Source organism: Microbacterium murale, from assembly GCF_030815955.1.
Taxonomy (GTDB): Bacteria; Actinomycetota; Actinomycetes; order Actinomycetales; family Microbacteriaceae; genus Microbacterium; species Microbacterium murale_A.
The window spans coordinates 1,414,696-1,471,287 of sequence record NZ_JAUSXK010000001.1 but is presented as its reverse complement, the minus strand read 5'-3'; the positions used below and the strand labels follow the sequence as shown (position 1 = coordinate 1,471,287).

The following is a 56,592-nucleotide window of genomic DNA, read 5'->3' as shown; positions in this document are numbered from 1 at the left end:
GGGCCGGCGGCCATCGAGGAACTGCATCGGCAAGCGGACGATCTCGGTGTGCGCGGATTCAAGTTCCACCCGACGGTGCAGGGATTCGACCCCTCGGGCGAGGAGTTCATCCCGCTGTTCGCCGCGATCGAGGAGCGTCGCCTTCCGATCGTGGTGCACACGGGACAGACCGGAGTCGGCGCCGGTTCCCCGGGCGGTCTCGGGTTGAGGCTCGGCCTGTCGAACCCGATCCTCCTGGACGATGTCGCGGCACGGCATCCCGAGCTGCAGATCATCATGGCGCACCCGAGCGTTCCGTGGCAGGACGAGGCGATCTCGATCGCAACCCACAAGTCCAATGTCTGGATAGATCTGTCGGGGTGGTCTCCGAAGTACTTCAGTCCCGCACTCGTGAGAGCATCGCGGACGTTCTTGAAGCGGAAGGTGCTGTTCGGATCGGACTTCCCCGCGATCACGCCGGACCGATGGCTGGCGGACTTCGAACGGCTCGATCTCCCTGAGGATGTGCGAGGACTGATCCTGAAAGAGAACGCCGTGCGCCTTCTCGAGTTGGATACGGTCACGTCATGAGCGAAGCGGCTGATCTGTATCCTGGCGACCTCCTCGGGTTCGCGAACGCACTGACCCCCGTAGAGGTGGACAAGATCCGGCGTCTTCGGGCCTTCCTCGACGCCGAGATCCGTCCCGTGCTCGCGGAACGATGGGAGCAGGCTGCGAACCTCGGCGACTTCCGGGCGGGACTCGCGCAGCTGAGACTGCTCGACGATCCCGCTCTCGTCACCGAGACCGGTGCTGTTCGGGAGCTGTACCGCGGCTTCGTCACGCTGGAGCTCAGCCGTCTCGACCTCTCCGTTTCGATCCTCTATGGCGGACAGGCGAACATGTTCCGGACGCTGATCCACGCCGGCGGCTCCCCGGAGCAGATCGAGGAGTGGGATCGAGGGATCCTTGATTTCACGTTCACAGGATGCTTCGCCCTGAGCGAGCCGGATCACGGATCGGACATCGCCGGCGGCATGGAGACTGTCGCCCGAAGGGCAGGGGACGGCTGGATTCTCGATGGCGCGAAGCGGTGGATCGGAAACGCGACGATCTCCGACAACATCGTCGTGATCGCGCGCGAGCAGGACGGCGATCGCATCCTCGCCTTCGTGGTGCCCACGGAATCCGAGGGCGTCGAACGCCGCGTGATCGAGCACAAGGTGGCCGCGAGGATGGTGCACAACGCGGAGGTCACGTTGCGCGGCGTGGCCGTTTCCGAGACACGGCGGCTGCCGCGGATCGAGAGCTTTCGCGATGTGAACCGCGCGATGCGCGAGTTGCGTGCAGACGTCGCGTGGAGTGCGGCGGGGATGCAGCTGGGTGCATACGACGCTGCCCTTGCCTACGCCACGCAGCGGACGCAGTTCGGCCGCCCCATTGCGGGCTTCCAATTGGTTCAGGAGAAGTTGGTTCGCATCGTCGCGAACATCGCACAGACACTGTCGTTGGCGTGTCGAACGGCAGAGGCGCCCGCCGATGATGCCGCGGCGAGCCTCGTGAAGATCGTCGTCGCAGATCGGCTGCGCGAGTCCGTCGCGCTCGCGCGCGAGACGCTCGGAGGTAACGGCATCCTGCTCGAGTATGACGTCGCGCGCTTCTTCGTCGATGCCGAGGCGATCTACACCTTCGAAGGCACGAGAGAGATGAACACCCTCATCGTCGGGCGAGCGATCACGGGACTCAGCTCATTCGTCGGCTGACCTCCTGAACCGGCTACGGTGCAGTCGAGACGCGCGCCTCTGCGGTTTCGAGCATAAGACCAGGCACGACACCGATTTTCGCGATCGTGACGGCACGCGCTTCCGAGGCGCGGGGCTCCATGTGCGAGACGCAGCCGTGCGTCGCCTCGATGCGCACGCAGACACCATGCGGCCGAAGCACTGCCATGACGGCGTTCGCAAGATCGCTGCCCAGTCGTTCCTGCAACTGCGGTCGGCGGGCAGCCACCTCGACAGCTGAGGCGAGGCGACTCAGGCCGGCGAGGTGCTCACGGGGTGCGTACCAGATGTCGACCGTCCCCTCGAAGGGGAGCAGGTGATGCTCGCAGAGCGAGGAGAATCTGATTCCTGTGAGGCCGACCACGTCGCCGATCGCCTCGGCGTCATCCAGGAGGACGGGCGCGCCGAGCGCCGATGCCGGATCCACTCCGACTCCCGAGAGCATGCTGATGAGCAGATCGGCGACGCGCTCCGGCGTGCGTTGCAGACCACGGCGGTTGGTGTCCTCGCCGACCGCCGTGAGGAGATCGCGAACTGCGCTGGCCGCACGCTCGCGATCGATCTCCTGCACGAACAAGGGTGCGTTCTTCTCAATCAGGGACATCGTCGTCCACCTTCTCCTTCTCGAGCCGAGTAACGAGATCCAAGCCGCGCTGCGCCCAGTTGATCTCGACCTGCGCCCTGTCGACGAGGCCCTGATACGCGAGTCTCTTGTATTCGATCGTGGCCTCCCGATCGCCGTCAGGCATCTTCTCGAGCCGTCGGACGAGCATCGGATTGCTCACATTCTGAATGTGGGTGAGTTCGCCTTCGAACTGCGCCAATTCGCCCTCCCATACCTGGATGTGCTTCCGGAAGAACTCCCGGGCAGACTCAGGGGAGGCGGATTCGAGGTAGGCCGCTCGAAGATGGGCGGGGTCCCGTACACGCTGATAGTCCAGCGGGGAGCCCATCCACTCCATGAATGCCCTGTCGCCTTCGGGAGTCACGTGGTAGACCCGGCGCGTACCGCGCGCGCCTCGGAGCTGATCCTCGCCCTCCACGAGACCAGCGGCCTCCATCTTGCGCAGCTCAGGGTAGATCTGCGAATCGGGGGCGTGCCAGACATGTCCCACCGACTGCGAGAACTGCTTCTGCAGGTCGTACCCTGACAGCGGGCCGACGCGCAATATCGCGAGAAGTGCGTAGCGAAGACTCATGAATCTCCCTCGGTCGTATCGGGCCGACGGGGGATGTCTCGCCGGAACGCGTGAGGGTGGGCTGAGGCAACCTCGGCACCACCCTCACGCATCACCGAATCGGTCAGGCCGACTGGTAGTTGGTGCGCCAGCCACCCTGGTAGGTCTGACGTGCCACGGTCGAGTATGGCACGGGGCTCACGACGACACGGACTTCGGTCTGCTCGTGCGGTTCGACGGAGGCCTTCGTGGTGCCGCCGTCCGGTTCGCCCCAGACGACCTTCAGCTCAGTGCCCTCCGGCACGTCGTGATCGACGAGGCCCAGGGAAAGGCCGCGACGCTCGTTGGCGCTGTATCCGGTGAACATCGACAGGCCGACGTTATTGCCGTCCGCGTCCACGATCGAGTCGTAGTTGGCGGAACCGTAGTTCGCCAGTGGAAGGTCGAAGAACTTGTAGTTGGGCCCGTCGACGTTCAGCAGTGACGTCCACACCTTGCCGAGGTCTTCGGCATCCCATGCCAGCGTGACCTTGCGACGCTGCGTGCTCGGGTCGATCTTCTCGAGCGCGGAGCGTCCGATGAAGTCGTGATCGAACTTGATGAAGTTGCCGTACCCGAGCTCCCACGGGGTCAGGTAGTAGTCCTCGATGTTGTCGGAGACGAACGACCCCGCCAACGTGCCGGTGGCCTCATAGCTGTCAGCGCCGAGCCACTCGCGGTATCCGCGCTCGGCCTCGCCGGTGTAGATCGCCGGGAGGGGGGAGGGGATCCAGCCGGACTCCAGCGTGTTCGAAGGGTAGGCCCGAGAGCCGACCGGCAGGAGTCCGAATTCTTCGCCCGCCTCGACGATGGCGTCGCGGATGATGTCGTGGTCAGCGTAAGGACCCCAGATCTCCAGGCCGGGCGCACCAGCCATGCCGTGGCGGAGCGTGCGAACGTCCTTGCCGGCGATCTTCATGGTCGACATGTTGAAGAAGCCGAGCTTCTCCAGCGGTCCGCCGTTCAGCTTCTCGATGACGGCCCATGCGTTGGGTCCTTGGATCTGGAAGCGGTAGTAGTTGCGTGAGACGGCGTGGCCGTAGGGGCGCGAGGGCGAACGGCGGTCGGCCGAGATCTCGAGGTTCGAGTACCCGCCGGTCTCACCGTGGTACAGCAGCCAGTTCGACGCCGGCGCGCGACCCACGTACACGTACTCGTCCTCGGCCTCGCGGAAGAGGATGCCGTCGCCGATCACGTGTCCGGCAGCGGTGGTGGGAACGTACTGCTTGGCCTTGTTCACCGCGAAGTTCGCGACGGAATTGATCGCAGTGTCCGAGATGAGCTTGATGGCGTCAGAGCCCTTGAGGAAGACGTTGTCCATGTGGTGCGACTGGTCGTACAGTACGGCGGTGTCGCGCCACGCCTTCTGCTCCTTGATCCAGTTCTGGAAGTCCGCGGGGACGACCGGATAGATGTACGAGCCGATCTGGGAATTGCGAAGCAGGTCGACCGGGTTGGTCTTGTCGAGAATCTGCTGAAGGTTGTCAGCCATGAGTAACCTCTGTTCGTTCGTGGCGCCCTGGCGGGCCCCGGTTGTTATGGGCGGTCGTTGAAGACGATGGTCTGGTTGCCGTCTCGGATGATGCGGTCCTCGGCATGCCACTGCACGGCACGCGAGAGCACTGCGCGTTCCACGTAGGCTCCGCGCGCCTGCAGTGCGGCAGCATTCATGCGGTGGTCGACGCGAGCGACGTCCTGCTCGATGATCGGGCCCTCGTCGAGATCCTTCGTGACGTAGTGGGAAGTCGCCCCGATCAGCTTCACCCCGCGTTCGCGCGCCTTGCGGTACGGTGCGGCGCCGATGAAGGCAGGCAGGAAGGAATGGTGGATGTTGATCACCGGCACGTCGATCTCGTCGAGGAAGTCCTCGGAGATGATCTGCATGTAGCGGGCGAGGACGACGAAATCCACGTTGCCTTTGAGGAGATCGAGGATCTGACGCTCTGCCCCCGACTTGTCCGGCCCCTGCGATGGGATGTGGACGAACGGGATGCCGAAGGAGCGGACGTCTTCGGCGGCGTCGGGGTGGTTGGAGATCACCATCGGAATCGTCACCGGAAGCTCGCCCCGACGATGACGCCAGAGAAGCTCGAGCAGGCAATGGTCGCTCTTGGATACGAGGATCGCCATCCGCTTCGGCACCGACTGATCCGTGAGTCGCCACTGCATCCCGAACGGGGTCAGCGTCTTCTCGACGTCGGCCTCGATCTCTGGCAGGGCGGCCCCGAGGTCGGGCCCGCTGAAGACGACCCGTTGGAAGAACGTGCTCTCGTGCTCGTCTTGTGAGTACTGGTCGAGCGTGATGATGTTGGCGTCGTTCCGCGTGATCATGGCGGTGATCGCCGACACGAGGCCGGGCTGGTCCGGACCGTGGACGATCAGGCAGGCCTGAGGGTGCGGTGCGTGAGGTGATGTCGGCATGCGGGTTGTCCGTTCGCCGTCAGGACTGGGCCTTGATGTACTCATGGGTCCACTCGGCCGCGGCGAGCAGGCCGCCGAAGGTGTAGAAGTGCAGCATCACGGGCGCGGTGCGCGGGGCGGCTGCGAGCAGGCTGGAGAGGTCGGAGACGAACTTGTCGGGTCCGGCGGTACCCATCAGGTTGGTGAGCGAGAAGCCGTACTTCTTGACGATCATCGCGTTGGCGCCGACTCCGAAGCGGCGCGAGAACGCGATGAGTCGCTTGATTCCGGCGGGTCCGGGTGTGCCGATGCGGATCGGGCTCGTGATGCCGCGATCGCGCACCGCCGTTATCCACTCCATCACCGGGTCCGTGTCGAAGGCGAACTGGGTGAGTATGACGGCATCCAGGCCCTGTTCCTTGAGTGCGGCCGACTTCTCTTCGAGGTGACGCCAGAGCACATCAGTGGGGATGTCAGGATGACCTTCCGGGTATCCGGCGATGGACACCTCCTTGACGCCGTAGTTCTGAAGGATGCCGGAGCGGATGACGCTGAGCGAGTCCGGATAGGGGCCCTCGGGCTCTGCCGGGTCGCCGCCCACCGCGAAGACATGCTCCGTGGCACCGACTTCCTGAAGACGCGCGAGAAACTCCTCGAGCTGGGCCTGGCTCTGAAGGCGCCGCGCAGAGATGTGCGGGACCGGGATGAACCCGAGCTCCTTCACGGCCTTGGCGGCGGCGACACGCATCTCGAGGTCCTCGTTGCCGAGGAAGGTGACGTTGATCTTGGTTCCCTGAGGGATGGCATGTGCGGCTTCGCGAAGGCCCGGAACATCCTTGCCCGTCATTTCCAGAGAGAACTGATCCACCAGCTCTCGTGCAGCAGCCTTGGTCGTTGCCGGGGCGATGTTTCCCACGTGCTGATCCTTTCGGGTCCGCGATGCGCAGCTTTGCGCCTCTGTTGAAGGACAATACCTATTACGATAGGTAATCGCAAGAGGGAACGGTGTCGGACGACCATGAGATCACGGCGATGAGGCGGAGCGTGGATCAGTCGGCGCGGATCCTGATCATCGACAACTACGATTCGTACACCTACAACCTCGTCCAGGCTGTCGGTCGGCTGGTCGATATCGAACCCGAGGTCGTGCACGTGGACCGCTTCGATCCACGCACGGAATCGGAGTACGCGGCGATCATCGTCTCGCCCGGACCTGGTCATCCCGCCACGGAGCCCGCCTTCGCCGCCTGTCTGGAACTGTTCGCCACGCGAACGCTTCCGACGCTCGGCGTCTGCCTCGGACATCAGGGGATCATCATCGTCCATGGGGGCACCGTCGATCGCTTGCCGCCTGCGCACGGCGAACTCGACGAGATCGAACACACGGGCACGGGGCTGTTCGAAGGTGTGGCGCCGCGCACCCGCGTCGTGAGATACCACTCGCTCGGTGCGCTCGACGTCCCGCCGACGCTCGACGTCACGGCGCGTACCGACGATGGAGTCGTGATGGCAGTGGCGCATAAGGTGCTTCCGCACTACGGGCTCCAGTTCCACCCCGAATCGATCCTGACCGAGGAGGGCACGAGGATGCTGCAGAACTTCCTCGTGCTGGCCGGCTTCGCTCTGCGCGAGGATCCCCCGGAACAGGATGAAGCGACGGCGACGCCGCCGGGTGACGCGGCCCAGGCTGCCGGCCCGCACGTATCCCTGCGATATCCCGAGTGGATCGCGCCGGAGATCGTGGCCTCGCATCTCCTGCGCGGACGGAGCAGGGCCTTCTGGCTCGACTCCGCCGACTCCCGCGAATGGAGCGGGCGGTTCTCGCTGCTCGGCTACCTCGATCCCGAAGATGAGAGCGTGGTGGTCGGGGGAGCGGAGCATGCCGGCGCCGGCGTCACAGCGATTCCCCGAGCGGAGTTCCTGCGCCACCTCGTTCGGTTGTCCGCTGAGGCGTCGCCGCCCGCCGCCGACGCGCCGCCCGGTGTCGGCGGCTGGGTGGGGATAGCGGGATACGACACCCAGGAGATCCTGCCGTCGGCGGAGCCAGGATCGCCAGCGGACGGGTTCTTCATGCGGGCGAACCGCACCGTGGTGTTCGATCACGAGCATCGCCTCATCACCTGCTTCGCCGCTCTGGAGACGCAGGTGGCGCAACTCGTCACGCTGCTCGACGAATCGCGCACGCTTCAGAGCCCTGCCGCACCCGCGAGGATTATGCCGCGATCGACGCTCCCGCGCGAGCAATACGCTGCCGCGTATCAGCGCATCGATGACGCACTCCGGCGGGGGGACACATATGAAGCGGTCCTCACCTTCCCGCTCGAGTTCGAACTCGACGGCGATCCGCTCGACCACTATCTGGAGCTGCGGGCGCGGAGTCCTGCTCCTTACTCAGCATATCTGCGGCACGGCGCCGAGGTCGTGCTGTCGGCGTCGCCCGAGCGCATGCTGTCTGTGACGCGATCAGGCGACGCGGAGGTCCGTCCGATCAAAGGCACCCTTCCTCGATCGGCGAACGCGCAGGGCGACGCGATCGCTCGGTGGCGACTTGCCACCGAGGATAAGTTCCGTCGCGAGAATCTGATGATCACCGATCTCATCCGCAACGACCTGGGAACAGTCGCTGTGCGCGGCTCAGTCGCCGTCACCCAGCTGATGGAAGTGGAGACGTATCGCGGAGTCCACCAGCTCGTCTCTGCGATCAGCGCGAAGCTCAGACCGGAGCACGGTCCCATCGACTGCTTGCGAGCGGTCTTCCCGGCCGGATCGATGACAGGGGCGCCGAAACGCCGAACCATGGAGCTGATCCGAGACGTGGAATGGGCACGGCGCGGGCTGTATTCGGGGTCGCTGGGCTGGTTCGATCGATCTCGCGCAGAGTTCTCGGTCGTCATCCGGACGCTTCATGGCTCGAACAGCCGACTCAGGCTCCATGTCGGCGGAGGCATCATCGTCGGGTCCGACCCCGATGATGAACTCGACGAGGCGATGGACAAGGCGCGTTCCGTCGCCACGGCGCCGCTCATCCCCTCCTGACGACGGGGTCTCGTGAGGGAGGATGGGGGAGTGAGTGAGAATCTGAACCTGATCTACGTGATCAAGCAGCTCGAGTCGGGGCTGCGCCGGCCGTTCATGGCCACCGTCAGATCGCACGGAATGTCAGCAGCTCAGTACACGGCGCTCTCAGTCCTTGATCGGCTCCCTGGAATCACCTCGTCCGAACTCGCCCGCAGGTCGCTCGTGCGTGCGCAGTCGATGGCGCAGACGCTCGCTCCCCTGATCGAGGAGGGGTTGGTGCGACGGGAGGCGGATCCCGAGCATGCGCGTCAGATCCTTCTCTTCATCACTCGAGACGGACGCGAACGGATGCGTGCGGTGCGCGTGGATGTCCAAGCGATCGAAGACCGCCTCACATCGGAGATGAGCGACGTCCAAGCGGTGCAGTTGGAATCGCTCCTTCGGCTCGCTCGTCACGGTCTGGCGGCCGCAGAGGGCCAGCGACGCACACGTGACCTCTCGTGACAGCTGATCAGCACGGAAGACGAGAGAACACTATCGTCGGAGTGTGGCTACCGCACCGTTCTACGCCGACATCGTCGGCAGCTTCCTCCGCCCGCCCGCGCTCGTAGAGGCTCGCGCACGTTTCGCGCGCGGCGACATCGATGCCGACGCGCTTCTCGCCGTTGAAGACGAGACGATTTCGAACCTGGTCTCACGTGAGGCGGACAGCGGGCTCAAGCTCGCCACCGACGGAGAGTTCCGCCGTTCGTGGTGGCACTTCGACTTCTTCGACGGTCTGGGCGGTGTCGACATCGTCGAGCTCGACCACGGCATCCAGTTCCAGGGCGTGCAGACCAAGCCGCGCGGCATCGAGCTGAACGGAAAGATCTCGTTCGACGCATCGCACCCGTTCGTGGAACAGTTCCGTTCGCTCAAGTCGATCGTCGAACGCACCACCGGTGTGGTGCCGAAGTTCAGCATTCCTGCGCCGACGGTGCTCGACTTCCGGCTCGAGCAGGAGGCCGTCGATGCGTCGATCTACGACGACCGCGACGACCTGGTCGACGACCTCGTGCTCGCGTATCGGGATGCGGTCGCCGCGCTCTACGACGCCGGTGCCCGCTACCTCCAGTTCGACGACACGGCGTGGGCGTACCTGTGTTCCGATGTCGAGTTGGAGAAGGCCCGTCAGCGTGGCATCCGCGTCGACGGAATCGCCGAACGCTACGCGGACATGCTCAACCGTGTGCTCGAAGGCAAGCCCGACGATCTGGTGGTCGCCACGCATGTGTGCCGAGGCAACTTCCGCTCCACCTGGATCTCGTCCGGCGGGTACGAGCCGGTCGCCGAGCAGCTGCTGGCAGGCACGTCGTATGACGCCTATTTCCTCGAGTACGACAACGAGCGGGCGGGCGGCTTCGAGCCGTTGCGCTTCCTTCCTCAGGGGCGCAAGAGCGTCGTGCTCGGACTGATCACCTCGAAGTCCGGGCAGCTGGAGGATCCGCAGCTCATCAAGAACCGCATCGACCAAGCGGCGGGCTTCGTCCCCCTCGACCAGCTCCGGCTGAGCCCGCAATGCGGATTCGCGTCGACGGAAGAGGGCAATGTCCTCACCGAAGACGAACAGTGGGCGAAGGTGCGCGAGGTCGTGGAGATCGCTGCCGACGTCTGGAACTGACGCGCCGGTGCCGCGATAGGACGTGCCGCGGTCTCAGCTCGACGACAGTCCTTCCAGATACTCGAGCGACCGGAGCGAGCGTCCGACGTGCGGTCGGAGGCCGTGGATGCGGTGCTCCATGTCTGGGCGATACGCCTGGGCGAGGTCTCTGGCGATCCCCGCAGCGGCGCGGTGCAGTACGGCGATGTGCGGGTTCGGTGAGCTCTCATCGTTGGCGACGACCACCCCGATCGCGGCATAGATGCCGTCCGCGTCCCGAACCGGCACGGCGATCCCTCGCGATTCCGGATGGATGTATCCGTTGGCCACGGCGTAACCGTCCTCGCGCACCTGACGCAGGCGTTCGCGCAGCCCGGTGCCGGTGCGCATGCGGGAGTCGGGGAAGTCGTGCGGGACATGCGCCAGGACGTCTGCAATCGTGTCGTCGTCTGCGTGCGCGAGCAGCACCAGCCCGCTGGAGGACGCATGGAGCGGGGTGCGTCCGCCGATGAGCGTCGCATTGATGACCGACTCACGAGTCGACATCCGTTCGATGAAGAGCACGCTGCGTCCGCTTCGCACGCCGAGTTGGGTGTGCTGCTTCACCCGGTCGTGGACGGCATCGAGCCACGGTCGAGCGACTTCGCGGAGCCCGAGTGCTCTGGGGGCGCGGCTCGCGAACTCCCAGAGCCGCACCCCCAGGCGGTATGAACGATCGGGGAGCCGTTCCAGCAGGCCTTCGCGCTCGAGCTCACCGACGAGCCGGTGCGTGGTCGAGACCGGCAGACCAGATGCGGACGCGATCTCACTCAGGGTCAGGAACGGGTGCCGCACGTCGAAGGCGTCAAGAACGCGCAGGTGTCGATGAAGCACCGAATCGCTCTCCGGCATCCGCTCCATCTCTCCTCCTCGACCACATCGTAGTTCGACGGGGAGGCGGAGCGGATACCCGTGGGTCATTCGTCGGAGCGATAGGTCGTGCGCGCGAAGGAATGATAGGGAGCCGGCGCCACAGTCGCGCGTATCCGCACCTGCCGATGGTTCGCGTCGACGGCCGCCTTCCGGGAGATGGGATCCTCTCCCCACACGACTTCGACGGTATCGCCATCGTTGATCGCCACGTCGACGGTCGCCAGCGACATGTACAACTGGTCGTGGGCGACATACCCGGCATCTGTGGAGATGCCCACAGGGCGGCCCTCCTGGACGACCTCGTCCATCTGGTAGAAGCCGTATCGCGCCTTCGGGAAGTCCAGGAACTTCGCCGGTGTGCCGGGTTCGAGCTGCGACTTGACGACATCGGCGACGTCGCTCGGGTTCCACAGCAGCGTCACCTTGCGCCGCGGCGGATTCGCGGCGTGCGCCTCGAGTGCAGCGCGCCCGTGGAACTCGTGATCGAAGCGCACCGACTTCCCGAGTCCGATATCGAACGGGGTCAGATAGAAGTCGCGCACGTCGGTGGAGTACAGCGAACCGCCGATGGAACCGGCGCGCGATGCCGGTAGCCACTCCCGATACTCTGCGAGGTCGTGCTCGAAGATCGCGGGGAACGGAGTGGGCACCCAGCCGGACTCGAGCGGCGAGGAGGAGTACGCCTTCGCGCCCACCCGGCGGATATCGAATTCTTCGCCCGCCGCCATGATCGCGTCCGCGATGACCTCGTGGTCGGCCCACGGCCCGTAGAACTCGAATCCGGGTTGGCCGGCCATGCCGTGACGCAGAGCCCTGGCGGTGCGACCGGCGATCGAGACCTCGCCGATGTGGAAGAACTTGATGTCGGGGGCGGGGCCTCCGAAGAGCTTCTCCATGACGAAGTCGGCATTCGGCCCCTGGACCTCGTAGCGGTAGAAGGTCGGTGGGCCTTGGCGCATGTTCGAGTTGCCCTCGAGGCGTGCGCGCACATCTCGTCCCGCGGCCTGGGCCTTCTCGACGTTGAACCGTACCCAGTCGATCAGGATGTGGTGCCCGATCAGCACCAATCCCTCTGGGCCGTCCGCGTTGTAGAACAGGATGCCGTCACCGATGAGGTAGCCGCCCTCGTTGACGGCGATGAGCTGCTTGGCGACGCCGGGTCGGAATGTCGCGAACGTGTTGGGCGATATCGACTCGAGGAGAGGAATCAGATCGCTGCCGTCCAGGAAGAGCTGGGTCATGTGGTGCGACTGATCCAGGAGTGCCACCGACTGCATCCACGCGCGCTGCTCGTCACGCCAGTTCGTGAACTCCGCGGCTACCGGGAATGTGAAGGCGGGCCAATCCTGGTCGCGCAGGAATTGCACCGGGTTCCCCGCGCGTTCGACCGCCTGGGCAAGTGTTTCAGTCATCTTCGACCTCCGTCTGTCGTGGAGCATCAGCGTATGAGCGCAGCCGAGGCCGGCCGTCGACTTTTTCCGCTGACCGGGAACGCGGAACGGGTTCGGCTGATCCGATGCTTGCGACCCGGTGATGACTATGGCTATATATCTATGTAAATAGTGCTATCTCGATGAGCATCACCGTATGATGACGGATGGATCGATCGGAAGACGGCGTGCAGGTATCTTCCGTGACGACGTAGTGTTTCAGTCTCCTTATGCAATGAAGCGAAAGGCGGAACGATGGGCGCGCAGCTCGTGGTCGAAGACGTCAACCTGCACTTCGGCGGCGTGAAAGTCCTCGAAGAGGTTTCGTTCACTGCCGAGGCCGACCAGATCCTGGGACTCGTCGGGCCGAACGGTGCGGGAAAGACATCGCTCTTCAACTGCGTGAGCGGTCATTACCGGCCGAGTTCCGGGTCGATCGCGATCGCCGGCACCGAGGTTCTGGGTTCTCCTCCGGCGACGCTCGCGCGTCATGGCCTTGCCCGCACCTTCCAGCATCCCGCGCTGCAGCTGCACGCGACCGTGCTCGAGAACGTGCTGCTGGGGGCGCACAGCAGACTCCCCGGGGGCCCAGTGGAATGGTCGCTGCGCTGGCCGCGGACCGTCCGTGCCGAGAAGGCCGTCCGCGAGGAAGCGATGGAACTCCTCGACAGCCACGGGCTCGCATGGGCGGCATCGGTTCGGGCGGATGAGCTGTCGCACGGTCTGCACAAAGGTGTCGAGCTGTGCCGTGCACTGCTCATGAAGCCGCGCCTCCTCCTTCTCGATGAGCCGGCCGCCGGGTTGCCGCACTCGGAGGTCGAGCAGCTGATCGAGACCGTGCGCAGTATCCGTGAACGGGATATCACGATCGTGGTCGTCGAGCACAACATGGGCCTGATCTCGGCGCTGACCGACCGCGTGGTGGTGCTCGACCACGGCCGCAAGCTCATGGAAGGGTCAGCGTCCGAGGCGCAGGCTGACCCGCGAGTGATCGAAGCGTATCTCGGAAAGGATGCCGTCGATGACGCTGCTTGAGGTATCGCGGATGCAGGCCTTCTACGGCCGTGTCCAGGTGCTCGAAGACATCTCGCTCTCCATCCCCGACGGGGGAGCAGTCGGGATTCTCGGCGCGAACGGGGCGGGCAAGACGACGACACTGCGTGCGATCTCCGGCGCGGTGCGTTCCGGAGGCGACATCCGCTTCGATGGCAAGAGCCTTCGTGGGCTGCGTCCCGACCAGGTCGCCGCGCGCGGCATCGCTCACGTCCCTGAGGGGCGCGGTACGTTCTCGGATCTGACCGTCCGTGAGAATCTGCGAGTCGGCGCGTATCGCCGCAAGGACGCCAAACAGGTCCATGAGGACATCGACTACTGCCTCGACCTCTTCCCGCAGTTGCAGAACCGGGTGCGCTCGAACGGTTCCGCGCTCTCCGGCGGTGAGCAGCAGATGCTCGCGATCGGGCGCGCCATCATGGCGCGGCCACGGCTGATGCTGTTGGACGAGGCATCGCTGGGACTCGCTCCCAGCACGGCGAAGACGGTCTACAAGGCGATCGGCCGCCTGCGACAGGATTCCGGCATCGCGATGGTCGTCGTCGAACAGAATGCGAACCTCGCGTTCACGCTGGTCGACAGCGCGACCGTGCTCGAGGCAGGGCGCAATGTGCTGACCGGGTCGACGGCTGAACTCAAGGGCATGGACGAGATCCGCCGCGCCTACCTGGGAGGGTGAAGATGGGCACATTCCTGCAGCTCATGATCGATGGTCTCTCCACCGGGTCCATCTACGCCGCGCTGGCGTTGAGCATCGTCCTCGTCCACCAGGCGACCGGCCTGATCAACTTCGCGCAGGGCGGGATGGCGGTGCTGTCCGCATACATCGCGTGGGTGATCTACGGCTTCGGCGCACCGCTCATCGTCGCGATCCTCGCCGCGGTCATCATCTCGTTCTTCCTCGGCGCGCTGATCGAGCGGTATCTGGTGCGCAGATTCGAGCGCGGAGATCCCGACACCGCGGTCGTCGTGACCATCGGGCTGCTCACTCTCATCACCGGCATCTGCGCGTGGTTCTGGACGTACAACAATCAGCTCTTCCCGTCGTTGTTCCCGCTCGACACGGTGCAGATCGCCGGGGCGGTGATCAGCGTGCGCTCGCTCGGGACCATCGTCGTGATCGTGGCGATCATGCTCCTGCTCCAGGCGCTCTTCGTCGGCACGAAGTTGGGCCTCGCCCTGCGCGCGGTGGCGATCGACCCGTCCTCTGCAGCGCTCTCGGGGATTCCGGTCGGACGGAACCTCATGATCGGATGGGGACTGGCTGCCTCGCTCGGCGCCATCGCGGGTGTGCTGGTCGCTCCACAGCTCACCCTCACGCCGGGAATGATGGATTCCGCGCTGGTGTACGCGCTGGCAGCGGTGATCCTGGGTGGTCTGACGAGTCCGATCGGCGTGGTCGTCGCCGCGTGGCTCATCGGGATACTCGAGAACCTCGCGGCCGTGTACGTGCCGTTCATCGGCCACGATCTCAAGATCGCCGTGCCGTTCGTCCTCGTGTTCGTGGTGCTCCTCGTGAGACCTCAAGGTCTGTTCGGCCGGAAATCGGTGGTGCGAGTGTGATGACTGCAACGAATTCGTTCTCGACTGCACCCGCTTCGCCGTGGCGCGCGCGACTGGAGCGTCCGTGGGTGAAGTGGGGCCTCGTCGTCCTGGTGGTGGTGCTGGCGATCGTGGTGCCCTTGCTGCTGCCGGAGTTCGCGAACCAGACGCTTGCACGGATCGGGGTGTTCTCCGTCGCGGTGCTCGGTCTCAACGTCGTCATGGGATACGCGGGACAGATCTCGCTCGGCCAGATCTTCTTCGTGGGACTCGGCGCCTACGTCACCGCCTACGGATACAACGCGGGCTGGAACATCGTCATCGTCTTCGTGCTCGCGTGCCTCATCCCCGCTGTCGTGGGAATGGTGGTGGCGCTCGCTGCCGCTCGGCTCGGTGGACTGGCCATCGCGATGGTGACGATCGCGCTTCCGATCATCGGCGTCCCGCTGGCCAAGCGATTCTCAGAGGTCACCGGTGGATCGCAGGGGACATCCGCTCGATTCTCCGCGGCCCCCGAGTGGTCGGGACTCTACGACGACCAGTGGCAGCTGTACCTCGTCATCCTGATCGGGGGGATCACTTTCCTGCTCACCCGCAACCTGGTGCGAGGCAAGTACGGCCGTGCGTTCGCGATCGTCAAGGGCAACGAGTCCGTCGCGGCATCGATGGGGGTATCGCCGTACCGCTTTAAAGTCCTGGCCTTCACGATCGCCTCCCTCATCGGCGGGGTGAGCGGCTTCCTCTACATGGTGGTGGTGCAGTACACCTCACCTGAGACGCTCAACTTCGGGCATTCGATCGAACTGCTGGCCTCGATGGTGATCGGTGGAGCGGGAAGCATCATCGGTTCGCTCATCGGGGGTGCGTGGTACGTGCTCCTCCCGCAGGTCACGAACATCATCGACCCGAACCTGACGACGGTGCTACAGGGCGCGATCCTGCTCATCGTGCTCTTCTTCCTGCCCAACGGGTTCGTGTCCTTGCCGCGCCTGTTGCGACGCATAGGCCGACGTGACGCTCCGCAGCGCTCGGTCGCCGAAGTTCCACAGCACACCGAAGAGTAAGAACACACAGAGAGGCACCACTCATGAGTATCAATCGCAGAAGAAGCAGGGTTGCGTCCGTGGTGGCAGGGATCGGCATCGTCGCCGTCCTCGTCGCCGGTTGCTCCCGTGGCGGCGCAGAACCCGATGGTGACGGCGGGGCGGCCGCGGCCAGCCCGGGCATCACCGACACGACCATCACCCTGGGGATGACCACACCATTGAGCGGGGGCACCGCGGGTCCTGGTACCTGCACGGTGGCAGGACTCAAGGCCTATTTCGGGAACGTGAACGCCGCGGGCGGGATCGAGTTCGGCGACGGCAAGACCCGTACGGTCGAGATCAAGGCGCTCGACGACGAGTACGATCCGCAGAAGGCGAAAGCGAACTACGACCAGCTCAAGGGCAGCGTCTTCGCGATGACCGCGGGCCTAGGCACCCCGACGAACCGGGCCTGGCGCGAGGCAGCGATCGCCGATGAGGTGCCGCAGGTGCTGATCCAGACCGGTGACCCGCTGTTCAGCAACAAGGAGGAGAGCCCGTGGCAGCTCGGGTTCGTTCCGGTGTATCAGAACGAGGGAGAGGCCTTCGGCGAGCTGCTGGCCGGTGCCGGCGGCGAGCACAAGGTCGCGATCCTCTCGCAGAACGATGACTACGGCGAGGGTTACGTCGAAGGATTCAAGTCTGCGATCGAGGGCGCCGACAACATCGAGATCGTCAAGGAACTCACCTACGAGGCGACCGACACGTCCGTCGACGCACAGCTCACCGAGCTCGCGGCATCGGGCGCGGATGTGCTGTTCAACGCGATGTCGATCACGCCGCTGGTGATCTCCTCGCTGCAGAAGGTGCAGGAGATCGGATGGCTGCCGAGCCTGTTCCTGCCGTCGAACACCTCGAGCCCGACGGCGATCCTCGAGCCCGGTGGTGCGGCGGCGCTGCCGGCGGTCTACACCGTGTCGTTCGCGAAGACACCGCAGAGCCCTGCATTCGCGGAAGACGAGGACGTCGTCACCTTCCTGTCAGACCTCGCCGAGTACGCGGACTATCCGGAAGCCCCCGCGTTCCCGCACTGCATGTGGAGCTACATGATCGGGGCGACGCTCGAGCAGGTGTTCACCAAGATGACCGAGCCGACGCGTGAGGACTTCATGGCGCAGCTTCGCACCATCTCGGACTTCGAGGCGCCGCTCATGCTGCCCGGCACGTCCGTCGACACCACCGAGGACGACCAGCCGGCCGTGTCGACGGTTCAGGTGATCAAGTACAACGGCAAGGGTTACGAAGCCGTCGAGTCCTGGGACGAATAGCCCGCACCGCGGTGATGTCTGAGCGCCGGCCCGAGGTCAGGGTCGGCGCTCAGCGCGGTTCGAGGACGAAGCGGTCGCGTGCGGCGAAGATGCCGATCACGCCCTGCGTGATCATCGTGAGGAGCAGGATGACCAGTGACGCCGTCCAGCTTCCCGTGATCGCATGCACACCGCCGAAGAGCACCGGACCGATGGCTGCTATGCCGTAGCCGACTGATTGCGACATTCCCGACAGTGCGGACGAGATGCTGTGATCGCGAGCGCGCTGCGCGATCAGTGTCAGTGCGACACCGAGCGAGGAGCCCGAGAACAACCCGAGTGGCATGACCCAGAATCCGATCGCGTCTGGGGCGACCAGTATCCCCGCGCCTCCCACCATTCCGACCAGGGGCAGCAGTGCAGGCGTGATCTGCGCTCCGCGTCCGCGCATCAGCACGGCGATCGTCAGCGAACCGGCGATGGAGAACGCCTGGTACACCATGACGTCGAACCCGGCTGTCAGCGGGCTGCGTCCGATGTCCGTCGACATCGACGCCAGCCAGGTCACGAGCACGTAGAAACAGGTCGATTGCACGCCCATGTACGCAGCGACCAGCCATGCCATCGAATCGCGCCAGACTCCGGTGCGGGGCTCGCGCACGAATGGGCTCGCTCGCATTGCGCGGATCTCGCGTCTGCGGACGAACCACCAGGCCGCCAGGCCGAGGGGTATGACGAGCCCGCCTGTGGCGAGCAGGGACAGCCGCCACCCCGACCCGGAAACAGCACCGCTCAGGTCGGCGATCGGAACGGCGAGACCGGATGCCACGGCGCCCGCGCCGCCGAGGATCGCCGAGTACACGCTCATCATCAGGGGCACGCGCAAGGGGAAGTCCCGCTTGATGATCGCGGGCAGCAGGACGTTCCCGACTGCCAGGGCGACACCGATGAGCGCTGTGCCGATCCACAACCACGCCGTCGATCCTGGGATCGAGCGGACCGCCGTGCCCAGGCCCAGCACTCCCATCGCGGCGAGCACAGCCCCGCCGAGTCCGAGCCGTCTTCCGATACCGTGCGCGAACGGAGAGGCCGCAGCCCACATGATCAGCACGATCGTGGAGAGTGCGCCCAGGAGGGCGAGCGGGATGCCGGTATCGGCGCTCATCCGGCCGATCAGCGGCCCCACGGCGGTGATCGCAGGGCGCATCATCGCGGCGACCAGACAGAGGGCGATCACGCTCGCGACGAGCGCTCTGCGTGTCTGCGGCGTCATGACAGCACCATCATCGAGAACTGTCCATATCGCTACGTTAGCGCGGCCCCACGACGCGCCGCAGAACACTATGCTCAGAGGTATGGGTCGGATCACGACGAGGCGATCGGTACTGAAGGTCACGGTGGGTGAAGGCGCCCGCCGCGGCCCTGACACGCTCGCCGTCGAAGAGCCGCTGGAGATCCGTGTCGCAGGCACTCCACTGGCCGTGACCATGCGCACTCCCGGTCACGATGTCGAACTCGCGGCCGGATTCCTCGTCTCGGAGGCAGTGATCGGCGAGGGGGCCGAGTTCCAGTCCGCGATCCACTGCGGCGGGCCCGGTACGGGTGGGGTCGAGAACACGTACAACGTCCTCGACGTCTCGTTGGCTCCCGGAGTGGCCCTGCCCGCGCCGGAGCTGGCGCGTTCTTTCTACACGACCAGTTCGTGCGGGGTCTGCGGCAAGGCCAGCATCGACGCCGTCGAGACGGTCTCCCGTCACGACGTCGGGGTGGATGCAGTGGTCGCTGACGCTGCGGGCATCGCTCGGTATCCCGACCGGCTGCGCGAGCAGCAGGCTGCGTTCGACAAGACCGGTGGCCTGCATGCGGCCGCGCTCTTCGATGTCGCCACTGGAGAACTGCTCGTGCTGCGAGAAGACGTCGGGCGCCACAACGCCGTCGACAAGGTCGTCGGGTGGGCGGTACTGCATGATCGCCTTCCCCTGCGCGGGACTGTCCTGCAGGTCTCGGGTCGGGCGAGCTTCGAACTCGTGCAGAAAGCGGTGATGGCCGGCATCCCGATCCTCTCTGCCGTCTCGGCACCGTCGTCCCTCGCGGCGGAGCTGGCCGAGAAGTCCGGTCTGACGCTCGTGGGATTCGTGCGCGGTCAGACGATGAACGTGTATTCACGCCCTGAACGAGTCCGGACGGATGCCACGGCACCCGATCTGGCGCTCGTGTCGGAAGGAGCAGCTCATGATCACTCTCGATAGCGGCGTCGCTTTCGGTTTGATGCCGGAGGTTCCCCGCCAGGGCGGCTACGGCCCTGTGACGACGAAGGCGTGGTCGCAAGAGGACTACACGCACCCCGCCGCGGGCTGGGGTGCGGCGGTGTCGGTCGGTGAGGTGCTCGTGAAATCGCAGCGTCCGGTGAGCGGCGCGTTGTCGATGTTCACGATGAACCATCCGATCAAGGGATTCGACTGCCCAGGTTGCGCGTGGCCCGATGATCAGAAGGGCCTGAAGCTCGACATCTGCGAGAACGGGATGAAGCACGTCACGTGGGAGATGACGCACAAGCGCGTAGGAAGCGGCTTCTTCTCGAAGCACACAGTGAGCGAGCTTTCCACCTGGACCGACTACGAGCTCGAGAACACCGGCCGTCTGACCGAGCCGATGGTCTACGACTCCGAGACCGATCGCTACGCACCGATCAGCTGGGACGACGCCTTCGCACTCATCGGTGAGGAGCTGCGGGCACTGGGCAGTCCGGATGAGGCGACGTTCTACACCTCTGGGCGGCTCAGCAACGAGGCATCCTTCCTCTACCAGCTGATGATCCGCGAGTACGGCACGAACAACATGCCGGACTGCTCGAACATGTGCCACGAGGCCTCCGGCCGTGCGCTCACCGCCTCGATCGGGTCGGGCAAAGGGACCACGACCGTCGAGGACTGGGAGCAGACCGATCTGCTGTTCCTGCTCGGGGTGAACGCCGCCTCGAATGCGCCGCGCATGCTGACGGCGTTGTCGGATGCCGTGAAAAACGGCGCGCAGGTGGTGCACGTCAATCCGCTGATCGAGGCTGCATCCAGGCGTACCACTGTGCCGCACGACTTCGTCGACATGGCGCTGTTCAAGACGCACGAGACCGGCACTCTCGACCTGCAGGTTCGTCCTGGCGGCGACATGGCGCTGATGCGCGCCATCGCGAAGGTCGTGTTCGAAGCGGCCGAGGTCGACCCCGGCGCGCTCGACACCGAGTTCATCGCGCAGCACACCAACGGCATCGATGAGTATCGTGCTGTCGTCGAGGCGACGCCGTGGCCGGAGCTGGTGCAGCAGTCCGGGCTCACTGAGGAGCAGCTCCGCGCGGCCGGGGCCCTCTACCTCGCATCCGGCAAGGCGATCATCAGCTGGTGCCTCGGCATCAGCCAGCAGGAGCACGCCGTCGACATGGTGCGCGAGTTCATGAACGTGCTGCTGCTGCGCGGCAACATCGGCCGACCGGGTGCTGGGCCTGCACCGGTGCGCGGGCACAGCAACGTGCAGGGCAATCGCACCTGCGGCATCAACCACCATTCGCCGGCCTGGCTGCTGGATGCCCTCGACGAGGTCTGCGGGATCACATCGCCTCGCGAGCCCGGACTGGACACCGTCGCCAGCATCCACAAGATGCACGAGGGTGCCGTCAAGGTCTTCGTGAGTCTCGGCGGCAACTTCGTGCTGGCCGCTCCCGACACCCACTACACCGCAGAGGCGCTGAGCGGATGCCGGCTGACGGTCCAGGTGGGCACGAAGCTCAACCGCAGCCACCTCGTGCACGGTGAGAAGGCGCTCATCCTTCCGTGTCTGGGGCGCACCGAGCGGGACGAGCAGACAGGCGGACTGCAGGGGCAGTCGGTCGAGGATGCCATGAGCATGGTGCACCTGTCGGTCGGCAAGAAGAAGCCGGCCTCCGAGCATCTGCTGTCGGAGCCCGACATCATCGCGCGGATGGCGCGCGCCACGCTGCCGGACAGCAGCACGCCGTGGGAGGAGTACGCGGCCGACTACGACCGCATCCGTGACGTGATGGCGAAGGTGCTGCCCGGGTTCGAGGGGTTCAATGAGCTCGTGCGTCAGCCGAACGGGTTCCGCATTCCTCAGCCGGCGCGAGAGCTCGACTTCCGCACGGCGTCGGGTAAGGCCGATTTCTCGGCGCCGGCGCTGCATGACGTGCTGCCCGCTTCCGACGACATGCTGGTGCTGCAGACCATGCGGTCGCACGACCAGTGGAACACCACGATCTACAGCAACAACGACCGTTACCGCGGAGTGAAGAATCTGCGTGAGCTGATCTTCATGCACGAGGACGACATGCGCGATCGCGGCATCTGGCAGGGCGATCTCGTCGACATCGTCTCGACGTCGAAGGACGGTTCGCAGCGCGAGCTGCGGCAGTACCGGGCGGTCGCGTACGACACGCCGCGGGGGAGTGCGGCCGGCTACATGCCCGAGATGAACGTGCTCGTCGGCGAGGCCGACTACAGCGCGCAGAGCGATCAACCGCTCATGAAGAGCATCCACGTGCGAGTGACGCCGTCGGCGGGAGTCCGCTGATCCGCGGATGCGGCGTCAGCGGCGTGCTGCGTGGGCGTCAGACGTTCGTGGCGGCGGCCTCATGATCGAGCGTCTGCAACTCGCGTGCGTCGACGAGCATGCGGAGGAGGAGCTCATTGAGGCGTTCGATCTCGCGGGGATTGAGATGGGCGAGCACGATCTCCTGACCGCGCATGGAGATCGGCAGCATCTCGTCGTGCATCTGCACACCCGCGGTGGTGAGGTACATCGGTCGCGACCCGCGCGGGCCGTCCATGAGCACGATGAGTTCACGCCCGCTGAGGACGTTCACGCTCTTGGACACCACGGCCTTATTGACCCCGATGAACTCCGAGACCTCGGTCGCCGACGAGCCGGGGCGGAGGGCGAGTGCGGAGATGATGCGCCAGTCGTTGGTGCCGAGGCCGAACCGTCGGCGCAGCTCGTTCGACTCGCGCCAGACCAGAGCATTGGACAGCAGCGCGAGCAGACGAGGCGTGAATTCGTCGGGATCGATCGTGTTGCTGAGAGGTTCGCGCTGAATCCCGTCATCCGCAGTGCTCACTGATTTATTCCTTCCAGGGAGTCCCCTGTCGTCTGACACATTAGTCGACGTGCGAGGTCGCGGTTCGAGCGACCGCGAACCCGCACGTCGTCCTCTCTCGGTTCAGTGGGCCATGGTGGCGAGCGCTTCAGGGTCGATGGTCGCGATCGAGCGGGTGTCCTGGAATGCGCGCACCCCCTCGATGCCCTGCTCTCGGCCGAAGCCCGAACCCTTCATGCCGCCGAAGGGCGCGCGCAGGTCGAGGCGAGTCGCACCGTGGTCGTTGACCCAGACGTAACCGCACTCCAGCTGTGAGCCGACGCGGTTCGCCGCATCCGCAGACGCAGTCCACACCGATCCGCACAGGCCGGCCCATGTGTCGTTCGCCAGCGCCACCGCCTCTTCCTCGGCATCGAAAGCGATGATCGGGATGACCGGCCCGAACTGTTCCTGGGTGACGACCCGCAGCGAGACGTCGGGATCGATCACCATGGCCGGCCTCAGGAAGTTGCCGCCGGCGAGGTCGCCGCCTGGCAGCTCGCCGTACTCGCGGACGTCGGCTCCGGCATCCTTCGCCTCTTGGATGATCTCCTCCACGAAAGCCTTCTGCGCCGGCTGGTGCAGCGGACCCATCGTGGTGCCCTCGTCGAGCCCGTACCCGAGCTTGACCTGGTTCAGGCGTGCTTCGAGCCCGGCGACCAGCTCGTCCTGACGCGACCTGTGCACGAACACCCGCTTGGCGTTCATGCAGATCTGCCCGGTGGTGTCGTAGATCGCCGCGAACAGCCGGTCGATGTGCGCGTCGTCGAGGATGGCGTCTTCGAGGAAGATCGCCGCGTCGTTGCCGCCCAGCTCGAGCGTCACCCGCGTCAGCGTCTTCGATGCCATCTCCATGATCCGCTTGCCGCCATTGACCGACCCGGTGAAGCACACCTTCGCGACATCCGGATTCTGGATCAGGCCAGACATCTTCTCGTCGTTGCCGGTGATGACGTTGAGCACGCCGGCCGGAAGCTTCTCCGCGATGCGCTGCACGAGACGAGCGGTGGCCAGTGGCGTGGACGGCGGCGCCTTGACGATGACCGTGTTTCCGGCGAGCAGGGCGTGCGGCAGCGCCGCGCCGAGGATCGCAATCGGCCAGTTGAAAGGCACGATGATCGTGACCACGCCCAGCGGCTGGAAGCTCACTTCGGTGGAGACAGGGATTGCGCCGGGGATCGCTGGCAGCGTCTTGCCGGTCTCGACGACGTCGGCCAGCGTGAGTGCGAGGTTCCACCGGATCTCGAACACGAGCGCGTCGATCCACGCTTCCATCCGCACCTTGCCGTTCTCCTGCGACAGGATAGCCGCGTCGGTGTCGCGGTCGTCGGCGATGCCCGCGATCGCATCCGTCATGGCAGCGGCTCGCGCCTCGGCCGACAACGATGCCCACGCCGGATAGGCCGACTTCGCCGCCACTACCGCATCGGCCACGTCCTCCTCGGAAGCCGATGCCGCCTCTCCGACGACCACTCCCTTCTTGCCGGGGTCCGCGACCTGCAGCACTTCTTCCGTGAAGCGCTCCTCGCCCCCGATGAACAGTCCAGTACGCACTCCTGAGCGCGTGTCAATCGTTCTCGACATCGTTTCCACCTCTCTGTGACTGAGTCGAAGCATCGCACAATGCTGTGCGCCGCTTATAAACAAGTTTATAGGCATTCTTCTTTACTTGTAAATGAGATTCTGTTAGCGTCACTCATCGTCGCCCACATCGAAGCGGGCGGCGAGAGCAAACGAGAGTCGACGAAGACCCCGCGTAGCGGCATCCCGTCGACGAGTCGATGAGGAGGATGCGATGGAGCGGACACCACTGACCGCGACCGAAGAACGGCACAGCGTCGAAGAGCTTGAAGACCTGGCATTCGAGCTCCGCGAGAAGCTGCTTCACCTGTGCGGCACGTACGAGGGGGCCGTGCACATCGGCGGCGACCTGTCCGCTGCGGACATCCTCACGGCGCTGTTCGAGTACGGGATGAACGTCGATCCGGCCGACCTCGCCAACCCGGAGCGTGACCGCTTCGTGCTCAGCAAGGGCCACGCGGCGGTCTGCATGTACATCGCGATGGCCATCCGAGGGTTCTTGTCGTACGACGACATCGTCGCGACGTACGGGCAGCTCGACAGCGCATACGGCATGCACCCCTGCAAGGTGCAGCTTCCCGGCGTCGAGGCGTCGACCGGCTCTCTCGGCCACGGGCTGCCGATCGCGGTGGGCATGGCGCTGGGCGCCCGCGGCCGGAACGATGAGCACCGCGTGTTCTGTCTGCTGGGCGACGGTGAGACCGGCGAAGGCTCGGTGTGGGAGGCAGTCATGGCCGCCCGCAGCAACAAGCTCGGCAACCTGGTCGCCTTCGTGGACCGCAACCGCCAGCTCATGACCAGCTTCGCCGAGGAGCGGGTCGTCTTCGAGCCCTACCCCGACAAATGGCGTGCGTTCGGTTGGAACGTCATCGAGATCGACGGCCACGACATGTCGCAGATCGTCGCCGCCCTCGACGGGCTGCCGGCCTCCGACAGCGATACGCCTACCGTGATCGTCGCCGAGACCGTGAAAGGCAAGGGCGTCGATTTCATGGAACGCAACCTCGCCTGGCATGCAGGCTCGCTCGGCGCCGCCGACCTCGAACGCGCCCTCACGGCGCTCAACGCCTCTCGCGTAAAGGAGACCGTCTGATGCCTGCGACCTTCACCTTCGGGGAGATGCTCTCCGCCCGGTCCGTCATCGGAACGACACTGGCAGAGCTCGGCGACGAGCACCCGAATCTGTACGTGCTCACCCCTGACATCGGCGCGACGCTGGTCGAGTTCCGCGATGCGTTCCCCGACCGCTTCATAGACGTGGGGCTGGCCGAACAGGCGTGCGTCGGCATCGCGTCGGGGCTCGCCTACGACGGCAACATCCCCGTCGTATCCGGCATGCTCCCCTTCCTCTCGATGCGCGCACTCGAGCAGGTGCGCACGGACGTGTGCTACCCGAATCTGCCGGTGAAGATCATCGGCACGCACGGCGGCCTTGTCGGCAACGGCGGATCGACGCATTACGCGGTCGAGGACCTCACGCTCATGGGCGCGCTGACGAACATGACTGTGACGTCGATCGGCGACCCGGCGATGGTCGGCGAGGTTCTCCGTCAGTCGATGACGATGGAGGGGCCCATCTACATCCGCCTTGCCGTGGGCAAGAAGGACAAGGTGCTCTACGAGCCGGGGGAACACGAGCTGCGCATCGGCAAAGGCATCATCGCTCGCCAGGGCACAGATGCCACGATCTTTACGCACGGCACCACCGTCGCGCAGGCTCTCGATGCCGCTGACCAGCTGGCCTCGGAAGGGCACTCGGTGCGTGTTGTGGACATGTGGACGCTCAAGCCGATCGACGAGCAGTTGATCCTGAGCAGCGCTGCCGAGACCGGTGGGCGGTTCGTGGTTCTCGAGGATCACCTCGCCTACGGCGGCCTGGCCACCCGAATCGCCGACGTGGTGGCCGACAACGGCGTGCACCTGACGGGTTTCGAACGCCTCGGCATCCCGCAGGTCTACGCGGGCTTCGGCGAGGACGAGCAGCTGCGCGACAAGCACGGCTACGGACTGGCGGACACGGTCGCCGCGCTGCGCCGCGTCATCTCCGCCCAGCACTGACCACCCCGACCTCGGTTCAAAGGAGAAGCGAATGAGAACGGTAGCGGTGACCCGGATCGGCAGCCTGCGCGATCCCGACGAGAGCACGCGCGGACGCATCGGCGTAGTCGATTTCCCCGAGCAGCCGCTCGGACCGGAAGACGTGCGCATCCGCGTGGCCTATTCGGCGATCTGCGGCTCGGACCCGCATCTGGCCGAGGGATTCTTCGGCACCGATGTGCCGATCGGGCTCGGACACGAGCTGTCGGGCGTGGTCGAGGCGCTCGGCGAGCGGGCTCACCGCAACGGTCTGAAGATCGGCGACCGCGTCGCGGGCAATTTCCTGCGATTCTGCGGCACGTGCCGCCCGTGTCAGGAGGGCAGACAGCAGTTCTGCGAACACATCCAGGACTACAACCGTCCCGGTATGGCCGAGACCGTCACCTGGCACGAGTCCCAGGTGTATCGGCTGCCTGACGGGGTGAGCCTGCTGCACGGCAGCATCCTCGAGCCGACCTCGGTCGCGGTCCGTATCGCAGACAAGGCCCGCGCGCGGGTCGGTGACCGCGTAGCCATCTGCGGCGGTGGCCCCATCGGGCAGCTCACCCTCCAGGTGATGAAGATGAACGGCGCGACCTCGCTCACCATGATCGAGCCGATCGCGGAACGGCGTGAGATGGCGCTGCGCCACGGAGCCGATTTCGCGATCGACCCCGTGACCGAGGACCAGGGCTCGCTCGCGGCCGAGATCACCGACGGGCGCGGATACGACATCGTGATCGACGCATCCGGTTCACCCCGCGCCGCCCAGGGTCTTCTCGACATCGCGGCAAAGGGTGCGACGGTCGTCTACGGGGCGATGTACCCCGCGAGCTACGAGCTGTCACTCAACCTCTCGGACTACCTGTACCTCAAGGAACTCACCCTCACCGGCGTCTTCGTCTCGCCGTACGCGTTCCCCCGGGCTCTGCAGATCCTGCCGTACCTTCAGCTCGACGAGCTCACTCAGGCGGTCTACGACCTCGACGACGCCGTGGAGGCGTTCGCGGTTCACATCAGCGGCCGGTTCCCCAAGGTCGTCCTCCGGTGCAACGACATCGACGAGGAGGTGCGGTGATGAGCATTCCCCTCGACCTCGAAGCTGTCGCGCCGCCGGCCATTGCGCCGATCCTTGAGGTGCGGGGCATCACAAAGCACTTCGACGGCGTGCAGGCGCTGCGCGGGGTCGACCTCGAGGTGCGTCCGGGAGAGATCCATGCCCTCCTCGGCGAGAACGGCGCGGGCAAGTCGACGCTCATCAAGATCATCACGGGGCTCTACCAACAGGATCAGGGCGGGGTGCTGGTCGCAGGTGAGCCGGTCGACTTCACGAATGTGCGCACCGCGCACCGCGCCGGCGTGGTCGCGCTCTACCAGGAGCTTTCGATCGTGCCGACGATAAGCGTGGCCGAGAACATCGTGCTGGGCGAGGATGCACCGTCGACCCTCGGATTCGTGCGTTGGAAGGAACTCCGCGCACACGCACGGGCTCAGCTGGATCGCCTCGGGCAGCAGATCAACCTGCGTCGCCTCGCAGGCGGGCTCTCACCCGTTCAGCAGACCATGGTCGCGGTCGCTCGTGCGTTGTCGATCGATGCCAAGGTGCTCATCCTGGACGAGCCCACCGCAGCTCTCACGGACACTGAGATCGAGGGACTCTTCGCCGTCCTGCGAAGCCTGCGTGACGAAGGCGTCGCGATCGTCTACGTCTCGCACCGGCTCGAAGAGGTGTTCGCCCTGTGCGACCGCCTCACCGTCATGCGCAACGGCCGCACGATCGTGACGAAGAACGTGTCCGATACTTCGATAGACGACGTCATCTCGACGATGGTCGGTCGCGAGCAGAGCGAGATGTACCCGGCACGTGGCACGGGTGGAGGCGACGTCGTGCTGTCCGTCGAGGGGCTCTCAGGCCGCCGCGTGAGCGATGTGTCGTTCGAGGTGCGCTCTGGCGAGGTCGTCGGTATCGGAGGTCTTGCGGGGTCGGGCCGGAGCGAGCTGCTCCGCCTCCTCGCCGGGGCGCAGAAGACATCGGCCGGCACAGTGCAGGTCGACGGGAGGGCACCGGTCGGACGTGGAGTCGGTCGGGCCCTCGATGCGGGCATCGCCCTCGTGCCTGAGGAGCGTCGAGCGCAGGGCGTGATCCTGTCTGCGCCGATCGCCGACAACATCGCGATCGCGAACCTCAAGTCGGTGAGCTCCGGCGGCATCGTGTCGCAGGGACGAATACTGCAATTGGCCAAGCGGGCGCTCGCCGAACTGCAGATCAAAGCCCGGGGCGTCCGGCAACCCGTCGGGCAGCTCTCCGGCGGAAACCAGCAGAAGGTCGTGCTCGCCAAGATGCTCGCACGCAATCCCACGGTGCTGCTCATGGATGAACCCACGCGAGGGATCGATGTGGGAACGAAGGCTGAGATCTATCGACTCATTCGTGAGCTCGCCGCGACGGGAACGGCGGTCGTCGCCGTCTCCAGTGAACTCCCCGAGCTCATCGGGCTTTCGGACAGGATCCTCGTGATGCACGAGGGCCGCATCTCCGGTGAAGTCGACGCAGACGGCGCCGACGATGAGCTCATCCTCAATTACGCATACGGAAGGGACGCCTGACATGGCGCAGACAGATACCCTCACGATCGCCGCGGTCGAACCCGACCGCTCGCCGCGCTTGCAATGGGTGTGGCAGGGGAGCACGGTCATCGCCCTGGTCGCGCTCGTCATCGTATTCACCGTTGCCGGCAACGGGGTGTTCTTCACCGCAGGCAATATGACGAACATCCTCAACCAGGTCGCGATCCTGGCCATCATCGCGGCCGCGCAGACCTTCGTCATGGTGGTCGGGGACTTCGACCTCTCGGTGGGAACGACGGCTACGCTCTCCGGCGCGTCGGCCGCCGCCCTCATGATCGCCGGAGTGCCGGTCCCGCTGGCGATCGTCCTGGCTCTGATCGTGGGCACGCTCATCGGTGTGGTCAACGGCATCCTGGTCGCGTACCTCAATCTCTCCGCTTTCGTCGCGACTCTGGCGACCATGACCACTGTCGGCGGGCTCGCCCTGATAGTCACCGGGGGAACGACCCTGTACGGCTGGCCGGACGAGTTCGGATTCCTCGGGCAGGCGCGCGTGAACGGGGTGCCGCTTCCGGTCTTCTATGCGGTCGCGATCGCCGTGGTCGCCTGGGCGGTCCTGCGCTTCACGACGATCGGGCGGCGCTGGTACGCGATCGGCGGCAACGCCGAGGTCGCCCGGCTCTCCGGCGTCAGCGTCCGCTCGACTCGATTCCTCGCGTTCGTGGTGGCGGGTTTCCTCTCGGGCCTCGGCGGCATCGTCCTGGTCAGTCGCCTCGGCAGTGCCGGCTCCTCGAGTGCGAACGATCTCATGATGTTCGCCGTCGCCGCGGTGTTTCTCGGAATGACACTGCTGCGGTCTGGGCAGGCGAACATCGGCGGAACGATCGTGGGCGTCGCCATCATCGGTGTCGTCCAGAACGGCCTCAACATCGTCGGGGTCAACACGTACATCCAGCAGGTGCTCATCGGCTTGATCATCATCGCCGCCGTTCTGCTGTCAGGACTCAAGCAGAAGAGCACCTAGCGCGGTGTCGGCGTGCGAGGCCGACACCCAGACATTCCCTCCCGTCGGGGCACCGTCCCGGCGATCCCACCAGCCACAGTATGAAACACGACAAAGGAGTTCGCTCATGCGCAATGCAAAAACGGGAAGACGACTCAACGCCGCCGCGCTGGCCATAGCCGCCGTGGTGACTCTCGCCGGATGCTCGGTGACCACCGGAGCCTCGAACAGCGGCACGAACGCCGAGGGCAAGACGGACGGACTCGGCGACGACGGCGTCTTCACGGTCGCGGCGTTCACCGCGGGCTACGCCACACCGGGCGGAAAACTGACGCTCGACGCGTTCGTGGAGGAAGGCAACGCCCAGGAGAACTGGGACGTGACGCTCTATACGAGTGCGTTCGACTACGACAAGATCAACAGCGATGTCCAGACCGCCATCCAGCAGGGCGCGGACGCCATCCTCGCAGGGTTCCCCGACCCGCGTCAGATCGCTCCGCTCGTCCAGGCGGCAAAAGAGGCCGGCATTCCGATCTTCTCGATCGACGGCGGAGTCGAGCCCAACGACGACTTCGTCGTGGACATCACTTTCAGCCAGGAGGTGACTGCGGACCTCACGGTCGGTGCACTCGACGAGGCCATGGGCGGCCTCGAGGGGAAGAACGTCATGGTGATCGGGCACGACCCGCACATCGGCATCCAGACCCGGTCGAACCTGGCGTTGGACAAGCTCAAGGCAGCCGGAGCGATCATTGCCGGGGGCGACATGAAACAGGCGCTCGATCCGGGAACCGGACGCACCGAGGCGCTGAACTTCGTCACCGACTACCTGCAGGCCAACCCCGATGGGCTGGACGGAGTCTGGGTCGGATGGGATGACGCAGCACTCGGCGCGGCACGTGCCATCACAGAGGCAGGCCGTGACGACATCTTCGTCACCGGCGTCGATGCCCTGGGGGAGACCGCGATCGAGATCGCGAAGGACGGCCCGATGTACGCATCCGTCGCGCAGGACTGGATCAAGGTCGTCGACCAGATGATCGGCTTCATGAACGAGTACCGAGATTCGGCGACACTGCCCGACGTCAACTACGTACCGTTGGACGGCCAGCTGATCGACCGCAGCAACGTCGCGACGTACGAGCCGACGCTCTGATCCGCGCTGTGACGATGGGAACCAGCGCCTCAACCGCCCTGTCCGGGCTGTTCGACTTGAGTAGGGACATCGTCGTCGTGACGGGTGCCTCGAGCGGCATCGGACAGGCGGCCTCGGAGATCTATGCCGCAGCCGGGGCCAGCGTCGTCGTGCTCGGACGGAGTGAAGGCCGTGTGGCCGATGTGGCTGCGCGGATCGTATCCGCAGGCGGCAAGGCCCACGGATACGCCGTCGACATCGCCGAGCGCGGCGCGCTCGATGCCGTGTTCCAGCGCATCACGGCCGAGGTCGGTCGCCCCACGGTCGTCGTCGCGAACGCGGGAATCGCCGGTGGCGCGAGCTACCTCGGCGAGGGCGGTATCGCGGACTACACGGACAGCGAGTGGGACGAGGTTCTCGCGACCAACCTCACCGGGACGTTCGAGACGCTCCGCGCGGCCTCGCGTGTGCTCGAATCCGGCGGACGGATCCTGGTCACCGCCTCGACGGCAGGGCTGCGGACGGACCCGATGGTCTCGTACGCCTACGTCACCACGAAGGCGGGCATTCTCAACCTCGTCCGCCAGCTGGCCCTCGAGATGGCACCGCGCGGCATCCGTGTGAACGCGATCGCGCCAGGGCCATTCAAGGGCACACGCATCGGCGACGGTGAGGTCGAGATCACGCCCGAGGCGGAAGCGGTGTGGGCGGGGACCATTCCCCTCGCGCGGATGGGGACGATGGCCGAGGTCCAAGGGCCCATGCTCTTCCTCGTCTCGCCGGCGTCGTCGTTCATCACGGGAGCCGTCCTCGCCGTTGACGGCGGGGCGCTCGCCCTCTCGCACACCGGATTCTGACCGAATTCATTCACCCATCTCTGCCGGCGGGGTTCGCACCCCGCCGGCAGATCATCACGAAGGAGAAGACATCATGAGGCTCGAAGGCAAAGTCGCCATCATCACCGGCGGTGCCAGCGGAATCGGACGCGCGACCGTCGAGAAGTTCGTCCGCGAGGGCGCGAAGGTCCTGATCGCGGACATCTCTCTCGAGCGGGCGCAGCAGGCGTCGGATGAGATCGCGGCCACCGGCGCCGCCGGCGCAACGGCCGCCTGCCAGGTCGATGTGTCGGTGTTCACCGAGGTCGAGGCGATGGTCGCCAAGGCGGTCGAGGTGTTCGGAAAGCTCGATGTGATCTTCAACAACGCGGGCATCGCGGGCGGGAAGCCGCTACTCGACCACGATCCGTCCGTCGACTACGAGCCGATGATCCGCGTGGATCAGGACGGTGTGTACTACGGCATCCTCGCGGCGGGACGTCAGTTCCGCGATCAGGGCACTCCCGGCGTGATCATCAGCACGTCGTCCATCTACGGCGAGCAGGCGGCCGAGCTGTCGTTCACCTACAGCGCCGCCAAGGCGGCGGTCATCTCGTTCACGCGTTCGGCCGCGTACGAGCTCGCGCAGTTCGGCATCCGCGCCGTGGCGATCACTCCCGGCCGTGTCGGCACGGCGATCATCAACCAGTTCAGCGACGAGCTGAAGGCCACCTTCGCGGCCGAGCAGATGCGCAACAAGATGACCGAGCCGTCCGAGATCGCCGACGTCGTCGCGTTCCTCGCCTCCGACGAGGCGAACGCCATCAACGGCACGGTAGTGCACGTCGACGACGGCTACTCGTCGTTCAAGCAGCGCCTCGACCTACCGGTGTTCTGAGGATCGCCATGGATCTCGATCTCTCCTGCCACCTGTCGATCATCACGGGCGAGACGGATCGTGCCGGCCTCGCCCCGATTCTCGGCGGCCTGCGCGAGATGGGGTACCGCAGGGCCGTGCTCGCGCCGATGGACGAGGGTGCGACGGATGCTGCGGCACTGCGCGCAGTCTTCGTCGAGGCCGGCATCGCGCCGATCACGATGTGCGGACAGGGACCGGGTGCGGATGTGTCCTCATCGGACGCAGCCGAACGGGCGGCGGGAGCCGCGACGCTCAGAGCATCGGTGGACTTCGCCGTCCGCGTGGGAGCCGACCAGATCAACGGCGTGCCGTACGGGCTGTTCGGTCGCCCCGTCCACCCCCTGGCGCCGGCGGCGTTCGAGCGGAGCGCCCGGGAGGTCGGCGTCGTCGCCGACTACGCCGCCGACCACGGCGTGCAGCTCACCTTCGAAGTGCTCAATCGCTACGAGGAAGCGGCCATCAACACCGCGGCGCAGGCGATGGAGTATGTCTCCGCGAGCGGATCGGACAATCTCGGCATTCACCTCGACACATTCCACATGGCGATCGAGGAGGCCGACATGAATGAGGCTATCCGTCACGCGCTGCCGCACCTGCGCTACCTGGAGCTCGGCCAGTCGGGTCGCGGACTGCTCAGCACCGGGTCGCTCGACATCCCAGGTGTCGTTGCGGCGGCGCTCGACGACGGCTACGGTGGCCGCATCGGCGTAGAGGCGTTCTCCCGACCGCTGCTGGCGCGCGGCGTGGCCGACATGCTGTCGATCTGGCGTTCACCGTTCCAGGATGGACTGGAGGTCGCCGCTGACGCCGTGCGTGTCATCCGTAAGGGCTGGGCCGAAAGCGGTCCAGGCCGACGGGCCCGCCGACTCTCCCGAGCCGGCGCCTGAGACCCTGCAGCAACGAAAGGACCACCCGATGTCCACCGTGACCGAGACGGCCGAGCCCCTCATCTCCGAGAGCGTGTTCGGCGGAAAGATTTACATCGACGGCGAATGGGTCGCGGGCTCTGGCGGTGAGATCGGATCGATCGCGCCCGCGACCGGTGAACCGATCGCCTCGGTCGGCGTCGCAGGCGCCGACGACGTCGCTCGTGCAGCCGCTTCGGCCGCGAAAGCGCAGCGCGACTGGGCGGCGACGCCGCATCCCGAACGCGCAGCCGTGCTGAGGCGGGCTGCCCAGCTGTGGGAGGCGCACGCCGAAGAGATCATGGACTGGAACATCCGCGAGGTGGGTGCCATCCCGCCGCTGGCCGGCTTCGCTCTGCACGTGACCGCAGCTGAATGCTACGAGGCCTCCGCGTTGCCATCGGCTCCGCTGGGCTCGATACTCTCCAGCGAGGAGCCGCGGCTGTCCTTCGCCCAGCAGGTTCCGGTCGGGGTCGTGGCTGTCATCTCGCCTTTCAACGTGCCGCTCATCCTCGGCATCCGCGCGGTGGCACCCGCCCTCGCCCTGGGCAACGCGGTGCTGCTCAAACCAGACCCTCGCACGGTGATCACCGGCGGAGTCTCGATGGTGCGGATCTTCGAGGAGGCCGGCCTGCCCGCGGGGCTTCTGCAGCTCGTTCCTGGTGGGGCGGACGTCGGCGAGGCGCTTGTCACCGACCCGAACGTGCGTGTCATCGCTTTCACGGGGTCCACCCGCGCGGGTCGCATCGTCGGCGAACTCGCCGGACGGCACCTCAAGCGCGCACACCTCGAGCTGGGTGGCAACTCTGCGTTCGTCGTCCGCGAGGATGCCGACGTCGATCAGGCTGTGAACCTCGCGACGTGGGGTGCGTTCCTGCATCAGGGTCAGATCTGCATGACCGTGGGTCGCCACATCGTGCACGAGTCGCTGTTCGACGACTACGTGTCGAAGCTTGCGACGAAGGCTGAGTCGATGGTGGTGGGCGACCCTGCTGCGGGACAGGTGCATCTTGGACCCCTCATCGACGAGGTGCAGCGCGACCGCGTCCACAGTATGGTGCAGGATGCCGTCGCCCAAGGCGCGACGCTCGCCGCAGGCGGCACGTACGAGGGGCTCTTCTACCGACCCACGGTGCTCGCGAACCCGCCGCGCGATGCGGCCGTGTACTGCGATGAGGTGTTCGGCCCCGTAGCGTCAGTGGTCTCCTACGCAACGGACGACGAGGCTGTTGAGTTGGCTGCTGCCACGGAATACGGACTGTCACTGGGCATTGTGAGCCGCGACGCCATGGCGGCGCTTGGGATGGCACAGCGCATTCCGACCGGTATCGTGCACATCAACGACCAGACCGTGAACGACGAGGCCAACAGCCCGTTCGGCGGTGTGGGTGCCTCTGGCACGGGATCTCGCCATGGCGGCGCGCAGGCCAACATCGATGCTTTCACCGAGACCCGATGGATCACTCTGCGCCGGGAGCCCGGGCAGTACCCGCTGTAGGAGAGCCGGCTGTCCGCCGAGATGGCCCCGGCCCGGGCGTCGTCAGCGCGACTGGTTCGAGGGGAAAGCGGTCCTACGCAGCAGATCGGCGAGTGTGCTGCGCTCGCTCTCGGTGAGCTCGCTGTGCAGCAGGTGCGCGGTCGCGCGAACCTTCTGTCGCGCCTTCACGAGCGTCTCGAGACCGAGGGCAGTGGCGACGATCACGTTGGCGCGCCGGTCGCGCTGGTCGGGTTCGCGTTCGACGAGCTTCGCCTTCTGCAGCTGGTCGACGAGCGCGACGACCTGGCTCGGGTCGAGTCGCAGGAACTCCGCGATCTCGCGCTGCGATGTCCGCCCGCCGACCGCGGCCAGCTCGAGCACCGAATACGAGCGGACCTTCAGGCCGAATTCGGCGAGGGCCGTATTGCCCGCCGCATTGGAGAGGGCGCTGGCCCGCGCGAGCAGGAAGCTCATGTCATCGATCAGCGCCTGGCTGCCCTGGGGCTGCACCGCGGGATTGGTCATGGATTCATCCTAGAGTACGGTGATGCTACCAATAATTGAAGTTCTCAAGTAATGTGAGAGAACACCAACGAGGGAGTGTCATGTCATTGGACGGCAAAGTCGCCATCGTCACGGGATCCGGTCGCGGACTCGGGCTCGCCTACGCGCAGGAGCTCGCCCGCCAGGGCGCCTCCGTCGTCGTGAACGACGTCTCGGCGGATGCCGCAGCAGAGGCGGTCGGCGCGATCGAGGCCGAAGGGGGCAAGGCGGTCGCCGTCGTGGCGCCGGTCGGTCCGACTGAGACCGCGAAGCGGCTCGTGCAGACCGCCGTCGATACCTATGGCAGGCTCGACATCCTCGTCACGAACGCCGGGGTGCTGCGTGACACGGTGCTGTGGAAGATGAGCGACGACGACTTCGACACTGTCATCGGCGTCCACCTGCGTGGCACGTTCACCTGCGTCCGCGAGGCCGCGACCTACATGCGGGCGAACGAGATCGCCGGCCGCATCATCTGCATCGGCTCGCCGACCGGGCAGCGCGGCAACTTCGGTCAGACGAACTACGCGGCAGCCAAGGCCGGCATCGTCGGCATGGTGCGCACGTGGGCGATGGAGCTCAAGAAGGCGGGTATCACCGCCAACGCCGTGATCCCGGTCGCTGCGACCGCCATGACCGCCACGGTGCCGTACTTCGCCGCCGCCGTCGAGGCCGACGCGAAGGGCGAGGCGATGCCGGCGTTCTTCCGCCATGACCTCGGCTTCGGCACTTCCGGCGATGTCGCCGGGCTCATCTCCTATCTGGCATCCGATTCCGCGGCATCCGTCACCGGGCAGGCGATCGGCATCGGCGGCGACCGCCTCCAGCTCTGGTCTCACCCGGAGGCCGTTGTCACCGAATACCACGAGGGCGGCTGGTCGTACGACGCGCTCGAGGCGGAGTTCCCCGCGCTCATCGGCGAGAAGCAGCAGTCCGTGGGCGAGCGCTTCCCCGCGCTGCCGGAAGAACTGCAGCGCTGACATCGTGACCCGCTACGAGTCGAACCTCGACCTCGATGTCCTCGGGGCGATCGACGTGCACGTCCACATCGAGATCGATGACCACGGGCATGCGTCACTTCCGGATGACCTCGTGGCGGCGGCGTCGAAATACTTCTCGGCAGATGCGAGTCGGCCCGACCTCGATTCGATCGCCGCGTACTACCGTGAGCGACGGATGGGGGCAGTGGTGTTCACCGTCGACGCCGAGACCCGGCTCGGCCGATCGCCGATATCGAGCGCGGACATCGCTGCGGGTGCCGCACGGCACAACGACGTGCTGATCCCGTTCGGCTCGGTCGATCCGAATCGGGCGGATGCCGTCGACCGCGCCAGGCGGCTCATCGAGGACAGCGGCGTTCGCGGCTTCAAGTTCCATCCCACCGTGCAGGGGTTCGATCCGAGCGACCCTGTCCACTTCCCGCTGTACGAGGTGCTGCAGGACGCGGGCGTGGTTGCGCTGTTCCACACAGGCCAGACGGGGATCGGCGCCGGGCTTCCCGGCGGACGCGGAATGCGTCTCGCACTGTCGAACCCGATGCTGCTCGACGACGTGGCTGCCGAGCATCCTGAGTTGCAGATCATCATGGCGCATCCGTCGGTGCCCTGGCAGGACGAAGCGTTGTCCGTCGCGACCCACAAGCACAACACCTGGATCGACCTGTCGGGGTGGAGTCCGAAGTACTTCCCGGATTCCCTCGTGCGCGCGGCGAACTCGTACCTCAAGGACAGGGTGCTGTTCGGCTCCGACTACCCGTTGCTGACACCCGATCGCTGGATACGGGATGCCACGGCCGCCGACCGTTTCACGCCCGAGGTGCTCCCGCGCATCTACAAGGACAACGCCGTGCGCCTCCTCGGCCTCGACCGAACCACGAAAAGGACATCATCATGACCACCACCGTCGCCTACGCCGACCTCGAGAGCGCCGCCGGCACCGATCTCGGCTACTCCGAATGGCTGGAGATCACCCAGGACCGCATCGACGTCTTCGCTGACGCCGCCGATGACCACCAGTGGATCCACGTCGACCCCGAGCGTGCAGCCGGTGGACCCTTCGGTGCGCCGATCGCGCATGGATTCCTCACGCTGTCGCTGGCGACGAAGTTCTGGAGCGAGCTCTTCGAGCCGGAGGGCGTCACGACCCGGGTCAACTACGGGCTCGACAAGGTGCGGTTCGTCTCACCCGTCGCCGTGGGCTCCCGCGTGCGCATGAACGCCGTCATCGCCGAGGTGACGGAGGTCAAGGGCGGCTACCAGCTCGCCGTAGACCAGACCATCGAGATCGAAGGCGGCACGAAGCCCGCCGTCGTCGCCCGTGGGATCTACCGCTTCTACGCCTGATCCGCACTCGGACCGGCATCCAATCGCAAAGAGGCTGAGGATGAAGAATCAAGGGCTGGGCAGCTGGATCTCTCGCCGTCGCGTGAAGTCCGAAGGCGACATCGCGGTGATCCAGGGCGATCGCGCATACCGCTACGAGGAGCTGGGCGACCGGATCGACCGGTTCGCCAGCGCGCTCGCGGAGCGGGGTGTCGCCAAGGGTGATCGGGTGGCATACCTGGGGAACAATCACCCCGATTTCCTCACCTCGTTCTTCGCCTGCGGGCTGGTCGGGGCGATCTTCGTCCCGTTGAACACGCGCCTCGCGCCGCGCGAGCTCGAGTACATGATCGAGGACAGCGGTGCGCGTCTGCTGATCGCACATGAGGAGCTCCGCGATGTCGCGCGCGCGGCCGCGTGGTCGAGTGCCATCGAGCGGCGCATCATCGTCGACGGGCCGGCAGAAGTGCCCGCCGTAGAGAGCTTCGAGGAGGTCGTCGCCGCGGCATCCGCCACTCCGCCCGTCGCCGAGGTCACACTCGACGACCCGGCCATGATCCTGTACACCTCGGGTACGACCGGCCGTCCGAAGGGTGCCGTGCTCACGCACGGGAACTTCACCTGGAACTCGATGAACGTCCTCGTCGACTACGACCTCACGTCCGAGGAGCGCACCCTCCTCATCGCGCCGATGTTCCATGTCGCGTCATTGGGCATGGGGGCACTGCCGACGCTGCTCAAAGGCGGCACGCTTGTGGTGCAGGAGAAGGTCGACCCGGGTGCTGTGCTCGCGGCTGTGCAGGAGCACGGCATCACGAGCCTGTCGGGGGTGCCGACGACATTCCAGATGCTCGCCGAGCATCCGGGCTGGGACGAGGCCGACCTCTCGACGTTGCGAAGGCTCACCTGCGGTGGTTCCAGCGTGCCGCTGCGAGTCATCGAAGCCTATGAGAAGCGGGGACTGAGCTTCTCGTCCGGTTATGGGATGACCGAGACGTCACCGGGCGCGACCTCGCTGCCGTACCGCAAGGCTCGCGAGCACGTCGGCTCGTCCGGCATCGCGCACTTCTTCACCGACGTGCGCATCGCCTCTCCGGACGGGGACGAGATGCCGGCGGGGGAGGCGGGAGAGATCGAGATCAGCGGTCCGAACGTCATGAAGGAGTACTGGCTGCGCCCGGATGCCACCCGCGACGCCCATCGAGGCGAATGGCTGCGCTCCGGCGACATCGGGTTCCTCGACGAGCAGGGCTATCTCACCATCAGCGACCGGGTGAAGGACATGATCATCTCGGGTGGAGAGAACATCTACCCCGCCGAGATCGAACAGCTCATCATGGAACGCACGGAGATCGAGTCCGTCGCGGTGATCGGAGTGCCGGACGAGCGCTGGGGCGAGGTGCCGCTGGCGATCGCCGTCGCCCGCTCCGAGATCACCGCGGAGGACGTGCTCGCGCATCTTGCCGGCCGCATCGCCAAGTACAAGATCCCGCGCGGAGTGCGGTTCGTCGACGAACTGCCGCGCACGGCGAGCGGCAAGGTGCGAAAGGTCGCTCTGCGAGGCAAGTTCACCCTGGAGTGATCACCTGCGCGAACTCTCGCGAGGAGCGCTATCCACCGACCGGCGTCGGCTGCGCGGTGAGCGCGGCGAACTCCGCCTCCGACTGAGGGGCGAGTTCGGCGCGCAGGCGGCGGTAGAGCGCGAAGGAGTCCGGCGCCGGCCATTGTGCGTCCATGAACTCCGGGGGAAGTCGCGGATCCGCACGCAGCAGCTCCAACCAGTCGGCGACGAGCATCGTGCGCATGACCATTGCGGATGAAGAGCCGTCGATCGCGACATCGCGCCAGGTCTCGATGAACGCCTCGTGCGCCCCGCGGATCCCGTCGATGTCCCAGGCGTCGCGCACGCTCGAGGCGATCGGGAACCCGTCGAGCTCCTGAGCATGGAACGCCATCACCGCGCCGTCCGGAAGCTCCGCGCGGAGGGGCTCGATGGCCGCGGCCAGCGCGGGGCGCCCGGATGCCAGCCACAGGCCGTCGCGCAACGGGGCGAAGCCGTGCCAGGTGAGCGTGGAGCGCAGTCGCCCCCTCAGCGTGCGCAGTTCCTCCGGCAGCGAGAAAGTGACGAGGGTCCACCCGTCACCGTCCGGATGGAACGGCGATGGCCCGCGCACGCGATCCGTCGCCTCCCCCAGCATCGTCCGCCCGGCCGGCGTCAGCGAAAACTCGAGGTGTCGGCCGTGCCGCTCGCGCGAGAGCACGCCGTTTCGGACGAGGCGGTCAAGCGTCGCTCGCGCCGCGGGCGCGGCGACGCCGGCGCCGTGGAGCACCTCGAGGAAGACGCCGGTGCGCACCGGCGCATCCCAGTCCTGCCCCATGAACTCGCCGAGGAAGGAAAGCACCAGGCGTTTGGGCTGTCTGCTGCGTGCCGGCTCGCTCATGGCGCCGTCATCGAGCGCGCGCGTCGTCATGCGTTCGAGCGTACGGCTTCGCCGCGCTTCGCCCGCTGGATCTGCTCGTACACGTGCGTGCGCAGTTCGGTGAACCGAGGCAGCGCCCTGGTGGTGATCTGATCGCGCTCTGGCGCCAGATCGATCGCGAGATCCTCCTGCACCCAGGTCGGCGACTTCGAGAGCACGATCACGCGCTCGCCCAGATAGACGGACTCGTCGATGTCGTGCGTCACGAACAGGATCGACATCCCCCGTTCGGAGTGGAGCGTGCGCACCAGATCCTCGAGGTCGGCGCGCGTCTGAGCGTCGACCGCGGCGAAGGGCTCGTCCATGATCAGCACCTCGGGCTGGTAGGCGACCGCTCTCGCGATCGCCACGCGCTGCTGCATTCCGCCCGAAAGCTGCCACGGGTAGCTCTTGGCAGCGTGGTCGAGTCCCACAGCCAGCAGTGCGTCATCGACCAGCTGCGTGCGCTCCGCCTTCGAGAGCTTCTTGTGCTTGAGGGGCAGCTCGACGTTGCCGCGCACGGTCAGCCACGGGTAGAGGCTGCGGCCGTACTCCTGGAACACGAGCGCCATCTTCTCGGGGGGAGAGGTGACCCGTCTGCCGTCGAGCTGCACGTCGCCCGCGGTGGGACGCAGGAGGCCCGCGATGCACTTCAGCAGCGTGGTCTTGCCGCAGCCGGACGGACCGACGATGCATACGAGCTCGCCGCGATTCATCGTGAAGCTGATGTCACCGATCGCCTCGACGCGACCGGTGGCCGAGTCGTAGACCTTGTTGAGGTTCTCCACCTTCAGAAGCGTCTCAGGCACGCTCGACCTCCTTGATTCCGTGGTACCAACGCAGTACCCGACGCTCGACGAAGCCGAAGACGACCGCGAGCAGAACGCCGATGAGTCCCAACAGCAGGATGCCACTCCACATCTCGGCGATGAGGTAGTTCTGCTGGAAGTACTTGATCTGATATCCCAGCCCCGACGATGAGTAGAACAGCTCCGAGATGACCATCATGATCAGTGCGACCGACAGCGTCTGGCGCACGCCGGCCATGATCCGCGGGCTCGCCGCCGGCAGGACGAGGTCGAACAGGCGCTGTGAGCGTGTGAGCGAGTACGACCGGGCCGTCTCGGTCATCACGGAGTCGGTCGCGCGCACGCCTTCGATCGTGTTCAGCAGCACGGGCCAGATCGCACCGAAGGCGATCACGATGATCTGCATCGCGTCGGTCACGCCGAGGAAGGCGACGAAAACCGGGATGAGCACAGGCGGCGGGATGGCGCGGAAGAACTCCAGGAGCGGTTCGAGCAGTTCCCGCAACCATCTGGTGAGTCCGATGAGGGTTCCCGCGACGATGCCGACGAGGACGGCGATGACGATGGCCACGAAGAGCCGAGCGAGGCTCGGGAGCACGTCGTTGACGAATGCCGGACCGATCCAGGTGTCGGAGAACGCGCCGGCGATCGTCTGCGGGGCGGGGAAGAACTTCGCCGGTGAGATCGTCGCGGCGATGCCCCAGATGAGAAGGAGCACGAGCGGGAGCGCGACGGCGTAGAGCGTGTTCTCGCCCGCTTTCGCCCACAGGCGCGACTTCGGTGCCGGGGTGCGGACCGTGCTGGTGTACAGGCTCACCCGGCCTCATCCCCTCTCACGGACTGATGCCACGACAGCGTGCGGCGCTCGATCGCTCGGAACCCGATGTTGATCAGCAGGCCGAGTGCGCCGGTGACGATCACGATGGCGTAGACGGTGGTGATGTTGCCGATTCCGGATGCCACGGTCAGCTGCCGTCCGAGACCGGGATTGCCGATCGTCATCTCTGCCGTGACGGCGAGGATGAGGGCGACGGCAGCGGCGAGCCGCAGGCCGGTCATCAGGTACGGCAGCGCGGTGGGAAGCACGAGGTTGCGCAGTTGAGACGCTCGGGTGAGACCGAAGCTGCGCGCCGTGTCTCGTGCGACCGTGTCGATATCGGCGACGCCGTACAGCACCTGCACGAAGACCTGCCAGAAACTGGCGTACACGATGATGATCAGTGCGGCCGGCATCTGAAGCCCGTAGACGAGGATGGCGAGCGGGATCAGCGCGACCGACGGGATCGGTCGAAGGAACTCCACCACGGTGTGTGTCGCCCGTCGCAGTACTGGCACCATGCCGATCGCGGTGCCGAGTGCCGTGCCGACGATCGTCGCGATCACGAGCCCGATCGCCCATGCCGTCATGGTGCGACCGATGTTCCGCCAGAACTCCAGATCTCGCAGCAGCACCGACAGCTGAGCGAAAGTGTCCGTCGCAGAGGGCAGCTGCTCGGGGTTGAGGATTCTCAACGTCGAGAGCAGCTGCCACACCGCGAGGAAGCCGACGACTCCGAGCGTGCCCAGAAGCACCCGGCGGAGGCTGCCGAGGCGGTGACGGCGCCGGTGTCCGGTGAGTGCCGCAGAGGAGGTCGCAGTCGTCATGCCGGGGTCACTGCTGCTGGATCAGGCGATCGAAGTCGGGCAGCTTCTCGATGTACTCGTACTTGACGGCGAGATCCGCGAGCGTCTTGATGCTGTCCACATCCATCTCGAACGTGAAGGTGGGAAGAGTAATCCCCTGCGCGGCCTCGAGCGGGATGTCGAGTCCCTCGGCGATCGCCGCGTAGACGGCATCCTCATTGGAGGATGCGAATTCCAGCGCCTCGGTCATCGCCGCCGAATATGCGGCGACGAGATCGGGATCTTCGTCGATGAGCTCCTGCGTGGTGATGTTCGTCAGCACCGACAGGCCCGGGATGACCGCCTGATACGGCGCCACGACGGATGTACCCCCCTCGCCGACGACCATGGCGCGGAACGGGTCCGGTGCCCAGCCGGCGTCGATGGTGCCTGTGTCGAGCTGGGCCTTCACATCCGGGAAGGCGACCTCGATGAACTCGATCGTGGAGGAGTCGCCGCCGTCGGCGTCGACCGCGGCGCGGATGGTGAGGTCGCCGGCGGCGCCGAGGCTGTTGACGGACACCTTCTTGCCGCTCAGGTCCTTCGGGCTCGCGATACCGGAATCGGCGAGTGCGACCACCGCGTTCACATCGTCTCCGTCGGCCAGGCTGTCGGCATAGTCGCCGATGATAGCGACGCCGAGGTCCTGCAGGTCGGCACGGATCGGGCCGAAGGGCTGACCGATGGCGAACTGGATGTCGCCGCTGAGGAGTGCGGGGATCGCCTGCGCTCCGCCCTGAGCCGGTACGACCTCGACCTCGAGGCCGTGATCGGCGAAGATGCCCTCGTCGATCGCGGCCCACAGGGCCCCGGTCTCGGCGATGGGGAGTGCGGCGACGCGGATCTTCGTGACGTCGTCGGGCGATGAACCGGCATCGCTCGGCTCGGCTGTGGGTCCGGCGGCCGAATCCGTGCAACCGGACAGCGCGAGGGTCACGACGGCCAGCAGGCCGAGCGCGGCAAGACTCTTCTTCATGGGTGGGCCTCTCATCGATGGGTTGTCGAGGCCGACCCTCGTTGCGGTCTCTTCGGGGAGAACGCAACGGGACGCACATCGACGTGCTGTTAGTGCCCATCGTGTGGGAAGCGAACATGATTGTCAAGGGTTTCTCGACGGGCGTCGAAAAATCATCGAACGAAGATTGTCACCGCTTCGTGCCTTACCGGCCCGGTCGTGTCACCTCCGCGTGCGTGCCCTCGGAGGTTCCGACGATGTTCGAAGCGGTCACGGTCACCGCCTTCGGAGCCTCTCCACCGCGGTCGATGACGAGACAACGCAGGTCGGTCGTTTCGCACAGGATCTCCCCGGACGGGTCACGCACGGTGTACGTGATCGGCAGATCGGAATCGCTCACAGCCCAATGGATGTGACGGGTCGCCCCCGCCGCGAACGCCGTGACCGAACCAGGCGCAGTCGGGCTCGCGACGCGGTGATCGCCTGCGGGAAGGACGATCGTCGCCTGTTCGCCCGCGCGGGTCAGCTCCAGCTCGATCTCCCCATCCGTGTGAATGCGCATGTCTGCGGCGGTCGTCGCATCCAGCTCCGCGGCATCCAGATCGACGGTCATCGTGCGGGAATTCTCCGCCTGCAGGTCAATCCCGTTGTACGGAGCGACTGCTCCTTCGGCGTTCAGCCGCTGGTCCCGCACACGCACCTCCCGGTCAGAGATCACCTGGACGTCATCGGTGAGACGCGGCACGAATCGTGTCGTCTGCAGGGCGTGAGAAGTCGCGGTGACTCTGCTCCAGCGCGCATCATCGTCGCGGGGTTCCAGGCCGCTGAGCCAGTACGCGCGGTTCACCGGCATTCCGAGATCCTCCCGCTCATCACCGGGCTCCCAGCGGAACGTGACCGTGCTGGGGCTGGTCACGCGGTCGGGCGCGTCGTTGAGATATTCGGCCGCGTCGCTCCAGCCGAGCCACGAGCCGAGCATCCCATGGTCGGCTCCGTCGTAGTAGTGGGCTCGGTACGGGATCCCGGCGTCTTCCGCGGTGCGGTCCCAGTGCTCTGTGTTCGCCAAGGCGATGTCATTGCTGCCTGACTCCATGTAGGTGCGGACGCTGCCCAGGTTCTCGACTCTCAGCTCGGCACCCTCGCGATCTCGCAGCTCAGCGGTGTTGTAGTAGCCCGCGCCAGAGACGATCGCGGCTCCGGCGAACAGATCGGGATGGTTGGTGAGGAAATGCGTGGCGCCGACGCCGCCCATCGAGAAACCGCCGATGACCGTGCGCTCGCTGTTGAGAGAGTAGGACTTCGCGACCCGGTTCCATGCCTCCCAGACATCGAGCTCGGCGTGGTTGATGTACCACGACGAGAGGCCTCGACCGAGCGGTGTGACGCAGATCGAGCCCCTTTCCTCGCACATCGGCAGGTAGACATCGTCCTTCCTGTCGCCGATGAAACCGTTGTGGTTGGAGTTGCCGCCGTGCAGCAGGATGGTCAGCGGAGCCGGAGTCTCTGGCGTGTACTGCGTCGGCACGTACACCGTGTATGGCTGCACTCGACCCCAGAACGTCGCCGGCAACACTGCAGGGCCCGGGCTCCTACGGGCCCCTTCTGCGAAACCCTGGGCGATCTCGACCGATGATACGAACCATCTGGTGGAGTACCCGGTGGGCATCGCTTCGGGGGTGGTGACGCCTGAAAGCAGGTCGTCCCAGTCCACCGCGATGACGAACTCGCTCACGTCGCCCTCGATGAGACGCTCTGACTGTCGTCCGTTGTTCCACTGGCTCGATGCGTCGGAATTGCCGTCCACCACCGGCGGTTCGTCCGCCATGTCGCGGAACGCTGCGTTGTACACGCGCGTGGCGTCGGTGGATTCCGGCGCCGGGGCGAATCCGGTGCCATCCGAGTCGGCGACGCCTGCGGCCAGCCGGATGTTCCAGACCTCGTTGACGGGCAGTGCGCTCCGGGGAATCGTGACCACGAACGACTTCGCGTCCATGTCCAGGGTGACGGCGCCGCCGAACGATGTGACGTCCTCCTGCTCGCCCGTTGTCAGGTCGATCACCCATGCGCCTCGAGAAGAGACCACGAGCGCGGAGTCGATTCCCGGCGACGTCACGCCGGCGTGCGCCGGCCACTCGGTAACACCTGTTCCGGCATCCGAGTCGGTGTCGAACGTCCACGCGGCGATGGGAACGTCCGCGTCGACGAGCGTGTTCCAGTCGATGCGCCAGTACGTGTTGTCTTCGTCGGCCGCCACGCCTGCACGGAAGATATCCGCACCGTTGGAGGCCGCCTCCGCGGCGCTGTACGTGTAGTCGCCCGCTCCGGTGTCATCGTAGAGCCAGTCGGCCCAGAGTAGGGCCCCGTCGATGAGGCGGCTTGTTCCCGACGTGCGAGGGAACTCCTCGGAGAACTCCCAGCCCTGCGCGTCCGGAAGAGTCGGTTCCGCCGCTGACGCTGCCGCCGGCACGCCGTCTGGCATCCCGGAATCAGCAGGGGCGTCGGCGGCGACGCTCGCGTCGTCCGCGGAACCCGTGCCGAATGTTTCGGGGTGGCCGGCGCCGGCCGTGAGCGACCCGATGCCGACGGTACCGATCGTCAGAGTGATCAGCGCGTTGCGCAGATGGCGTGAGGGTCGCCGTGTGCTCGAACCGGCACGTTTCACCGGTGTGATCGGTGTGCGCAGCAGAGGGTTCACGGCTTCTCCTTCGAAGCATAAAGTCAATCAAGATGATATTCGTGCGTCGAAAGCTAACAGCTTCATCGCGCCGTCGTCAACTGCAGCTCCGAGCCGTGCAGCCGGGAGAGCGCGCGCTTCAGGTCAGGATCTGGAGTCTGGCGCCGTACGATCGGCGCGAAGGCGCGCGGCCGCAAGTCGCGACGGGATGTGCCGTGGACGGATGCCGTTCGTTCGTCTGCTGATGGCGGCGGCCTCGGCCTCGTCGTCGCCGAAGTACCCTCCGGCAAGCACCTGGGCGGCGCGGTCGAGGAGTTCGGCCAGGGTCTCGCCGAACTCGTCTCCGAGTGCAGCGGCCAGCCGGTCCTCATGCTCGCGCAGTTCCGCATGACAGGCTTCCAGCACCGCCCAGCCGCGTTCGGTCAGCCGAACCAACCTCACGCGACGGTTCGTCGGGTGGTCGCCGCGCTCCACCAGGCCGGTCTCGATGAGCTCGTTCGACACGGTGTGCGCCGCCTGCGAGCTGACGAATGTGCGTCGGGCGAGCTGTGCGTTCGACAGCGGCAATCCTTCGCCGAGGACCTGCAGCACGAACAGTTGCGAGAGTGTCACGCCGCGGGAGAGTGCGGAGTTCTCTGCGAAGCGGTTGAATGCACGCCCCAGACGGTACGAGCTGTAGTTCAGACGCGACGTTGCTGGCTCACCGCGCGGGTCCCGTGTGATCTCCTCCACATTGACCGACACTACAGCCCTCCCTGGCGTCATCGATTGAGGAATATCATTCGACATGATACTTTTCTTCTCGCACGGACCACCTGCCAGTTCACAACGATGTGGAGATCATCATGAAACTCAACCGCTTGGGCGCGGCCCTGATCGCGGGAGTCGGGGTGCTCGCGCTCGCCTCCTGCAGCGCGGGATCCGCTGACGACGATGGCGCCGGAGGATCCGGCGGCGTCAGCGAGGTCAACACCGATGCGCCTCTCTACGACCAGCTCCCGCAGGGGATCAAAGATGCCGGCGTCATCACGATCGCCGGTGACACCCACCCGCCATATCGCACGGTCGAGGAAGGCGGGGACATCACCGGAATAGATCCCGATCTTCAGGCGGCGCTGTTCGAGCAGCTCGGCGTGCCGTTCGAGATCAAGCCCGTCTCGGGCATGGAAGCGATCCTGACCGGAATGCTCTCCGGTCGTTACGACGGGTTCAACGGCCCGCTGCGAACCACCCCGGAGCGTGAAGCGGACTTCGACGCGATCGTCTGGATGACGACCATCACGTCCTACGTGTATCTCGCCGAGCGCGAGGATGAACTGGCCGATCCGGAGGCGCTCTGCGGTGCTCGCGTGGCCGGTGTGGGCGGTTCCGTCACTGAGAGTCAGCTGGAGCGCTATGGCGAATGGTGCGTTGCGGAGGGGCTGGAGCAGCCGGAGTTCATCGGCCTCGACGACACCAACTCGACCTTCCTCGCGGTCAACTCAGACCGGGCGGACTATGCGGGCACGACCCAGACGGCGGCGATCGATCTGCAGGCGACTGACCCGGGACGCTACGAGTATCTCGTGCAGTCCGAGGATCAGGGAGCGGGCATCGACCAGCTCGCATTCTTCGTGCCCAAGGGGAGCGACATGGCCGAGCCGATGTTCGCCGCGTTCGAGGCGATCTTCGACAACGGCGAGTACGAGCGGATCATGTCCGAGTGGGACCTCACCGAGGTCGCCGTGGATGAACCCGTCCTCAACCCGATGACCGCCAAATGACGATGACGGAGGCAATCATGACGACCGACTCTGCGGAGCCCGCGGCGGTGATCGATGTCGAGCACGCGCGCCCGCGCGTTCGACCGCTGCGGATCATCGGCGGCCTTCTGCTTGCCTCCGTCGTGCTCGCAGCGCTGTGGTTCCTCGTCAGCAACGAGCGCTTCGAGTGGCCGGTCGTCGCCGAGTACCTCTTCAACGGCAGCGTTCTGGTCGGGCTCGGGATGAGCCTGATGCTCACCGCGATCGGGATGGTGCTGGGTTCGGTGCTCGGCACCTTCCTGGCCGCCGGCCAGCTCAGCGATTTCTGGCCGGTCCGGATGGCATGTGTGGGATTCGTCGGCCTCTTCCGAGGCATCCCCCCTCTGGTGCAACTCATCTTCTGGTACAACCTCGCCTACCTCCTTCCGCGCGTCTCGGTCGGGGTCCCGTTCGGCCCGGAGCTGTTCAGCTGGTCGACGAATGACCTCATCACGCCGATCACGGCGGCCATCATCGGGCTCTCCCTGCACGAGGCCGCCTACATGGCGGAGATCATCCGGGCCGGCATCCTGTCCGTTGATCAAGGGCAGCGCGATGCGGCATCCGCCATGGGATTCAGCCGCTGGCACACATTCACCCGCATCATCCTCCCGCAGGCGATGCGCGTCATCATCCCGCCGACCGGATCACAGGTGATCGCGCTCCTCAAGGGCACGTCGCTGGTCAGCGTGATCGCCATGGGCGATCTGCTGCACGCGGTCCAGGTCATCTACAACCGCACGTACGACGTGGTCCCGATGCTCATCGTCGCCGTGATCTGGTATCTCGCCGTCGTCACGGTTCTCACGGTGATCCAGCGTCGCGTCGAGGAGCACTTCGGCCGCGGAACCTCGCGAGTAGCCGTCAAACGCGCCGCCCGAGTGAAGGAGCGTCAGCTATGACCATGGAATCGTCCGGGCTGATCGTTCAGCCGAGAATGGCAGACGGCTCACCGCTGCTGCGGGTCTCCAACGTGCGCAAGCGCTTCGGCGACCAGGTGGCGCTCGACAGAGCGAGCCTCGACGTGTACGAAGGCGAGGTTGTCGCGATCCTCGGACCGTCCGGCTCGGGGAAGTCCACGCTCGTACGTTGTATCGACCAGTTGGAGTCGATCGACGGCGGATCGATGTCCTTCGAGGGCGAGCTGCTCGGCTTCGAGGAGACTCGGGGGCACCTGAGGCCGCTCACGGATGCTGGACGCAGGCGGCAACGTCGTCGTATGAGCATGGTCTTCCAGCAGTTCAACCTGTTTCCGCACTGGACCGTGCTGCGCAACATCACCGAAGCGCCGATGCGCGTGCACGGCGTCTCCGCGGCAGAAGCTCGCCAGCGTGCCCTCGAGTTGCTCGAGCGCATCGGCCTCGCCGACAAGGCGGACGCGTATCCGAGGCATCTGTCCGGTGGGCAGCAACAGCGGGTCGCCATCGCGCGCGCCGTCGCAGTGCGTCCGCGGATTCTGCTCTTCGACGAGCCGACGAGCGCGCTCGATCCTGAGCTGGTCGACGAAGTGCTGCAGACCATGAAGTCACTCGCGGCGGCCGGGCACACGATGGTCGTCGTCACTCATGAGGTGGCGTTCGCTCGTGAGGTCGCTGATCGGTGCGTGTTCATGGCGAACGGGCGAGTCGTCGAAGACCGCCCAGCAGACGACTTCTTCACAGATCCGCGGTCCGAGCGGCTGCGCACGTTCCTCACTCGGTCAGGGAGATCGCAGAACGAAGTCGCGGACTGATGCCCGCGCGTGACCGCCCCATTTCCCCACAACGAGGAGCAGCTATGAGCACAGCACCACTTGCAGGCAAGACCGTCATCGACCTCACGACGGCCCTTGCGGGGCCTTACGCCACGCTCCTGCTCGCTGGGCTGGGTGCTCGTGTGATCAAGGTCGAGAACCCCACCCGCGGAGGAGACTCCTCGCGCAACAACTCGCCGTATGTCACGGCGGATGGACTCAGCCTGAAGCGGATGTCCTCCGACGACATGTCAGTGTCGATGATGCTCCGCGGTCGCGGCAAGGAGTCCATCACTCTCAACCTGAAGCACCCCGAGAGCCGCGAGGTGCTCTTCGACCTGATCCGTGATGCAGATGTCGTCGTGGAGAACTACAGCTCCGGTGTCACCAAGCGACTCGGGATCGACTACGGCTCGGTCCGTGAACTCAACCCACGACTCGTCTACACGTCGATCAGCGGCTTTGGAGCGACTGGCGACCACGGTGATCGCAAAGCGATGGACACGATCATCCAGGCGCTCAGCGGCGTGATGATGACCGCCGGAGAACCCGGTGACCCGCCCGTGCGGTTCGGGCTCCCCATCGGAGACCTCGTCGCACCGCTGTTCAGCGTGATCGGCACGCTCTCCGCTGTCATGCACGCCGAGCACACCGGGCAAGGTCAGCATGTCGATGTCTCGATGCTCGGTGCGCTGACGTCGCTGGTCGCCTGCGAGCCCTTTGATGCGCTGGAGTCGATCGGATTCCCGCTGCGCACCGGTGCGTACGTGCCGCGCCTCGCGCCGTTCGGCAACTTCCGTGCGGCCGATGGCTGGTTCGCCATCTGCGCCCCGACGGATCAGTTCGCGGCCGGAGTGCTTCGTGCGATCGGGCGGGAGAGTCTGCTCGCCGGAAACGACTTCGGCACCCGCGATGCGCGCGTGGCCAACGCCGACCGTCTGCACGGTCTCATCGCCGGCTGGGCTGCCGAGCACACTCTCGCAGAGGTGCTGACAGCGCTGGAGAACAATGGAGCCCCAGCCGCGGAGGTGCGAACGACTGCTGAAGCGGTACGCGATCCGCAGGTGACGAGTCGTGGCGAGGTGGTTCCGCTCGTCCACCCGAAGTTCGGACATTTCGACGGGCTCTTCGGGTCCGGTATTCCGGTGCTCTTCTCGGAGAGCCGCACGGATCTGACGACGCCGGCGCCTGGGCTCGGTGAGCACACCGACGCGATCCTGGGAAAGCTCGGCTATGACGCCGACCGTATCGCCCAGCTGCGCCAGGCCGGAGTGCTGTGATGCAGAGCGCGCACAATCTGCCGGGCTTCGGCGGCGGGCGTGCGCAGGACCGCCCGCGAATCGGCGTGGTCGGCGCGGATCTGCCGCGGCAGATCGTGCTCGCTGCCGACGCGGTTCCCGTACGCCTGTTCGGCTCATGGTCGGGTGCGGTGTCGCTTCGTGCGTCCGAGCTGCTCGGCGCGGTGGATGCGGTGGCCGGCCGTATTCTGGACGCCATCCTGGCAGGAGATCACGATGATCTCGCAGGGCTCGTGATCTGCAACGACTCGCAGGCGAATCTTCGGATGTTCTACGTGCTGAGAGTGCTTGCCGAACGGGGCGAGGTTCCGTTCCCCGTGCAGCTGCTGGACGCCCCACGTGGACCCGGGACTGCGAAGAGGGCGTTCGTCGTCGCGCAGTATGCGCGGCTCGTCGAGTTCTGCAGAGCGGTGACCGGCGCCGAGGTGGGGTTCGATGACCTGCGTCGAGCGGGCGACGCCGAGCAGAGCGTGGTCGTCGCACTCGAACGGTTGCGTGAGCGCCGTGTCCAGAGCCGCTGCACCGGTGTCTCGGCGTTGAACGCGTACCGCACTGCGGCCTGTTCTGCGCCGGAAGTCGCTGTCGCGGCCATCGACGACGCACAGGTGTCGACCGGGGAAGGCGATCGCATCTTCGTCACGGGCAGCGCGCATCCCGATTCCCGCGTTTATCAGGTATTGGAGAGCACCGGAGCCACCATCGTCGCGGAAGATCACGATACGGGCGACGGCGGCTGGTTCGCAGCCTGTACCACGGGCGATTCTGCGGCAGACATTCTCGCCGGTCTCGCGTCGCTGCACGCAGACCGCCCGCCGTCTGCTGCCCGTGGCACCACGGCTGAACGCGTCACAGCCCTGCGCCGAAAGGTCATCGAGACGCGGGGTGCTGCGGTTATGGCTCTGGTCCGTGACCTGGACGACGCTCCAGCCTGGGAGCTCGCCGCGGTTCGCGAGGCACTGGACACTTTGCGCGTGCCATTCGTGTCGCGCACGCGGATCACTGCGGAGGAGGCGAGCTCGGCGTCGTCGGACGTCGTGAACGCACTCGCGGTGAGGGAAGGAGCGTACGGATGAGTGAGAACAGACTCGACACCGCGGCGATTGCCACTCGCTACCAGAAGGCGTGGTTCGCCGAGACGGCCCAGCGCGCACGCGACGGCCAGCCGATCGCGCTCGTCAACGCCGATGCTCCGCACGAGGTGCTGCGCGCGATGGGCATCCCGTATGTCGTCAATCAGTGGTGGGCATCGATCATTTCCGCCAAGCGACTCGGCCCTGCGAGCCTGGAGCGGCTCGTCGCGCTGGGCCTTCCGGACTTCAGCCAGCAGTATGACGCCATCCCTCTCGGCGCGCAGGACCTGCCTGTGGAGCAGAGGGCATGGGGAGGACTGCCTGAGCCGGCCTTCGCGATCGCGGAGCGCAGCGGCGACGTCACGCAGAAGATCTTCGAACTGTGGGGGGAACGTGAAGGTACGGAGACCTTCCTTCTCTCTCGCACCGGCGCCGACCCGGTGCCGTCCGCCTGGTGGGAGAAAGTCCCCCACGATTGGGAAGACGCGTTCGGCGCAGATCGACTTGATCTGCTGCAGGCGGAGATAGAGGAACTCGTCACCTGGCTGAGCGAGCGCACGGGGCGGACGCTCGACCGTGATCGTCTCGCACAGATCATGGACCTCGGAAATCAGCAGGTGGAGTGGAATCGCCGTACGCGAGATCTGATCGCCACCGCGCGGCCGACCCCGGTGCTCGTGAACGACACGATGCCCGCGGTCATGGTGCCGCAGTGGCATCGAGGCACGCAATGGGCCGTCGACACCGCGCGAGCGCTGCACGACGAAGTCGCTCATCGCATCGACGAAGGAGTCGCAGTCTGCGCAGATGAGAGGCGCCGGCTCATGTGGGTGGGGCGCGGGCTGTGGTCCGATCTGGACATGTATCGACGGTTCCATGAGGAGTTCGGCGCCGTATTCGTCTGGTCCATGTACCTTGCGATCGCGGCGGACGGCTACCCCCGGTACGGCGATGACCCTGTGCGGGCCCTCGCCGCGAGGTTCGTCGGGTTCACCGATCAGCTCTACGTGCCCCCTTGGTCTGCGCAGTGGTACGTGAAGGAAGCCCTCGCGCACGGCGTCGATGGCGTCGTTCATCTGGTCGCGGACGACACTCCTGGGGCGGGGTTCATCTCCGAGGCGCTCGAAGCCGAGGGCATCCCGGTCCTGGAGATCCGAGCGAACAACGCGGACTCGCGCTCGAGCGGCAGCGCCCGCATCCCGGAGCGCATCGAGGAGTTCCTCCGCGAACGCGTGCCTGCGCGAGCCTGACGGGTGGGTCTCGGAGACGTCTTCGAACCGTTTCGTGAACGGAACTACTCGCTGTATTTCGCCGGCCAGACACTGTCGCTGACCGGTACCTGGTTCCAGAATCTTGCGCTCTCGCTCGTCGTGCTCGACCTCACGGGGAGCGCGCGGGCCCTGAGCGGCGTCACGATCGCGCAGTTCTTGCCGATGCTGTTGTTCAGCATTCCTGCCGGGCGGATCGCCGACCGATTCCGGCCGCGCACAGTTCTGATGACGACATCGCTCATCTCTGCCACCCTCGTGGCGGTGCTCGCCGTGATCGTGGCGTCACCGGATCCGGCACTTCCCGCGCTGTACGGAATCATCGCGGCGCTCGGAAGCACCCAGGCCTTCGAGCGGGTCGCGGCGCAGACCATCATCTTCGAACTGGTCGGCCCTCACGTGTTCTCGAGGGGTGTCGCGCTGAGCACTGTCACGGTCGCGGTGTCGCGCTCGATCGGCCCTGGCCTTGCCGGCATCCTCTTCCAGACCTTCGGCGCCGTTCCGGGAATGGCCGTGAACTCGGTGTCGTTCCTGCTCGTGTTCGGCATGCTCGCGCTCATCCGACCCCAGCGCTTCCACTCCCGGCGTACGAGCGGAGCCGCAGAACGGTTGCCGATGATGCGCTTCCTGCGCAACCGCACGATCGTCACGCTCCTGGTCACGAACGTCTTCATCGCACTGCTGTCGTTGAACTTCATGGTGACATTGACGTCGATCGTGACCATCGACTTCAACGGCGACGGTGCCGCGGCCGGGATGGCGCACGCGCTCAATGCGGTCGGCGGAATCGTCGGCGCGGTTTCGTGGCCGCCTCGATCGTGCGGCTCCGACCCGTCATGGTTTCCGTGGCGCTGGTGGGGTTCGGCGCAACCGTGCTCCTCAACGCCGCAGCGCCTTCGCTCACGTGGTTCCTCATCGCCGCGCCGCTGCTGGGACTCGGCATCGGTTTCTACAACAGTGTGCTGAACGCCACCGCTCAACAGGCGGTGGCGCCATCGAACATCGGTCAGATGATGTCGCTGATGAACATCGGCAACTACGGCGTCGTACCGTTCGGTGCGCTCCTCCTCGGCTGGATCATCGACCTCAGCTCCGGTCGTGTCGCCTTGGCGGTCGGCGGCGTGGCAGCGCTTCTCGCCGCGGGGTGGGTGTGGTCGAGAGCGCGTGGGGAGCAGCCTGAGGGTGAGGTATAGCGGGGACGGCGTCGTCAGGAAAGCCGTACGACGTCCCCGTCCCACGTGAACCGGGTGTCCAGACCCGCGCGACGGGAGATGTCTTCGATGTAGGCGAGCACGGAATCGCGCTCGCCCTCGCCGAGCGGTACGGGAGATGCACTGTCATCGATCCAGCACGGGATCACGCCGGCATGGATCTCAGTGCCGTCGAAGTCGAGCACGGCGATCGCCGTGTTGCGGCTCTCCGGGTGGAACGGATAACCGGGCATCTTCGGGTCCGGGACGAATCCGTACAGCTCGATGCGGCGCTTGGCCCACGCCTTCAACTCTTCGGAGTCGTTGTCCTCTGCGGGGGTGAGCGCGTCAGTGACGGTGACGAAGTTCCCGAGACCATGGAAGATCGGTTTGCCCCGGTACATCTCGATGCCGCGCATGATGTGCGAATGATGTCCCACGACCGCGTCGGCGCCCGCGTCTATCGCGGCGTGGGCGATCTCGTACTCGTAGTCATCGATGCGTGCCGGCGTGTGGCCGTAACCCTTGTGCAGGGCGACGACCGCGACGTCGACATCCGCCGCGAGTGCGGTCACGGCATCCGTCATCTGCCGCAGCGATGTCCGGTCGGCGAAGGTGTAGATCTGCGGCGGGTTTCCGGGATTGAGGTCGTCGAGGTCGTAGTGGGTGAGCACCTTGACGAATGCCCCTCCGGCCTTCCTGCTGGTGGCCCACGATTCGCGGGGGCCGACGCAGTTGAAGCTCAGCACACCGACGCGGATGCCGCCCCGTTCGACGATCGCGGGTTCCATGGCGGCTGCGAGGTTCGCGCCTGTCCCGGTCGTGACCATGCCGTACGACTGCGCGGCGGCGATCGTGTCGAGCACACCGCGCTCACCGAGATCGAAGGCGTGGTTGCCCGCGATGGTCGCGATGTCGTAACCGGCGCGGGACATCGCCTCGAGGTCTTTCGGCTTCGCCGGTGGTGCGGGAACAGTGAGCGCCGTCACGGCGGTCTCGGTGGTGTGGGGCACTTCGATCTGGCCGATGGCCACATCGGCACTCTGCGTCACGGGCGCGCTGGCGGCGAAGTAGGGGTTGGGGTCGTCGTACTGAAGAACGATGTCGCCGACCGCGACGATGCGAGTGTTCATGAACATCCTTAAATCAAGTTGCTTGATATTACTGTGGTGCGGACTGGTGGCACAAGGACGACCAGTATCGGTGTCGGCGCAGATCGGGTCGGTGCGGTCAGTGGACGCGGCCGATGTACAGCGCTTGCGACGTCCGACGGCTGAACAATGCTTTGATCTCTGTATGTCCCGTCGGCTGCTCGCGTCCCCATCTGTCAGTCCTGACCCGACGCTCAGGCATGTCCTGCGTCATGTCGCGCGGACCTATCAGGCGCAGCTGACCGAGCAGTTCCAGCAGTACGGCATCAGCGACGCGGAGTACACCGTGCTGTTCGTGCTCAAGCGGATGCCCGGGTTGTCCAGTGCCGAGATCTCGCGTTGGACGGCCGTCACGGCGCAGGGCGGCAATCAGATCGTGAAGAGCCTTCTGGCTCAGAATCTCGTCTCGCGCCGACCATCCGACGATCACGGGCGAGTGCTCCTCATCGAACTCACATCCGAGGGCCGTCGGATAGTCGACGCCTGCGAGGGTCACGCCAATGCGCTCGAGGATCAGATGTGCGAAGCGATGGCACCGGGTGAGCGCGCTGACTTCATGCGCCTTCTGCGTCTGGCTGCGGACGGCCTCGGGAGTCCGATCTCCACGGTGACACGGCGCACCTGACCGCCCACGTTGCTCGCCCGCGGGAATCTTCTCGCGATGTATTGACTCAGCGCACTCAATAGTATCTAGTTACTTGATACATGTGCTCGAAGCGGTGAGCACGGCAACTCGGCAAGGAGGCTGATTCGTGAT

At 65.8% G+C, this 56,592-nt stretch carries 54 protein-coding genes (1 of these 54 only partly in view); 35 read left to right on the top strand and 19 right to left on the bottom strand.

Annotated elements, in window-relative coordinates; translation table 11 throughout:
• Together QFZ46_RS07195 and QFZ46_RS07190 are read left to right on the top strand one after the other, a co-directional pair.
• A protein-coding gene (locus QFZ46_RS07195) for an amidohydrolase family protein (RefSeq protein WP_307359864.1) crosses the window boundary here: on the top strand, positions 1-570 show its 3' portion. Its footprint begins 306 nt before the window's first position; only the last 570 of its 876 coding nucleotides appear in the window; its start codon lies off the left edge, out of view; its stop codon occupies positions 568-570.
• Positions 567-1,742 (top strand): acyl-CoA dehydrogenase family protein, encoded by a 1,176-nt coding sequence (locus QFZ46_RS07190; protein ID WP_307359863.1) that lies wholly within the window; start codon positions 567-569, stop codon positions 1,740-1,742. Before QFZ46_RS07195 ends, QFZ46_RS07190 begins: the two co-directional genes overlap by 4 nt.
• A gap of 13 nt (positions 1,743-1,755) precedes the next feature.
• On the opposite strand, the gene folE is transcribed toward QFZ46_RS07190, so the two are convergent.
• The 5 genes from folE to QFZ46_RS07165 form a co-directional block, all read right to left on the bottom strand.
• Entirely contained in the window at positions 1,756-2,364 is a 609-nt protein-coding gene (gene folE / locus QFZ46_RS07185; RefSeq protein ID WP_307359861.1) for a GTP cyclohydrolase I, read from the bottom strand.
• On the bottom strand, positions 2,351-2,959 hold the full coding sequence (locus QFZ46_RS07180; RefSeq protein ID WP_307359859.1) for a PadR family transcriptional regulator: 609 nt from the start codon (positions 2,957-2,959) through the stop codon (positions 2,351-2,353). Before QFZ46_RS07180 ends, folE begins: the two co-directional genes overlap by 14 nt.
• 103 nt (positions 2,960-3,062) lie before the next feature.
• Positions 3,063-4,469, bottom strand: coding sequence for a vanillate/3-O-methylgallate O-demethylase (gene ligM, locus QFZ46_RS07175; RefSeq protein ID WP_307359857.1), 1,407 nt, complete (start codon positions 4,467-4,469; stop codon positions 3,063-3,065).
• Between the two features lie 44 nt (positions 4,470-4,513).
• Positions 4,514-5,398, bottom strand: coding sequence for a formyltetrahydrofolate deformylase (purU, locus tag QFZ46_RS07170; protein WP_307359855.1), 885 nt, complete (start codon positions 5,396-5,398; stop codon positions 4,514-4,516).
• A 19-nt stretch (positions 5,399-5,417) separates the two neighbouring features.
• Positions 5,418-6,224 carry a methylenetetrahydrofolate reductase gene (locus QFZ46_RS07165; RefSeq protein WP_373457669.1) on the bottom strand — a complete coding sequence of 269 codons (807 nt, stop codon included), beginning with the start codon at positions 6,222-6,224 and terminating at the stop codon, positions 5,418-5,420.
• A 158-nt stretch (positions 6,225-6,382) separates the two neighbouring features.
• Here QFZ46_RS07165 and QFZ46_RS07160 point away from each other — a divergent pair, with 158 nt between their 5' ends.
• Genes QFZ46_RS07160 through QFZ46_RS07150 form a run of 3 tightly spaced genes read left to right on the top strand, consistent with a single transcriptional unit; the run spans position 6,383 to position 10,055 of the window.
• Positions 6,383-8,413 carry a chorismate-binding protein gene (locus QFZ46_RS07160; protein WP_307359852.1) on the top strand — a complete coding sequence of 677 codons (2,031 nt, stop codon included), beginning with the start codon at positions 6,383-6,385 and terminating at the stop codon, positions 8,411-8,413.
• Positions 8,414-8,443: 30 nt separating this feature from the next.
• Entirely contained in the window at positions 8,444-8,899 is a 456-nt protein-coding gene (locus QFZ46_RS07155; protein ID WP_307359849.1) for a MarR family winged helix-turn-helix transcriptional regulator, read from the top strand.
• A 43-nt stretch (positions 8,900-8,942) separates the two neighbouring features.
• A complete protein-coding gene (locus QFZ46_RS07150; protein WP_307359847.1) occupies positions 8,943-10,055 on the top strand; it encodes a 5-methyltetrahydropteroyltriglutamate--homocysteine S-methyltransferase in 1,113 nt (370 codons plus the stop codon).
• A 33-nt stretch (positions 10,056-10,088) separates the two neighbouring features.
• Here the strand turns inward: QFZ46_RS07150 and QFZ46_RS07145 are convergent, their stop codons facing one another.
• Positions 10,089-10,934 carry an IclR family transcriptional regulator gene (locus tag QFZ46_RS07145; protein WP_307359845.1) on the bottom strand — a complete coding sequence of 282 codons (846 nt, stop codon included), beginning with the start codon at positions 10,932-10,934 and terminating at the stop codon, positions 10,089-10,091.
• Positions 10,935-10,990: 56 nt separating this feature from the next.
• Positions 10,991-12,358, bottom strand: a complete 1,368-nt coding sequence (locus QFZ46_RS07140; RefSeq protein ID WP_307359842.1) for an aminomethyl transferase family protein — start codon at positions 12,356-12,358, stop codon at positions 10,991-10,993.
• Positions 12,359-12,631: 273 nt separating this feature from the next.
• Here QFZ46_RS07140 and QFZ46_RS07135 point away from each other — a divergent pair, with 273 nt between their 5' ends.
• From QFZ46_RS07135 to QFZ46_RS07115, 5 genes are read left to right on the top strand one after another with little or no spacing between them, the layout of a single operon-like run.
• Complete coding sequence (locus tag QFZ46_RS07135) at positions 12,632-13,411, top strand: ABC transporter ATP-binding protein (RefSeq protein ID WP_307359839.1); 780 nt, start codon at positions 12,632-12,634, stop codon at positions 13,409-13,411.
• Positions 13,398-14,108 (top strand): ABC transporter ATP-binding protein, encoded by a 711-nt coding sequence (locus QFZ46_RS07130; protein WP_307359837.1) that lies wholly within the window; start codon positions 13,398-13,400, stop codon positions 14,106-14,108. Before QFZ46_RS07135 ends, QFZ46_RS07130 begins: the two co-directional genes overlap by 14 nt.
• A 2-nt stretch (positions 14,109-14,110) precedes the next feature.
• Positions 14,111-14,992, top strand: coding sequence for a branched-chain amino acid ABC transporter permease (locus QFZ46_RS07125; RefSeq protein WP_307359835.1), 882 nt, complete (start codon positions 14,111-14,113; stop codon positions 14,990-14,992).
• The gene (locus tag QFZ46_RS07120; RefSeq protein WP_307359833.1) at positions 14,992-16,035 is read left to right on the top strand and encodes a branched-chain amino acid ABC transporter permease; all 1,044 of its coding nucleotides are present in this window, start codon (positions 14,992-14,994) and stop codon (positions 16,033-16,035) included. Before QFZ46_RS07125 ends, QFZ46_RS07120 begins: the two co-directional genes overlap by 1 nt.
• Before the next feature lie 59 nt (positions 16,036-16,094).
• A complete protein-coding gene (locus QFZ46_RS07115) occupies positions 16,095-17,324 on the top strand; it encodes an ABC transporter substrate-binding protein (protein WP_307359831.1) in 1,230 nt (409 codons plus the stop codon).
• Positions 17,325-17,373: 49 nt separating this feature from the next.
• On the opposite strand, the gene QFZ46_RS07110 is transcribed toward QFZ46_RS07115, so the two are convergent.
• Positions 17,374-18,576 carry an MFS transporter gene (locus QFZ46_RS07110; protein WP_307359829.1) on the bottom strand — a complete coding sequence of 401 codons (1,203 nt, stop codon included), beginning with the start codon at positions 18,574-18,576 and terminating at the stop codon, positions 17,374-17,376.
• A gap of 82 nt (positions 18,577-18,658) precedes the next feature.
• Here QFZ46_RS07110 and fdhD point away from each other — a divergent pair, with 82 nt between their 5' ends.
• Together fdhD and QFZ46_RS07100 are read left to right on the top strand one after the other, a co-directional pair.
• A complete protein-coding gene (gene fdhD / locus QFZ46_RS07105) occupies positions 18,659-19,552 on the top strand; it encodes a formate dehydrogenase accessory sulfurtransferase FdhD (protein ID WP_307359827.1) in 894 nt (297 codons plus the stop codon).
• A complete protein-coding gene (locus QFZ46_RS07100; protein WP_307359825.1) occupies positions 19,536-21,881 on the top strand; it encodes an FdhF/YdeP family oxidoreductase in 2,346 nt (781 codons plus the stop codon). The genes fdhD and QFZ46_RS07100 overlap by 17 nt, the downstream gene beginning before the upstream one ends.
• 37 nt (positions 21,882-21,918) lie before the next feature.
• On the opposite strand, the gene QFZ46_RS07095 is transcribed toward QFZ46_RS07100, so the two are convergent.
• The gene (locus tag QFZ46_RS07095) at positions 21,919-22,425 is read right to left on the bottom strand and encodes a MarR family winged helix-turn-helix transcriptional regulator (RefSeq protein ID WP_307359822.1); all 507 of its coding nucleotides are present in this window, start codon (positions 22,423-22,425) and stop codon (positions 21,919-21,921) included.
• Between the two features lie 102 nt (positions 22,426-22,527).
• Positions 22,528-24,027 carry an aldehyde dehydrogenase family protein gene (locus QFZ46_RS07090; RefSeq protein ID WP_307359820.1) on the bottom strand — a complete coding sequence of 500 codons (1,500 nt, stop codon included), beginning with the start codon at positions 24,025-24,027 and terminating at the stop codon, positions 22,528-22,530.
• A gap of 211 nt (positions 24,028-24,238) precedes the next feature.
• On the opposite strand from QFZ46_RS07090, the gene QFZ46_RS07085 reads away from it, so the two are divergent.
• The 10 genes from QFZ46_RS07085 (at position 24,239) to QFZ46_RS07040 (ending at position 34,943) form a co-directional block, all read left to right on the top strand.
• Entirely contained in the window at positions 24,239-25,117 is an 879-nt protein-coding gene (locus QFZ46_RS07085; protein WP_307359817.1) for a transketolase, read from the top strand.
• Positions 25,117-26,082, top strand: a complete 966-nt coding sequence (locus QFZ46_RS07080; protein WP_307359815.1) for a transketolase family protein — start codon at positions 25,117-25,119, stop codon at positions 26,080-26,082. The genes QFZ46_RS07085 and QFZ46_RS07080 overlap by 1 nt, the downstream gene beginning before the upstream one ends.
• A gap of 31 nt (positions 26,083-26,113) precedes the next feature.
• The gene (locus QFZ46_RS07075; RefSeq protein ID WP_307359813.1) at positions 26,114-27,178 is read left to right on the top strand and encodes a zinc-dependent alcohol dehydrogenase; all 1,065 of its coding nucleotides are present in this window, start codon (positions 26,114-26,116) and stop codon (positions 27,176-27,178) included.
• Entirely contained in the window at positions 27,178-28,707 is a 1,530-nt protein-coding gene (locus QFZ46_RS07070) for a sugar ABC transporter ATP-binding protein (protein WP_307359812.1), read from the top strand. The genes QFZ46_RS07075 and QFZ46_RS07070 overlap by 1 nt, the downstream gene beginning before the upstream one ends.
• A gap of 1 nt (position 28,708) precedes the next feature.
• The gene (locus QFZ46_RS07065; RefSeq protein WP_307359811.1) at positions 28,709-29,692 is read left to right on the top strand and encodes an ABC transporter permease; all 984 of its coding nucleotides are present in this window, start codon (positions 28,709-28,711) and stop codon (positions 29,690-29,692) included.
• 106 nt (positions 29,693-29,798) lie between these two features.
• Positions 29,799-30,827: a sugar ABC transporter substrate-binding protein gene (locus tag QFZ46_RS07060; RefSeq protein ID WP_307359809.1), complete on the top strand. Its 1,029-nt coding sequence runs from the start codon at positions 29,799-29,801 to the stop codon at positions 30,825-30,827.
• 56 nt (positions 30,828-30,883) lie between these two features.
• Positions 30,884-31,663 (top strand): SDR family NAD(P)-dependent oxidoreductase, encoded by a 780-nt coding sequence (locus QFZ46_RS07055; RefSeq protein ID WP_307359806.1) that lies wholly within the window; start codon positions 30,884-30,886, stop codon positions 31,661-31,663.
• 73 nt (positions 31,664-31,736) lie between these two features.
• Positions 31,737-32,519 carry an SDR family NAD(P)-dependent oxidoreductase gene (locus tag QFZ46_RS07050; RefSeq protein WP_307359803.1) on the top strand — a complete coding sequence of 261 codons (783 nt, stop codon included), beginning with the start codon at positions 31,737-31,739 and terminating at the stop codon, positions 32,517-32,519.
• An 8-nt stretch (positions 32,520-32,527) separates the two neighbouring features.
• Positions 32,528-33,427 carry a sugar phosphate isomerase/epimerase family protein gene (locus QFZ46_RS07045; RefSeq protein ID WP_307359801.1) on the top strand — a complete coding sequence of 300 codons (900 nt, stop codon included), beginning with the start codon at positions 32,528-32,530 and terminating at the stop codon, positions 33,425-33,427.
• A gap of 28 nt (positions 33,428-33,455) precedes the next feature.
• Positions 33,456-34,943 (top strand): benzaldehyde dehydrogenase, encoded by a 1,488-nt coding sequence (locus tag QFZ46_RS07040; RefSeq protein WP_307359799.1) that lies wholly within the window; start codon positions 33,456-33,458, stop codon positions 34,941-34,943.
• Positions 34,944-34,985: 42 nt separating this feature from the next.
• On the opposite strand, the gene QFZ46_RS07035 is transcribed toward QFZ46_RS07040, so the two are convergent.
• Positions 34,986-35,447 carry a MarR family winged helix-turn-helix transcriptional regulator gene (locus QFZ46_RS07035; protein WP_307359798.1) on the bottom strand — a complete coding sequence of 154 codons (462 nt, stop codon included), beginning with the start codon at positions 35,445-35,447 and terminating at the stop codon, positions 34,986-34,988.
• Positions 35,448-35,527: 80 nt separating this feature from the next.
• On the opposite strand from QFZ46_RS07035, the gene QFZ46_RS07030 reads away from it, so the two are divergent.
• From QFZ46_RS07030 to QFZ46_RS07015, 4 genes are read left to right on the top strand one after another with little or no spacing between them, the layout of a single operon-like run.
• On the top strand, positions 35,528-36,445 hold the full coding sequence (locus QFZ46_RS07030) for an SDR family NAD(P)-dependent oxidoreductase (RefSeq protein WP_307359796.1): 918 nt from the start codon (positions 35,528-35,530) through the stop codon (positions 36,443-36,445).
• A gap of 4 nt (positions 36,446-36,449) precedes the next feature.
• Entirely contained in the window at positions 36,450-37,358 is a 909-nt protein-coding gene (locus QFZ46_RS07025) for an amidohydrolase family protein (protein ID WP_307359793.1), read from the top strand.
• A complete protein-coding gene (locus QFZ46_RS07020; RefSeq protein ID WP_307359792.1) occupies positions 37,355-37,807 on the top strand; it encodes a MaoC family dehydratase in 453 nt (150 codons plus the stop codon). The genes QFZ46_RS07025 and QFZ46_RS07020 overlap by 4 nt, the downstream gene beginning before the upstream one ends.
• A 40-nt stretch (positions 37,808-37,847) precedes the next feature.
• A complete protein-coding gene (locus QFZ46_RS07015; protein ID WP_307359790.1) occupies positions 37,848-39,368 on the top strand; it encodes an acyl-CoA synthetase in 1,521 nt (506 codons plus the stop codon).
• Positions 39,369-39,396: 28 nt separating this feature from the next.
• Here the strand turns inward: QFZ46_RS07015 and QFZ46_RS07010 are convergent, their stop codons facing one another.
• The 7 genes from QFZ46_RS07010 to QFZ46_RS06980 all read right to left on the bottom strand — a co-directional run bounded on the left by QFZ46_RS07010 (position 39,397) and on the right by QFZ46_RS06980 (position 47,089).
• On the bottom strand, positions 39,397-40,257 hold the full coding sequence (locus QFZ46_RS07010) for a PaaX family transcriptional regulator (protein ID WP_307359788.1): 861 nt from the start codon (positions 40,255-40,257) through the stop codon (positions 39,397-39,399).
• On the bottom strand, positions 40,254-41,054 hold the full coding sequence (locus tag QFZ46_RS07005) for an ABC transporter ATP-binding protein (protein ID WP_307359786.1): 801 nt from the start codon (positions 41,052-41,054) through the stop codon (positions 40,254-40,256). The genes QFZ46_RS07010 and QFZ46_RS07005 overlap by 4 nt, the downstream gene beginning before the upstream one ends.
• Positions 41,047-41,871, bottom strand: a complete 825-nt coding sequence (locus tag QFZ46_RS07000; protein ID WP_307359784.1) for an ABC transporter permease — start codon at positions 41,869-41,871, stop codon at positions 41,047-41,049. The genes QFZ46_RS07005 and QFZ46_RS07000 overlap by 8 nt, the downstream gene beginning before the upstream one ends.
• The gene (locus QFZ46_RS06995) at positions 41,868-42,698 is read right to left on the bottom strand and encodes an ABC transporter permease (RefSeq protein WP_307359779.1); all 831 of its coding nucleotides are present in this window, start codon (positions 42,696-42,698) and stop codon (positions 41,868-41,870) included. The genes QFZ46_RS07000 and QFZ46_RS06995 overlap by 4 nt, the downstream gene beginning before the upstream one ends.
• A gap of 7 nt (positions 42,699-42,705) precedes the next feature.
• Positions 42,706-43,692: an ABC transporter substrate-binding protein gene (locus tag QFZ46_RS06990; RefSeq protein WP_307359777.1), complete on the bottom strand. Its 987-nt coding sequence runs from the start codon at positions 43,690-43,692 to the stop codon at positions 42,706-42,708.
• A gap of 184 nt (positions 43,693-43,876) precedes the next feature.
• Entirely contained in the window at positions 43,877-46,366 is a 2,490-nt protein-coding gene (locus QFZ46_RS06985) for an alpha/beta hydrolase-fold protein (RefSeq protein WP_307359776.1), read from the bottom strand.
• A 123-nt stretch (positions 46,367-46,489) separates the two neighbouring features.
• On the bottom strand, positions 46,490-47,089 hold the full coding sequence (locus QFZ46_RS06980; protein WP_307359774.1) for a MarR family winged helix-turn-helix transcriptional regulator: 600 nt from the start codon (positions 47,087-47,089) through the stop codon (positions 46,490-46,492).
• 101 nt (positions 47,090-47,190) lie between these two features.
• On the opposite strand from QFZ46_RS06980, the gene QFZ46_RS06975 reads away from it, so the two are divergent.
• Genes QFZ46_RS06975 through QFZ46_RS20000 form a run of 8 tightly spaced genes read left to right on the top strand, consistent with a single transcriptional unit; the run spans position 47,191 to position 54,687 of the window.
• Positions 47,191-48,108 (top strand): transporter substrate-binding domain-containing protein, encoded by a 918-nt coding sequence (locus tag QFZ46_RS06975; RefSeq protein WP_307359772.1) that lies wholly within the window; start codon positions 47,191-47,193, stop codon positions 48,106-48,108.
• Between the two features lie 17 nt (positions 48,109-48,125).
• Positions 48,126-49,028, top strand: a complete 903-nt coding sequence (locus QFZ46_RS06970) for an amino acid ABC transporter permease (RefSeq protein ID WP_307359770.1) — start codon at positions 48,126-48,128, stop codon at positions 49,026-49,028.
• Positions 49,025-49,858 carry an amino acid ABC transporter ATP-binding protein gene (locus QFZ46_RS06965; protein ID WP_307359769.1) on the top strand — a complete coding sequence of 278 codons (834 nt, stop codon included), beginning with the start codon at positions 49,025-49,027 and terminating at the stop codon, positions 49,856-49,858. Before QFZ46_RS06970 ends, QFZ46_RS06965 begins: the two co-directional genes overlap by 4 nt.
• A gap of 44 nt (positions 49,859-49,902) precedes the next feature.
• Positions 49,903-51,138: a CaiB/BaiF CoA transferase family protein gene (locus QFZ46_RS06960; RefSeq protein ID WP_307359768.1), complete on the top strand. Its 1,236-nt coding sequence runs from the start codon at positions 49,903-49,905 to the stop codon at positions 51,136-51,138.
• Positions 51,138-52,229, top strand: a complete 1,092-nt coding sequence (locus QFZ46_RS06955) for a 2-hydroxyacyl-CoA dehydratase family protein (protein ID WP_307359765.1) — start codon at positions 51,138-51,140, stop codon at positions 52,227-52,229. The genes QFZ46_RS06960 and QFZ46_RS06955 overlap by 1 nt, the downstream gene beginning before the upstream one ends.
• Positions 52,226-53,476 (top strand): 2-hydroxyacyl-CoA dehydratase family protein, encoded by a 1,251-nt coding sequence (locus tag QFZ46_RS06950; protein WP_307359764.1) that lies wholly within the window; start codon positions 52,226-52,228, stop codon positions 53,474-53,476. The genes QFZ46_RS06955 and QFZ46_RS06950 overlap by 4 nt, the downstream gene beginning before the upstream one ends.
• A gap of 3 nt (positions 53,477-53,479) precedes the next feature.
• Positions 53,480-54,460 carry an MFS transporter gene (locus QFZ46_RS06945; RefSeq protein ID WP_307359763.1) on the top strand — a complete coding sequence of 327 codons (981 nt, stop codon included), beginning with the start codon at positions 53,480-53,482 and terminating at the stop codon, positions 54,458-54,460.
• A complete protein-coding gene (locus tag QFZ46_RS20000; protein WP_373457637.1) occupies positions 54,349-54,687 on the top strand; it encodes an MFS transporter in 339 nt (112 codons plus the stop codon). Before QFZ46_RS06945 ends, QFZ46_RS20000 begins: the two co-directional genes overlap by 112 nt.
• A 14-nt stretch (positions 54,688-54,701) precedes the next feature.
• On the opposite strand, the gene QFZ46_RS06935 is transcribed toward QFZ46_RS20000, so the two are convergent.
• A complete protein-coding gene (locus QFZ46_RS06935; protein WP_307359758.1) occupies positions 54,702-55,817 on the bottom strand; it encodes a CapA family protein in 1,116 nt (371 codons plus the stop codon).
• A gap of 163 nt (positions 55,818-55,980) precedes the next feature.
• On the opposite strand from QFZ46_RS06935, the gene QFZ46_RS06930 reads away from it, so the two are divergent.
• Complete coding sequence (locus tag QFZ46_RS06930) at positions 55,981-56,460, top strand: MarR family winged helix-turn-helix transcriptional regulator (protein ID WP_307359756.1); 480 nt, start codon at positions 55,981-55,983, stop codon at positions 56,458-56,460.
• Positions 56,461-56,592: the final 132 nt, after the last annotated feature.

Excerpts from the sequence above, each read along its gene's own strand:
- QFZ46_RS06960 (WP_307359768.1), top strand. The coding sequence starts at position 49,903 with ATGAGCACAGCACCACTTGCAGGCAAGACCGTCATCGACCTCACGACG.
- QFZ46_RS07110 (WP_307359829.1), bottom strand. The coding sequence starts at position 18,576 with ATGACGCCGCAGACACGCAGAGCGCTCGTCGCGAGCGTGATCGCCCTC.
- QFZ46_RS07010 (WP_307359788.1), bottom strand. The coding sequence starts at position 40,257 with ATGACGACGCGCGCGCTCGATGACGGCGCCATGAGCGAGCCGGCACGC.
- QFZ46_RS07085 (WP_307359817.1), top strand. The coding sequence starts at position 24,239 with ATGGAGCGGACACCACTGACCGCGACCGAAGAACGGCACAGCGTCGAA.
- QFZ46_RS06990 (WP_307359777.1), bottom strand. The coding sequence starts at position 43,692 with ATGAAGAAGAGTCTTGCCGCGCTCGGCCTGCTGGCCGTCGTGACCCTC.
- QFZ46_RS07040 (WP_307359799.1), top strand. The coding sequence starts at position 33,456 with ATGTCCACCGTGACCGAGACGGCCGAGCCCCTCATCTCCGAGAGCGTG.
- QFZ46_RS07070 (WP_307359812.1), top strand. The coding sequence starts at position 27,178 with ATGAGCATTCCCCTCGACCTCGAAGCTGTCGCGCCGCCGGCCATTGCG.
- QFZ46_RS07180 (WP_307359859.1), bottom strand. The coding sequence starts at position 2,959 with ATGAGTCTTCGCTACGCACTTCTCGCGATATTGCGCGTCGGCCCGCTG.
- QFZ46_RS07015 (WP_307359790.1), top strand. The coding sequence starts at position 37,848 with ATGAAGAATCAAGGGCTGGGCAGCTGGATCTCTCGCCGTCGCGTGAAG.
- QFZ46_RS07065 (WP_307359811.1), top strand. The coding sequence starts at position 28,709 with ATGGCGCAGACAGATACCCTCACGATCGCCGCGGTCGAACCCGACCGC.
- purU (WP_307359855.1), bottom strand. The coding sequence starts at position 5,398 with ATGCCGACATCACCTCACGCACCGCACCCTCAGGCCTGCCTGATCGTC.
- QFZ46_RS07130 (WP_307359837.1), top strand. The coding sequence starts at position 13,398 with ATGACGCTGCTTGAGGTATCGCGGATGCAGGCCTTCTACGGCCGTGTC.
- QFZ46_RS07140 (WP_307359842.1), bottom strand. The coding sequence starts at position 12,358 with ATGACTGAAACACTTGCCCAGGCGGTCGAACGCGCGGGGAACCCGGTG.
- QFZ46_RS07020 (WP_307359792.1), top strand. The coding sequence starts at position 37,355 with ATGACCACCACCGTCGCCTACGCCGACCTCGAGAGCGCCGCCGGCACC.
- QFZ46_RS07135 (WP_307359839.1), top strand. The coding sequence starts at position 12,632 with ATGGGCGCGCAGCTCGTGGTCGAAGACGTCAACCTGCACTTCGGCGGC.
- QFZ46_RS07035 (WP_307359798.1), bottom strand. The coding sequence starts at position 35,447 with ATGACCAATCCCGCGGTGCAGCCCCAGGGCAGCCAGGCGCTGATCGAT.
- QFZ46_RS06930 (WP_307359756.1), top strand. The coding sequence starts at position 55,981 with ATGTCCCGTCGGCTGCTCGCGTCCCCATCTGTCAGTCCTGACCCGACG.
- QFZ46_RS07165 (WP_373457669.1), bottom strand. The coding sequence starts at position 6,224 with ATGACGGGCAAGGATGTTCCGGGCCTTCGCGAAGCCGCACATGCCATC.
- QFZ46_RS07125 (WP_307359835.1), top strand. The coding sequence starts at position 14,111 with ATGGGCACATTCCTGCAGCTCATGATCGATGGTCTCTCCACCGGGTCC.
- QFZ46_RS06965 (WP_307359769.1), top strand. The coding sequence starts at position 49,025 with ATGACCATGGAATCGTCCGGGCTGATCGTTCAGCCGAGAATGGCAGAC.
- QFZ46_RS06935 (WP_307359758.1), bottom strand. The coding sequence starts at position 55,817 with ATGAACACTCGCATCGTCGCGGTCGGCGACATCGTTCTTCAGTACGAC.
- QFZ46_RS07090 (WP_307359820.1), bottom strand. The coding sequence starts at position 24,027 with ATGTCGAGAACGATTGACACGCGCTCAGGAGTGCGTACTGGACTGTTC.
- QFZ46_RS07045 (WP_307359801.1), top strand. The coding sequence starts at position 32,528 with ATGGATCTCGATCTCTCCTGCCACCTGTCGATCATCACGGGCGAGACG.
- QFZ46_RS07050 (WP_307359803.1), top strand. The coding sequence starts at position 31,737 with ATGAGGCTCGAAGGCAAAGTCGCCATCATCACCGGCGGTGCCAGCGGA.
- QFZ46_RS07030 (WP_307359796.1), top strand. The coding sequence starts at position 35,528 with ATGTCATTGGACGGCAAAGTCGCCATCGTCACGGGATCCGGTCGCGGA.
- QFZ46_RS07060 (WP_307359809.1), top strand. The coding sequence starts at position 29,799 with ATGCGCAATGCAAAAACGGGAAGACGACTCAACGCCGCCGCGCTGGCC.
- QFZ46_RS07120 (WP_307359833.1), top strand. The coding sequence starts at position 14,992 with ATGACTGCAACGAATTCGTTCTCGACTGCACCCGCTTCGCCGTGGCGC.
- QFZ46_RS07075 (WP_307359813.1), top strand. The coding sequence starts at position 26,114 with ATGAGAACGGTAGCGGTGACCCGGATCGGCAGCCTGCGCGATCCCGAC.
- QFZ46_RS06970 (WP_307359770.1), top strand. The coding sequence starts at position 48,126 with ATGACGACCGACTCTGCGGAGCCCGCGGCGGTGATCGATGTCGAGCAC.
- QFZ46_RS07080 (WP_307359815.1), top strand. The coding sequence starts at position 25,117 with ATGCCTGCGACCTTCACCTTCGGGGAGATGCTCTCCGCCCGGTCCGTC.
- QFZ46_RS06955 (WP_307359765.1), top strand. The coding sequence starts at position 51,138 with ATGCAGAGCGCGCACAATCTGCCGGGCTTCGGCGGCGGGCGTGCGCAG.
- ligM (WP_307359857.1), bottom strand. The coding sequence starts at position 4,469 with ATGGCTGACAACCTTCAGCAGATTCTCGACAAGACCAACCCGGTCGAC.
- fdhD (WP_307359827.1), top strand. The coding sequence starts at position 18,659 with ATGGGTCGGATCACGACGAGGCGATCGGTACTGAAGGTCACGGTGGGT.
- QFZ46_RS06975 (WP_307359772.1), top strand. The coding sequence starts at position 47,191 with ATGAAACTCAACCGCTTGGGCGCGGCCCTGATCGCGGGAGTCGGGGTG.
- QFZ46_RS07145 (WP_307359845.1), bottom strand. The coding sequence starts at position 10,934 with ATGGAGCGGATGCCGGAGAGCGATTCGGTGCTTCATCGACACCTGCGC.
- QFZ46_RS06995 (WP_307359779.1), bottom strand. The coding sequence starts at position 42,698 with ATGACGACTGCGACCTCCTCTGCGGCACTCACCGGACACCGGCGCCGT.
- QFZ46_RS07100 (WP_307359825.1), top strand. The coding sequence starts at position 19,536 with ATGATCACTCTCGATAGCGGCGTCGCTTTCGGTTTGATGCCGGAGGTT.
- QFZ46_RS07190 (WP_307359863.1), top strand. The coding sequence starts at position 567 with ATGAGCGAAGCGGCTGATCTGTATCCTGGCGACCTCCTCGGGTTCGCG.
- QFZ46_RS06950 (WP_307359764.1), top strand. The coding sequence starts at position 52,226 with ATGAGTGAGAACAGACTCGACACCGCGGCGATTGCCACTCGCTACCAG.
- folE (WP_307359861.1), bottom strand. The coding sequence starts at position 2,364 with ATGTCCCTGATTGAGAAGAACGCACCCTTGTTCGTGCAGGAGATCGAT.